Source organism: Pseudomonas sp. BN606, assembly GCF_029873115.1.
Classification (GTDB): Bacteria; Pseudomonadota; Gammaproteobacteria; order Pseudomonadales; family Pseudomonadaceae; genus Metapseudomonas.
On record NZ_SSOF01000080.1, the window covers coordinates 282141 to 337281 of the forward strand.

57 protein-coding genes and 1 pseudogene (2 of these 58 only partly in view) are annotated in these 55141 nt (G+C 61.9%); 28 read left to right on the forward strand and 30 right to left on the reverse strand.

Features of this window, described 5'->3' with window-relative positions:
• Positions 1 to 224, reverse strand: partial view of an Lrp/AsnC ligand binding domain-containing protein gene (locus E8E75_RS24010; protein ID WP_016495366.1) — the 5' portion only. 265 nt of this gene lie to the left of the window's left edge; 224 of the gene's 489 nt are visible here — the first part of the coding sequence; the start codon lies at positions 222 to 224; the stop codon falls past the left edge of the window.
• Between the two features lie 158 nt (positions 225 to 382).
• Here E8E75_RS24010 and dadA point away from each other — a divergent pair, with 158 nt between their 5' ends.
• The 5 genes from dadA (at position 383) to E8E75_RS24035 (ending at position 4446) form a co-directional block, all read left to right on the forward strand.
• Positions 383 to 1681: a D-amino acid dehydrogenase gene (dadA, locus tag E8E75_RS24015; protein WP_120653949.1), complete on the forward strand. Its 1299-nt coding sequence runs from the start codon at positions 383 to 385 to the stop codon at positions 1679 to 1681.
• Positions 1656 to 2009 carry a RidA family protein gene (locus tag E8E75_RS24020; RefSeq protein ID WP_120653950.1) on the forward strand — a complete coding sequence of 118 codons (354 nt, stop codon included), beginning with the start codon at positions 1656 to 1658 and terminating at the stop codon, positions 2007 to 2009. The genes dadA and E8E75_RS24020 overlap by 26 nt, the downstream gene beginning before the upstream one ends.
• 67 nt (positions 2010 to 2076) lie before the next feature.
• Positions 2077 to 3144, forward strand: coding sequence for an alanine racemase (gene alr / locus E8E75_RS24025; RefSeq protein WP_153919083.1), 1068 nt, complete (start codon positions 2077 to 2079; stop codon positions 3142 to 3144).
• A 198-nt stretch (positions 3145 to 3342) separates the two neighbouring features.
• Positions 3343 to 3891, forward strand: coding sequence for a cupin domain-containing protein (locus tag E8E75_RS24030; RefSeq protein ID WP_120653952.1), 549 nt, complete (start codon positions 3343 to 3345; stop codon positions 3889 to 3891).
• A 132-nt stretch (positions 3892 to 4023) separates the two neighbouring features.
• Complete coding sequence (locus E8E75_RS24035; RefSeq protein ID WP_069086241.1) at positions 4024 to 4446, forward strand: c-type cytochrome; 423 nt, start codon at positions 4024 to 4026, stop codon at positions 4444 to 4446.
• Between the two features lie 232 nt (positions 4447 to 4678).
• Here E8E75_RS24035 and E8E75_RS24040 read toward each other — a convergent pair whose 3' ends face one another.
• Complete coding sequence (locus E8E75_RS24040; RefSeq protein WP_120653953.1) at positions 4679 to 5251, reverse strand: xanthine phosphoribosyltransferase; 573 nt, start codon at positions 5249 to 5251, stop codon at positions 4679 to 4681.
• Between the two features lie 43 nt (positions 5252 to 5294).
• A complete protein-coding gene (gene rep, locus E8E75_RS24045; protein ID WP_120653954.1) occupies positions 5295 to 7307 on the reverse strand; it encodes a DNA helicase Rep in 2013 nt (670 codons plus the stop codon).
• 256 nt (positions 7308 to 7563) lie between these two features.
• Here rep and E8E75_RS24050 point away from each other — a divergent pair, with 256 nt between their 5' ends.
• Positions 7564 to 9237, forward strand: a complete 1674-nt coding sequence (locus E8E75_RS24050) for a bifunctional diguanylate cyclase/phosphodiesterase (protein WP_120653955.1) — start codon at positions 7564 to 7566, stop codon at positions 9235 to 9237.
• A 32-nt stretch (positions 9238 to 9269) separates the two neighbouring features.
• On the opposite strand, the gene E8E75_RS24055 is transcribed toward E8E75_RS24050, so the two are convergent.
• Positions 9270 to 10700 (reverse strand): NorM family multidrug efflux MATE transporter, encoded by a 1431-nt coding sequence (locus E8E75_RS24055; RefSeq protein ID WP_120653956.1) that lies wholly within the window; start codon positions 10698 to 10700, stop codon positions 9270 to 9272.
• A gap of 138 nt (positions 10701 to 10838) precedes the next feature.
• Here E8E75_RS24055 and E8E75_RS24060 point away from each other — a divergent pair, with 138 nt between their 5' ends.
• On the forward strand, positions 10839 to 11756 hold the full coding sequence (locus E8E75_RS24060) for a LysR substrate-binding domain-containing protein (protein ID WP_120653957.1): 918 nt from the start codon (positions 10839 to 10841) through the stop codon (positions 11754 to 11756).
• Between the two features lie 72 nt (positions 11757 to 11828).
• On the opposite strand, the gene E8E75_RS24065 is transcribed toward E8E75_RS24060, so the two are convergent.
• The 6 genes from E8E75_RS24065 to E8E75_RS24090 all read right to left on the reverse strand — a co-directional run bounded on the left by E8E75_RS24065 (position 11829) and on the right by E8E75_RS24090 (position 20472).
• On the reverse strand, positions 11829 to 12812 hold the full coding sequence (locus E8E75_RS24065) for a fimbrial protein (RefSeq protein WP_162945860.1): 984 nt from the start codon (positions 12810 to 12812) through the stop codon (positions 11829 to 11831).
• A 55-nt stretch (positions 12813 to 12867) separates the two neighbouring features.
• The gene (locus tag E8E75_RS24070) at positions 12868 to 15360 is read right to left on the reverse strand and encodes a fimbria/pilus outer membrane usher protein (RefSeq protein WP_256660892.1); all 2493 of its coding nucleotides are present in this window, start codon (positions 15358 to 15360) and stop codon (positions 12868 to 12870) included.
• A gap of 94 nt (positions 15361 to 15454) precedes the next feature.
• Entirely contained in the window at positions 15455 to 16174 is a 720-nt protein-coding gene (locus tag E8E75_RS24075; protein ID WP_280359847.1) for a molecular chaperone, read from the reverse strand.
• Between the two features lie 58 nt (positions 16175 to 16232).
• Entirely contained in the window at positions 16233 to 16829 is a 597-nt protein-coding gene (locus tag E8E75_RS24080) for a fimbrial protein (RefSeq protein ID WP_120653961.1), read from the reverse strand.
• A 519-nt stretch (positions 16830 to 17348) separates the two neighbouring features.
• Complete coding sequence (gene betT, locus E8E75_RS24085; RefSeq protein ID WP_153919080.1) at positions 17349 to 19325, reverse strand: choline BCCT transporter BetT; 1977 nt, start codon at positions 19323 to 19325, stop codon at positions 17349 to 17351.
• A gap of 112 nt (positions 19326 to 19437) precedes the next feature.
• Positions 19438 to 20472: a YifB family Mg chelatase-like AAA ATPase gene (locus tag E8E75_RS24090; RefSeq protein ID WP_280359848.1), complete on the reverse strand. Its 1035-nt coding sequence runs from the start codon at positions 20470 to 20472 to the stop codon at positions 19438 to 19440.
• Here E8E75_RS24090 and E8E75_RS24095 point away from each other — a divergent pair.
• The 3 genes from E8E75_RS24095 (at position 20402) to E8E75_RS24105 (ending at position 23799) form a co-directional block, all read left to right on the forward strand.
• Positions 20402 to 21019 carry a hypothetical protein gene (locus E8E75_RS24095; RefSeq protein ID WP_280359878.1) on the forward strand — a complete coding sequence of 206 codons (618 nt, stop codon included), beginning with the start codon at positions 20402 to 20404 and terminating at the stop codon, positions 21017 to 21019. The two genes, E8E75_RS24090 and E8E75_RS24095, sit on opposite strands and share 71 nt — an antisense overlap.
• On the forward strand, positions 21016 to 21780 hold the full coding sequence (locus E8E75_RS24100) for a hypothetical protein (RefSeq protein WP_280359849.1): 765 nt from the start codon (positions 21016 to 21018) through the stop codon (positions 21778 to 21780). The genes E8E75_RS24095 and E8E75_RS24100 overlap by 4 nt, the downstream gene beginning before the upstream one ends.
• Before the next feature lie 483 nt (positions 21781 to 22263).
• On the forward strand, positions 22264 to 23799 hold the full coding sequence (locus E8E75_RS24105) for a hypothetical protein (RefSeq protein ID WP_280359850.1): 1536 nt from the start codon (positions 22264 to 22266) through the stop codon (positions 23797 to 23799).
• 77 nt (positions 23800 to 23876) lie between these two features.
• Here the strand turns inward: E8E75_RS24105 and E8E75_RS24110 are convergent, their stop codons facing one another.
• Entirely contained in the window at positions 23877 to 24569 is a 693-nt protein-coding gene (locus E8E75_RS24110; protein WP_280359851.1) for a hypothetical protein, read from the reverse strand.
• A complete protein-coding gene (locus E8E75_RS24115) occupies positions 24569 to 24847 on the reverse strand; it encodes a hypothetical protein (RefSeq protein ID WP_280359852.1) in 279 nt (92 codons plus the stop codon). The genes E8E75_RS24110 and E8E75_RS24115 overlap by 1 nt, the downstream gene beginning before the upstream one ends.
• A 175-nt stretch (positions 24848 to 25022) precedes the next feature.
• On the opposite strand from E8E75_RS24115, the gene E8E75_RS24120 reads away from it, so the two are divergent.
• Positions 25023 to 25244: a helix-turn-helix transcriptional regulator gene (locus E8E75_RS24120; RefSeq protein ID WP_280359853.1), complete on the forward strand. Its 222-nt coding sequence runs from the start codon at positions 25023 to 25025 to the stop codon at positions 25242 to 25244.
• 32 nt (positions 25245 to 25276) lie between these two features.
• Here the strand turns inward: E8E75_RS24120 and E8E75_RS24125 are convergent, their stop codons facing one another.
• The 3 genes from E8E75_RS24125 to E8E75_RS24135 all read right to left on the reverse strand — a co-directional run bounded on the left by E8E75_RS24125 (position 25277) and on the right by E8E75_RS24135 (position 27624).
• The gene (locus E8E75_RS24125; protein ID WP_280359854.1) at positions 25277 to 25726 is read right to left on the reverse strand and encodes a hypothetical protein; all 450 of its coding nucleotides are present in this window, start codon (positions 25724 to 25726) and stop codon (positions 25277 to 25279) included.
• A gap of 326 nt (positions 25727 to 26052) precedes the next feature.
• Positions 26053 to 27006 (reverse strand): hypothetical protein, encoded by a 954-nt coding sequence (locus E8E75_RS24130; RefSeq protein ID WP_280359855.1) that lies wholly within the window; start codon positions 27004 to 27006, stop codon positions 26053 to 26055.
• A gap of 426 nt (positions 27007 to 27432) precedes the next feature.
• On the reverse strand, positions 27433 to 27624 hold the full coding sequence (locus E8E75_RS24135; RefSeq protein ID WP_280359856.1) for a hypothetical protein: 192 nt from the start codon (positions 27622 to 27624) through the stop codon (positions 27433 to 27435).
• Between the two features lie 165 nt (positions 27625 to 27789).
• On the opposite strand from E8E75_RS24135, the gene E8E75_RS24140 reads away from it, so the two are divergent.
• The 3 genes from E8E75_RS24140 (at position 27790) to E8E75_RS24150 (ending at position 29811) form a co-directional block, all read left to right on the forward strand.
• On the forward strand, positions 27790 to 28008 hold the full coding sequence (locus tag E8E75_RS24140; RefSeq protein ID WP_280359857.1) for a GDCCVxC domain-containing (seleno)protein: 219 nt from the start codon (positions 27790 to 27792) through the stop codon (positions 28006 to 28008).
• A gap of 54 nt (positions 28009 to 28062) precedes the next feature.
• On the forward strand, positions 28063 to 28764 hold the full coding sequence (locus E8E75_RS24145) for an SOS response-associated peptidase (protein ID WP_280359858.1): 702 nt from the start codon (positions 28063 to 28065) through the stop codon (positions 28762 to 28764).
• 336 nt (positions 28765 to 29100) lie between these two features.
• Complete coding sequence (locus E8E75_RS24150) at positions 29101 to 29811, forward strand: recombinase family protein (RefSeq protein WP_280359859.1); 711 nt, start codon at positions 29101 to 29103, stop codon at positions 29809 to 29811.
• A 257-nt stretch (positions 29812 to 30068) separates the two neighbouring features.
• Here the strand turns inward: E8E75_RS24150 and E8E75_RS24155 are convergent, their stop codons facing one another.
• The 4 genes and pseudogenes from E8E75_RS24155 to E8E75_RS24170 all read right to left on the reverse strand — a co-directional run bounded on the left by E8E75_RS24155 (position 30069) and on the right by E8E75_RS24170 (position 33487).
• Positions 30069 to 30785 (reverse strand): hypothetical protein, encoded by a 717-nt coding sequence (locus E8E75_RS24155; protein ID WP_280359861.1) that lies wholly within the window; start codon positions 30783 to 30785, stop codon positions 30069 to 30071.
• Entirely contained in the window at positions 30782 to 32497 is a 1716-nt protein-coding gene (locus E8E75_RS24160) for a recombinase family protein (RefSeq protein WP_280359862.1), read from the reverse strand. The genes E8E75_RS24155 and E8E75_RS24160 overlap by 4 nt, the downstream gene beginning before the upstream one ends.
• 40 nt (positions 32498 to 32537) lie before the next feature.
• Positions 32538 to 33185, reverse strand: a pseudogene (locus tag E8E75_RS24165) (magnesium chelatase domain-containing protein); the annotation flags it as partial.
• A 38-nt stretch (positions 33186 to 33223) separates the two neighbouring features.
• Positions 33224 to 33487, reverse strand: coding sequence for an accessory factor UbiK family protein (locus E8E75_RS24170; RefSeq protein WP_120653964.1), 264 nt, complete (start codon positions 33485 to 33487; stop codon positions 33224 to 33226).
• A gap of 414 nt (positions 33488 to 33901) precedes the next feature.
• Between E8E75_RS24170 and glnK the strand changes: the two genes are divergently transcribed.
• From glnK to sutA, 4 genes are all read left to right on the forward strand, one after another.
• Positions 33902 to 34240 (forward strand): P-II family nitrogen regulator, encoded by a 339-nt coding sequence (gene glnK / locus E8E75_RS24175; RefSeq protein ID WP_003457590.1) that lies wholly within the window; start codon positions 33902 to 33904, stop codon positions 34238 to 34240.
• 34 nt (positions 34241 to 34274) lie between these two features.
• Entirely contained in the window at positions 34275 to 35594 is a 1320-nt protein-coding gene (locus E8E75_RS24180; protein ID WP_120653965.1) for an ammonium transporter, read from the forward strand.
• A gap of 138 nt (positions 35595 to 35732) precedes the next feature.
• A complete protein-coding gene (locus tag E8E75_RS24185) occupies positions 35733 to 36158 on the forward strand; it encodes a secondary thiamine-phosphate synthase enzyme YjbQ (RefSeq protein ID WP_120653966.1) in 426 nt (141 codons plus the stop codon).
• A gap of 76 nt (positions 36159 to 36234) precedes the next feature.
• Complete coding sequence (sutA, locus tag E8E75_RS24190) at positions 36235 to 36549, forward strand: transcriptional regulator SutA (RefSeq protein WP_120653967.1); 315 nt, start codon at positions 36235 to 36237, stop codon at positions 36547 to 36549.
• A 179-nt stretch (positions 36550 to 36728) separates the two neighbouring features.
• On the opposite strand, the gene E8E75_RS24195 is transcribed toward sutA, so the two are convergent.
• The 6 genes from E8E75_RS24195 to E8E75_RS24220 are packed head-to-tail and all read right to left on the reverse strand — an operon-like array spanning position 36729 to position 41297.
• Positions 36729 to 37433, reverse strand: coding sequence for an HAD-IA family hydrolase (locus tag E8E75_RS24195; RefSeq protein WP_120653968.1), 705 nt, complete (start codon positions 37431 to 37433; stop codon positions 36729 to 36731).
• Entirely contained in the window at positions 37430 to 38326 is an 897-nt protein-coding gene (gene xerC, locus E8E75_RS24200) for a tyrosine recombinase XerC (RefSeq protein WP_120653969.1), read from the reverse strand. The genes E8E75_RS24195 and xerC overlap by 4 nt, the downstream gene beginning before the upstream one ends.
• Positions 38327 to 38355: 29 nt before the next feature.
• Positions 38356 to 39057, reverse strand: a complete 702-nt coding sequence (locus E8E75_RS24205) for a DUF484 family protein (RefSeq protein WP_120653970.1) — start codon at positions 39055 to 39057, stop codon at positions 38356 to 38358.
• A complete protein-coding gene (dapF, locus tag E8E75_RS24210; protein ID WP_120655323.1) occupies positions 39054 to 39884 on the reverse strand; it encodes a diaminopimelate epimerase in 831 nt (276 codons plus the stop codon). The genes E8E75_RS24205 and dapF overlap by 4 nt, the downstream gene beginning before the upstream one ends.
• A gap of 10 nt (positions 39885 to 39894) precedes the next feature.
• Positions 39895 to 41142 carry a diaminopimelate decarboxylase gene (gene lysA / locus E8E75_RS24215; protein WP_120653971.1) on the reverse strand — a complete coding sequence of 416 codons (1248 nt, stop codon included), beginning with the start codon at positions 41140 to 41142 and terminating at the stop codon, positions 39895 to 39897.
• Between the two features lie 14 nt (positions 41143 to 41156).
• A complete protein-coding gene (locus tag E8E75_RS24220; protein WP_003457568.1) occupies positions 41157 to 41297 on the reverse strand; it encodes a lipoprotein in 141 nt (46 codons plus the stop codon).
• A 139-nt stretch (positions 41298 to 41436) separates the two neighbouring features.
• On the opposite strand from E8E75_RS24220, the gene E8E75_RS24225 reads away from it, so the two are divergent.
• From E8E75_RS24225 to rnk, 4 genes are all read left to right on the forward strand, one after another.
• On the forward strand, positions 41437 to 42486 hold the full coding sequence (locus E8E75_RS24225; protein WP_153919072.1) for an AraC family transcriptional regulator: 1050 nt from the start codon (positions 41437 to 41439) through the stop codon (positions 42484 to 42486).
• A gap of 3 nt (positions 42487 to 42489) precedes the next feature.
• A complete protein-coding gene (gene cyaY / locus E8E75_RS24230) occupies positions 42490 to 42825 on the forward strand; it encodes an iron donor protein CyaY (protein ID WP_174235609.1) in 336 nt (111 codons plus the stop codon).
• Entirely contained in the window at positions 42806 to 43009 is a 204-nt protein-coding gene (locus tag E8E75_RS24235) for a DUF1289 domain-containing protein (protein ID WP_120653973.1), read from the forward strand. The genes cyaY and E8E75_RS24235 overlap by 20 nt, the downstream gene beginning before the upstream one ends.
• A gap of 141 nt (positions 43010 to 43150) precedes the next feature.
• Positions 43151 to 43558 carry a nucleoside diphosphate kinase regulator gene (gene rnk, locus E8E75_RS24240; protein WP_120653974.1) on the forward strand — a complete coding sequence of 136 codons (408 nt, stop codon included), beginning with the start codon at positions 43151 to 43153 and terminating at the stop codon, positions 43556 to 43558.
• Between the two features lie 187 nt (positions 43559 to 43745).
• Here the strand turns inward: rnk and E8E75_RS24245 are convergent, their stop codons facing one another.
• The 4 genes from E8E75_RS24245 to argH all read right to left on the reverse strand — a co-directional run bounded on the left by E8E75_RS24245 (position 43746) and on the right by argH (position 48742).
• Positions 43746 to 46583, reverse strand: a complete 2838-nt coding sequence (locus E8E75_RS24245; RefSeq protein ID WP_153919069.1) for a class I adenylate cyclase — start codon at positions 46581 to 46583, stop codon at positions 43746 to 43748.
• Positions 46584 to 46688: 105 nt separating this feature from the next.
• On the reverse strand, positions 46689 to 46931 hold the full coding sequence (locus E8E75_RS24250; protein ID WP_120653976.1) for a TIGR02647 family protein: 243 nt from the start codon (positions 46929 to 46931) through the stop codon (positions 46689 to 46691).
• Positions 46932 to 47010: 79 nt separating this feature from the next.
• Positions 47011 to 47289 carry a hypothetical protein gene (locus E8E75_RS24255; protein WP_120653977.1) on the reverse strand — a complete coding sequence of 93 codons (279 nt, stop codon included), beginning with the start codon at positions 47287 to 47289 and terminating at the stop codon, positions 47011 to 47013.
• A gap of 58 nt (positions 47290 to 47347) precedes the next feature.
• Entirely contained in the window at positions 47348 to 48742 is a 1395-nt protein-coding gene (argH, locus tag E8E75_RS24260; RefSeq protein ID WP_120653978.1) for an argininosuccinate lyase, read from the reverse strand.
• A 218-nt stretch (positions 48743 to 48960) separates the two neighbouring features.
• Between argH and E8E75_RS24265 the strand changes: the two genes are divergently transcribed.
• From E8E75_RS24265 to E8E75_RS24290, 6 genes are all read left to right on the forward strand, one after another.
• Complete coding sequence (locus tag E8E75_RS24265; RefSeq protein WP_120653979.1) at positions 48961 to 50043, forward strand: sensor histidine kinase; 1083 nt, start codon at positions 48961 to 48963, stop codon at positions 50041 to 50043.
• Complete coding sequence (locus E8E75_RS24270) at positions 50040 to 50786, forward strand: LytTR family DNA-binding domain-containing protein (RefSeq protein ID WP_077525576.1); 747 nt, start codon at positions 50040 to 50042, stop codon at positions 50784 to 50786. The genes E8E75_RS24265 and E8E75_RS24270 overlap by 4 nt, the downstream gene beginning before the upstream one ends.
• A gap of 129 nt (positions 50787 to 50915) precedes the next feature.
• Positions 50916 to 51857 (forward strand): hydroxymethylbilane synthase, encoded by a 942-nt coding sequence (hemC, locus tag E8E75_RS24275; RefSeq protein ID WP_162945908.1) that lies wholly within the window; start codon positions 50916 to 50918, stop codon positions 51855 to 51857.
• Positions 51854 to 52624 carry a uroporphyrinogen-III synthase gene (locus E8E75_RS24280; RefSeq protein WP_280359863.1) on the forward strand — a complete coding sequence of 257 codons (771 nt, stop codon included), beginning with the start codon at positions 51854 to 51856 and terminating at the stop codon, positions 52622 to 52624. The genes hemC and E8E75_RS24280 overlap by 4 nt, the downstream gene beginning before the upstream one ends.
• Before the next feature lie 16 nt (positions 52625 to 52640).
• On the forward strand, positions 52641 to 53774 hold the full coding sequence (locus tag E8E75_RS24285) for a uroporphyrinogen-III C-methyltransferase (RefSeq protein WP_256660895.1): 1134 nt from the start codon (positions 52641 to 52643) through the stop codon (positions 53772 to 53774).
• Complete coding sequence (locus E8E75_RS24290; protein ID WP_153919063.1) at positions 53771 to 55021, forward strand: heme biosynthesis HemY N-terminal domain-containing protein; 1251 nt, start codon at positions 53771 to 53773, stop codon at positions 55019 to 55021. The genes E8E75_RS24285 and E8E75_RS24290 overlap by 4 nt, the downstream gene beginning before the upstream one ends.
• 46 nt (positions 55022 to 55067) lie before the next feature.
• Here E8E75_RS24290 and E8E75_RS24295 read toward each other — a convergent pair whose 3' ends face one another.
• Positions 55068 to 55141 carry the 3' portion of a PQQ-dependent sugar dehydrogenase gene (locus E8E75_RS24295; RefSeq protein ID WP_153919060.1) on the reverse strand. It continues 1006 nt past the right edge of the window, so 74 of the gene's 1080 nt are visible here — the last part of the coding sequence; its start codon lies off the right edge, out of view; it ends in the stop codon at positions 55068 to 55070.

Here is a 55141-nt window from a genome sequence, read left to right on the forward strand (position 1 = left end):
ACCAACAGGCTTGCCTTGAGGTGCTGCGGGTTCAGGCGGGCGTTGTAGCCGAGGATGATGCCCTCGCGCTCCAGGCGGCGCACACGCTCGGTGCAGGGCGTAGTAGACAGCCCCACGCGCTCGCCCAGCTCGGTGAAGGAGATCCGGCCGTCTTCCTGCAGGATTCGTAAAATATTCCGGTCTATCTTGTCCAGTTCACGACGGGATTGGTGCTGGGTGCGCATGGTGGATGCCCCTCCGTTGAAGCGCATTCTGCCGAGAATTATCGCCAAATATCCCTATCTATATAGTGAATATCACTGGGTTTGTCTCCCTATACTTCGCGCCAACGACGCTCAAAATAACAAACGCAGCGGAATCCCCGTTGCGAATGGAGACAGACATGCGAGTAATGGTCCTTGGCAGTGGCGTGATCGGTACGACAAGCGCCTATTACCTGGCCCAAGCAGGGTTCGAGGTGGTCGTGGTCGACCGCCAGAACGCCGTGGCCATGGAAACCAGCTTCGCCAACGCTGGCCAGGTTTCCCCCGGTTATGCATCGCCTTGGGCGGCGCCCGGCGTGCCGCTGAAGGCCGTCAAATGGATGCTGCAGCAGCACGCGCCGCTGGCCATCCGTACCACCAGCGACATCGATCAGTACCTGTGGATGACGCAGATGCTGCGCAACTGCACCGCCGCCCGCTATGCGGTGAACAAGGAGCGCATGGTGCGTCTGTCCGAGTACAGCCGCGATTGCCTCGACGAACTCCGTGCTGAAACCGGCATCAGCTATGAAGGCCGTGCGCTCGGTACCACCCAACTGTTCCGCACCCAGGCTCAGGTCGATGCTGCCGCCAAGGACATCGCCGTACTCGAAGCGTCCGGTGTGCCCTACGAACTGTTGGATCGTGATGCCATCGCCCGCGTCGAACCGGCCCTGGCCAACGTCAAGCACAAGCTGGCCGGCGCCCTGCGCCTGCCCAACGACCAGACCGGCGACTGCCAGATGTTCACCACCCGCCTCGCCGAGATGGCGGAGAAGCTGGGCGTGGAATTCCGCTTCGGTCAGAACATCGAGCGCCTGGACTTCGCTGGTGACCGCATCAACGGCGTGTGGATCGATGGCAAGCTGGAAACCGCAGACCGCTACGTGTTGGCGCTGGGCAGCTATACCCCGCAAATGCTCAAGCCGCTGGGCATCAAGGCGCCGGTCTATCCGCTCAAGGGGTATTCGCTGACCGTGCCGATCACCAATCCGGCCATGGCTCCGACCTCGACGATTCTCGACGAGACCTACAAGGTCGCCATCACTCGCTTCGACAACCGCATCCGCGTGGGCGGCATGGCCGAGATCACCGGCTTCAACCTGGACCTGAATCCGGCTCGCCGCGACACCCTGGAGATGATTACTGCCGACCTCTACCCGGAAGGCGGCGATCTGTCCCAGGCAGTTTTCTGGACCGGCCTGCGCCCGGCGACCCCGGACGGCACGCCGATCGTGGGTGCCACTCCGTTCCGCAACCTGTTCCTCAACACCGGGCACGGCACCCTGGGTTGGACCATGGCCTGCGGTTCCGGCCGCCTGCTGGCTGACCTGATGGCGCGCAAGCGTCCGGAGATCAGCGCAGAAGGCCTGGATATCTTCCGCTACGGCAATTCCAAAGAGACCCCGAGCAATGCCAATCCAGCGCCTGCGCACTGAAACCCGTTACAGCGAAATCGTCATCCACAACGGCACGGTCTACCTGGCTGGCCAATTGGATGAGAAGCACAGCGCGGGCGTCGGCCAGCAGACTCGCGAAACCCTGGCCGCGATCGACGCGATGCTGGACGAAGCCGGTACCGACAAGAGCCGCATCCTGTCGGTGACCATCTACCTGAGGGACATGGCGGCGGACTATGCCGCGATGAACGCGGTGTGGGATGCGTGGGTGCCTAAAGGCGCCGCTCCGGCCCGTGCCTGCGTCGAGGCGAAGATGTACTCGCCCGATGTACTGGTAGAAATGACAGTCGTCGCCGCTCTTCCTTAAGTTTCTTGCTCAGCCCGGCGTTCGCGCCGGGTTTTTTCCACCCGATCAAATAGAAGAAGCCCTCGCCATGCGTCCCGCCCGTGCCCTGATCAATCTTGAAGCCCTGCGTCATAACTACCGCCTGGCCCGCGAAGTCAGCGGCGCCAAGGCGCTCGCCGTGGTCAAGGCTGATGCTTATGGTCATGGCGCGGTGCGCTGCGCCCAGGCGCTGGAATCCGAGGCCAATGGTTTCGCGGTGGCCTGTATCGAGGAGGCGCTGCAACTGCGCGCGGCCGGCATCCGCAAGCCGATCCTGCTGCTGGAAGGTTTCTTCGAAGCTGATGAACTGGAGCTGATCCAGGAGCACGACTTCTGGACCGTGGTGCACTCCAGCTGGCAGTTGGAGGCGATCGAACGCACCAACCTGCACAAGTCGCTGACCGTTTGGCTCAAGCTGGATTCGGGCATGCACCGCGTTGGCCTGCACCCGGCCGAGTACCGTGATGCCTGGCAGCGCCTGCAGGCGAGTGGGAAGGTCGAGAAGATCGTATTGATGAGTCACTTCGCCCGCGCCGATGAACTGGATTGCACCAGCAGCGTTAAGCAGGTGGCCGTTTTCGAGCAGGCCCGCGCCGGGCTCGAGGCCGAAGTCAGCCTCCGAAACTCCCCGGCTGTGCTGGGCTGGCCGCAAGTCCCAAGTGATTGGGTGCGACCTGGGATCATGCTCTACGGTGCGACGCCCTTTGAGCAGCCCAATTCACTGGCGGAGCGCCTGAAGCCGGTGATGACCCTTGAGTCGAAGATCATCAGTGTGCGCGAGCTGCCTGCGGGCCAGCCGGTTGGCTACGGCGCCAAGTTCGTCACCGAGCGCCCGACTCGTGTCGGTGTGGTCGCTATGGGATACGCCGATGGCTATCCGCGCCATGCGCCCACCGGCACCCCGGTGAGCATCGATGGACGGCCGAGCCGTCTGATTGGCCGGGTCTCTATGGACATGCTCACGGTTGACCTCACCGATCTGCCCGATGCAGGCCTGGGCAGCCGCGTCGAACTCTGGGGCAATGAGGTTCTGGCCAGTGAAGTGGCCGCGCACGCCGGCACCATTCCCTACCAGATATTCTGCAACCTGCGCCGGGTGCCGCTCGTCTACAGCTGATTTCAATTTCACGGCGAACTGATCGGTATATTGATCATTTCGCCGACATTACCTGTTATTTTCCCGACGTTCTCCAGTGCTCACCTGGGGAGGGTAAAGTTCGTCCCGGATCAACAGCCGAAGTGTTGTAAATACTGAACGCTGTTGCCATGATACGGCGACCGTGACTACCCCTGATCCCCAAGGAGGATCCCGCCATTGGACGTCGGCGTTCGACTGCAAGCCATCCGTAAGCTGAAAGGCCTGTCCCAGCGTGAGCTCGCCAAGCGCGCGGGTGTCACCAACAGCACGATTTCCATGATCGAGAAGAACAGTGTCAGCCCTTCCATCAGTTCGCTGAAGAAGGTGCTGGGGGGTATTCCCATGTCGCTGGTGGAGTTCTTCTCCCTCGATCTTGAGCAGGAAAACCAGGTCCAGGTGGTTTATCGGGCATCCGAACTCACCGATATCTGCAGCGGTGCCATCACCATGAAGCTGGTGGGCAAGGCCCACCCAAGCCGCGCCCTGGCGTTCCTCGACGAGACCTATCCGCCAGGTTCCGACACGGGCGATGAGATGTACGCCCATGAAGGAGAAGAGGCCGGCATGCTCGTGGAAGGCCGCTTGGAACTGACCATCGGCAGTGAGGTGTACGTTCTCGAGCCTGGCGACAGCTATTACTTCGAAAGCAGCAAACCGCACCGCTTCCGCAACCCGTTCGATGCCCCGGCACGCCTGATCAGCGCGACCACCCCGGCGAACTTCTGAATTCCATTACCGCCACGCACATTTCCCTGCGACAAGTTGGGTTGTTTCAGCGCGGCGGACTAACCGTATATACTTCCGCCCGCTCGCGAAACCGTGGCCGCGGGCGATACTAGCCACGATGAGGGTGTAAGGGTGAACCTAATCAAGAAGATGCTGGCGGCCCATGCTGCCGTATTGGCCCTGTGGGCTGTTAGCGCCCAGGCCGCGACCGACGACGCCATTGCCGAGCGAATCAAGCCGGTAGGCGAGGTCTGCGTACAGGGTCAGGAATGCAAGGGCGTTGGCGCCGTAGCAGCCGCTGCTGGCGGCGGTGCGCGTACGCCGGACGACATCATTGCCAAGCACTGTGGCGCTTGCCACACCGCTGGCGTGCTGGGCGCACCGAAGATCGGTGATACCGCTGCCTGGAAAGAGCGTGCTGACCACCAGGGCGGTCTCGACGGCATCCTGGCCAAGGCCATCACCGGCATCAACAGCATGCCGCCGAAAGGCACCTGCGCTGACTGCACCGATGATGAGCTGAAAGGCGCCATCAAGAAGATGTCCGGCCTGTAACAGCGCCGACATCAATGAAAAAGCCGCCCAAGGGCGGCTTTTTCATGTCTGCTCGCTGCGACCTGTTGTCGCAGCTACTGGTCTTCCCGCTGTGGGTGGCGGATTCATTCCGCGGGGCCGGCCGAACTCAGTCCCGTCGGTTGGGTAGAGCAAGGCGGAACCCAGCCTTCGGCAGCACGTAGTCCTGCTTGGCGAATGAATTCGCCCCACAACATGGCGAGCCGATCGCGGGTCAGTCGAGGAAGGCGACCTGGCCGTCGGCAAGCGATGCGACGCGTGCGAGGGACTCGATCCGATAGCCTTCGCTTTCCAGCAGTGCGCGGCCTTCCTGGAAGGACTTCTCGATCACGATGCCGAGCCCGGCGACGTTGGCGCCGGCCTGCTGGATCAGGTCGATCAGAGCCTTGGCGGCGTGGCCGTTGGCGAGGAAGTCGTCGATCACCAGCACGTTGTCTGCGGAGGTCAGGTGCTTGGCCGAGATGGCGATGGTGCTCTCGGTCTGCTTGGTGAAAGAGAACACCTTGGAGATCAGCAGATCGTTCTTCAGGGTCAGCGACTGGAACTTGCGGGCAAAGATCACCGGCACGCCCAGTTCCAGGCCAGCCATCACCGCTGGCGCGATGCCGGAGGCCTCGATGGTGACGATCTTGGTGACGCCCTGGCCGCGGAACCGCTCGGCGAACTCATGGCCGACCTGCTGCATCAGGCGCGGATCAATCTGGTGGTTGAGGAAGGCGTCGACCTTCAGTACCTGGTCGGACAGGACAATGCCTTCTTCACGAATCTTCTGTTTCAGCGCTTCCACGCCAGTACCCTCATGTATGGCCCGGTCTGCGCCGGGATATTGATTACGACTTCTTCAGCATGGCACGGATGTCGGACAGGGCTGTGTTGCCGCGCGCGGCCTTCACCTCCACTGGTGCGTCGTCCATGCCTTCCCATTCCAGGTCTTCCTGGGGCAGTTCTTCCAGGAAGCGGCTGGGGGAGCAATCGATGATCTCGCCGTACTGCTTGCGCTTGGCGGCGAAGGTCATGGCCAGGTTCTGCCGCGCGCGGGTGATGCCCACGTAGGCCAGGCGGCGTTCTTCTTCGATGGTGTCCGCTTCGATGCTGGAGCGGTGGGGGAGGATGTCCTCTTCCACGCCCATGATGAAAACGTAGGGGAACTCCAGGCCCTTGGAGGCATGCAGGGTCATCATCTGCACACCGTCGGCACCTTCTTCTTCCTCCTGCTGACGCTCGAGCATGTCGCGCAGCACCAGTTTGGCGATGGCTTCCTCGATGGTCATGCCGCCTTCTTCATCGCGCTCCAGAGTGTTCTTCAGGGCATCGACGAGGAACCAGACGTTGCCCATGCGGAAGTCGGCGACCTTGTCGCTGGAGGCGTTCTGGCGGATCCAGTTTTCGTAGTCGATGTCCATCACCATGCTGCGCAAGGCGGCGATGGGATCGTTCTGCGCGCATTGCTGGCGCACGCCGTCGATGAAACGCTTGAAGCGCTGCAGGCGCTCGGTGAAGCGGCTGTCGAGGTGCTCGGACAGGCCCATTTCGTCGCACGCGGCGAACATCGACACGCCGCGCTCGGTGGCGTAGTTGCCGAGCTTCTCCAGGGTCGTGGAGCCAATTTCCCGGCGCGGTACGTTGATCACCCGGAGGAAGGCGTTGTCGTCGTCCGGGTTCACCAACAGGCGGAAGTAGGACATCAGATCCTTCACTTCCTGGCGACCGAAGAAGCTGGTGCCACCGGACAGCCGGTAGGGAATCTGGTGGTGCTGGAGCTTGAGCTCCATCAGCTTGGCCTGGTGGTTGCCCCGGTAGAGGATGGCGAACTCGCTGTAGGGCCGCTGGGTGCGCAGGTGCAGGGTGAGGATTTCCATGGCGATGCGCTCGGCCTCGGCATCCTCGTTGCGGCAGCGGATCACCCGGATCGGATCGCCCACGCCCATTTCGCTCCACAGCTGCTTCTCGAACACGTGGGGGTTGTTGGCGATGAGGATGTTCGCGCATTTGAGGATGCGGCTGGTGGAGCGATAGTTCTGCTCCAGCATCACCACCTTCAGCGACGGGAAGTCTTCCTTCAGCTGCATCAGGTTTTCCGGCCGCGCACCACGCCAGGCGTAGATCGACTGGTCATCGTCGCCGACCACGGTGAACTGGGCGCGATGCTGCACCAGCAGTTTCACCAGCAGGTACTGGCTGGCGTTGGTGTCCTGGTACTCGTCCACCAGCATGTAGCGCACACGGTTCTGCCACTTTTCCAGGATGTCGGGATTGTCCTGGAACAGCTTCACCGGCATCAGGATCAGGTCGTCGAAGTCCACCGCGTTGTACGCCTTGAGCGTGCGCTGGTAGTGCAGGTAGACGACGGCAGCGGTCTGCTCCTTCGGGTTGCGCGCCTTGGCCAGCGCCTCCTCCGGCAGGATCAGGTCGTTCTTCCAGTTGCCGATGTAGCCCTTGATCTCGTCGACGCCATCATCCCCGGCATATTCCTTCTGCATGATGTCAGTCAGCAGCGCCTTGATGTCCGACTCGTCGAAGATCGAGAACCCGGGCTTGAAGCCCAGGCGCGCGTGCTCCTTGCGGATGATGTTCAGGCCGAGGTTGTGGAAGGTGGAGACCGTCAGGCCCTTGCCTTCGCCGCCGCGCAGCAGTGTGCTGACGCGCTCTTTCATTTCGCGCGCCGCCTTGTTGGTGAAGGTCACCGCGACGATGTATTGCGCGCGGATTCCGCACTGCTGCACCAGGTAGGCGATCTTGCGGGTGATCACGCTGGTCTTGCCGGAGCCGGCGCCGGCGAGCACCAAAAGCGGACCACCGACGTAGTTCACGGCTTCCTGTTGCCGAGGGTTGAGTCGGGACATGCTGGGGCTGGATCAAGGCGAATGGCCGCGCATTCTATCAGGCCGGCCGGGTTGTACCGAAGTACCTCTGGGCAACTGTGATGCAACCTCGATTGCTGGTGAGTTGCCCTTGGAAATTTCCACGCAGCCAGTACGATGTTGCTGTCTTCATCGGCGAATTGGTGAAGTCCGCGCAGGGATGCGTGGTAAGAGCGACGCCGAAATGGCGCAGCCTGGCGCGAAAGCGCCGAAGAATCTGTGACCCCGGGGAGGTCATTTGTCCGCGCTCGTCGAGCCCCTGCGCATGCTCCTGCTGGCGGAATCGCCGGCCTGGGCTGAATTGCTTCGCGAACTCATGGCCGCGATGGGCAGCGCATCCTCCCTGATCACCGCCACCTCCTGGGACGTGGCAAGCAGCCTGGCCGACGAACTCGATTGCGCCCTGGTGCTCTGTACCCCGCGCCTGCTGCCTTCGGCCGGGCGCTGCTCACTGCCGATCATCCTGCTGCTGGAAGAAGAGCCCGCCGAAGCCCCCCAGGGAGTCAGCGACTGGCTGGTTCGCGAGCACCTGGGCCCAGACACGTTGCGCCGCACGCTGCGGCACATCCGTGAGCGGCGGAACCTGCAGCACGCCCTGGAACGTCTGGCCGAGCAGGACCCGCTCACCGGAATCGCCAACCGCCAGGGCTTCCAGACCCTACTGGCCGCGCGCCTGGTGGAATACGAAGGGCGTGGCCTGGCCCTCGGCCACCTGGACCTGGACAACTTCCGCCATGCCAACGACGCCCTCGGCTACCAGGCCGGTGATCGCCTGATCCTCCAGGTGGTGGCGCGGCTCAGGGCGCAATTGCGCGCCGGTGACCAGCTGGCGCGCCTGGGCAGTGACGAGTTCGGTCTGCTGCTGGATACCCGACGCGATCCAGCGCGTGCGGTGCGGGTCGCTGAACGTATCGCCGAGGCTCTGGCCGAACCCTACCAAGTAGACGGCGAGAGCCTGCTGCTGGGCTGCAGCCTGGGGCTGGCCTACGCCAGTACCAGCGAGGGTGCCGATCCGTTGATGTGGCATGCCCACATCGCCATGCAACAGGCCAAGGCCAGCCAGGGTTGCACCTTCCATGTCTTCGATGAGCGCATCAATCGCAGTGCCCGCAGTCGCGCCGATCTGGAGAGCGAACTGCGCCGTGCGTTACGCCGGGACGAACTGGAACTGCACTACCAGCCGCGACTGTGCCTGGAGACCGGCAACATCCTTGGGCTGGAGGCTCTCGTGCGCTGGCGCCACAACGAGCGCGGCCTGCTTACGCCCAACGAATTCGTACCGTTGGCTGAGGAAAGTGGCCTGATCGTGCCATTGGGCTACTGGGTGATCTCCCGCGCCCTGCGCGACATGCAGTGGCTGCGGGGGCGAGGGCTGCCGCCGTTGCACATGGCGGTGAACCTGTCGTTCCGCCAGTTCCAGGACAGCCAATTGCTATCCACGCTAAGCCGGCTGATCCGCGAACGCGGGGTCGATGCGCGCTGGCTGGAGTTCGAACTGACCGAAACGGCGGTGATGCGCCGCAGCGAGCAGGTGCGTCAGACCATGGATGCATTGGGGCATCTGGGTGTGCGTTTCTCCCTCGACGACTTCGGTACCGGCTTCTCGTCCTTCGTTCACCTCAATAGCCTGCCCATTGCGCTGCTGAAGATCGACAAAAGCTTCGTTGGCGGCATGCATGACCGCCCCGAGAACCGCCAATTGGTGAAAGCCATGATCAACCTGGCGCAGAACCTCAAGTTGGAAGTGGTGGCCGAGGGTGTGGAAAACGCCGAGCAGCTATCGCTGTTGCGCCAGTTCGGCTGCAATCAGGTCCAGGGCTACTGGATCAGTCGACCACTGCCACTGGCCGAGCTGGCGCGATTCCTGGTGTTCGGCGCGCGCCAGGCGCTGATTGCCCGCCAGGAACCCTGAGCCAGCTACGCGCCGACCTTGCAGGGGCGATATCAATCGCCAAGCGGGTCGCAGGTTTGCACGAGGGCAGCTTCGCCGCCCCTGGCGAATGAATTCGCCCCCACAGGCTCTGGCTGCAACAGCCGCGCAGTTTTCCATTCGAAACCCAGCGTCAGCCCCAGCGCTGCGCACGCCAGCCCCAGCGCGAGACCCCACCAGACTCCGGTCGCGCCCCAGCCCAGGGGGAAGGCCAGCAGCCAGGCTGTCGGAGCGCCCACCAGCCAGTAGCAGCCAAGGCCGACCAGGAAAGTGGTCTTGGCGTCCTTGAGGCCACGAATGGCGCCCATGGCGATGGTCTGGATGCCGTCGAACAGCTCGAACCAGGCCGCCACCGCCAGCAGGCTCACCGCCAGTTGCACGATGCCGTGGAACTCCGGGGCATGGCGGTCGAGGAACAGGCCCACTACCAGCTCCGGCGCGACCCAGAACAGCACCGCGAAGGCGAGCATGCAGCCGGCGCCGAAACCGATACCCAGGCGCCCGGCGCGGCGCGCTTCCTCAAGCCGACCAGCACCAAAATGCTGGCCGATGCGGAAGGTCACCGCGTAGGAAATCCCCACCGGAACCATGAAGGCCACGTACACCGACTGGATGGCGATTTGGTGCGCCGCCAACTGAGTGCTGCCCAGGGCGCCCATGCACAGGGCGGCGAAGGCGAACAGGCCGGACTCCACCGCATAGGTGCCGCCGATGGGCAGGCCCAGGCGCACCAGTTCGGCCAGCGCCTCGCGGGATGGCCGTTGCAGACCCTTGAGCAGCGGATAGGCCGAATAGGCCGGGTTGCGCACGATATGCCAGGCGAGCAACAACGCCATCGCATTCATCACCACGGCAGTCACCAGGCCAATGCCCGCGAGGCCCATTTGCGGCAGGCCGAACATACCGTGGATCAGCGCGTAGTTGAGGAGGAAGTTGGTCAGCGCCCCACCAATGCTGATGGCCATGACCGGTCCGGGTCGGCCGATGGCGCTGGTGAAACCGCGCAGGGCCATGAAGCCGAGATAGCCGGGCAGGGCGAAGACCAGCGTGGAAAGGAACTGCATGGCGCCTTCCACGCTTTCTGGCGCCTGGCCGAAGGCGAGCAGGATAGGCTTGAGATTCCACAGCAGCAGGCCCGCGCCCAGGGCCATGGCGAAGGCCAGCCAGAGGCCGCTCTGGGTCAAGCGGGTAGCGCCGACTTTGTCGTCGGCGCCGTGGCGGATGGCGACCAGATTACCCACGGCGGCGATCACGCCGACACAAAAAATCGACACGAAGGAGTAGCTGGCAGCACCCAGGCCACCACCGGCCAGGGCTTCGGGGCCGATCAGGCCCATCATCACGGTGTCGGTGAACACCATCACCACATGGGCCAGTTGGGCCGCGATCAGCGGTCCGGCCAGGCGCAGTATGGCGACCAGTTCATTGCGTATGCTCTGCGGCATGAGTAAGGCTCACTGTCTCGGAGGGCCGGCCAATTCCCTTGGCCAGCTTTGGATTCAGCAATTCTCCGAGCCTTGAACCTGCAGCACAAAAGGAAAAAAATGATGCCATCCATGACTTTGACTCATAGGTAAAGGCATATGTCGCGCCGCCTGCCCCCGCTCTACGCCCTGCGCGCCTTCGAGGCTGCCGCCCGTCACGCTTCCTTTACCCGCGCTGCCGAGGAGCTGGCCATCACCCAGAGCGCGGTCAGCCGGCACATCCGCACGCTGGAAGATCACTTCGCCTGCCGATTGTTCGAGCGCCAGGGGCGCAATCTGCAGCTCACCGAGCCGGCGCGCATGCTGCTGCCCGGCCTGCGGGATGGTTTCGATGCTCTGGAGCGCGCCTGCATCACGCTGCGGATCGACGACGCCACCCTGCGCCTGAAGGCGCCTTCGACGCTCACCATGCGCTGGTTGCTGTCGCGCATCAGCCGCTTCCGGCACCTCAATGACGACATCGAGGTGCAACTGACCAGTGCCTGGATGGATGTGGACAAGGTGGATTTTCAACATGAGCCGTTCGATTGCGCGGTGCTGCTCAGCGACGGTCACTTCAGCCAGGACTGGGAAGTGACCCTGCTCTTCAGCGAATGGCTGATACCAGTGTGCGAGCCATCGCTGGTCGCTGAACCCTGGGACCTGGCGCGGCTGAAAGGAACCGAACTACTGCACCCGACGCCGGACCGCCGCGACTGGCGTCGTTGGTTGCAGCGCATGGGGCTGGGGGAGGAGGTCTCCCTCAAGGGAGGGCAGGTGTTCGACACACTGGAGCTGGGCATCGTCGCCGCCGCGCGCGGCTATGGCGTATCCATCGGTGACCTGGTGATGGTGGCGGAAGACGTTGCCGGGGGGCGCATCGGCCTGCCCTGGCCCACGGCGGTGGCCAGTGGCGATAGCTACTACCTGGTCTGGCCCCGCGCCCGCAGCGGCCAGGACCGCCTGCGGCGCTTGCGTGATTTTCTGCAGGCGGAGGTGGCGGCTATGCAGCTTCCGAAGGTGGAGCTGCTGGGCTAGCTGGCTGTTGAAAAGCGACCTTTGTTGCCGAGGCCGAAACCAACTGCCGGGGGCGCGCCGACTTCATCAAGCTCACCGATAACTCAGGGTGAACGTCGCGTGGCCGTTGGCAAATCCCGGCACGATGGTGGGTTGCGTCTGGATGAAGCGTGCGGAGAGGGGAATGGTGAGTCTCTGATTGCCGATCCCCTGGCCATTGGGGACCGGCCACTGGTTCTCGTTGCCCGATTCGCTCGAGTCCGGGCCGTACCTGACCGGCTGGGTGCCGTTGAGCACTTGGATGGCGACGCCAGAAGCGGTGGAGCTGGGGGCAAGGCTCAACTGGTCCGTTCGATTGGCGGGGGCGGTCTGGTCGGTCATCGTCATGTACAGGTTGGTTGTCACGCCTTCCACACCACCGGAGCATTCCAGCGTGATGGCAAACGTTTTTTCGGGCGATGTTGAACCGACTCCTGTGAAGATTGAGGTGCTGACCTTCTCAAGTGGGACGTCGAGCGTCTTTTGCGTGGCGTTGCAGGTGGGTGTCGTGGGCTTGATTTCAAGGCTGTTGCCCGACCATGAGTAAATCACCTCGTCCTCATAATCAGTGAACCGACGGGCAAACTCCCCGGAGAGTTTTCCGCCACCGGTAATCGGGCCTGTTTTGACCAGTTCGAGTGTGATTGGATGAGGGTATACGCTCTCGCTCCAGATCTGTGATTTGCACTGCCCCGGCCAATAGCCGGTATAGCAAACAAATGGGGACTTCAAGCGGAAGCTGATACCTGGGATGCCGGAAGCGTAGAGCTGATGACCTGTCGATGGGGTCGTGCCCTCCATATAGATGCTAGTGATGGCGACAAAGCATTTTTGGGGCTCTACGCGTTGCGGAGAAACATCGCCGGTCCAGAAAGTAGTGTTGTTGGGGACGCTCGGGTCGACAGTGATTTCCGGCGGTCCTGCCATGTAGAACCTGTAGGGGCCATCGGGACATCTAGCTGCCATGGCCGTCGAGGGTAGGGTGCCCAGGGACAAGGCGATGCTGGCCCAGAACAGCGTGTCAGTACATCTACTCATCATTGACTCCGGATAGCTGAGTGGGGGCGCATATGGCGCTTGCCGTGCGGGGGGCTCAACGGCTCTGGCACAGCGCGGCGAAGCGTTCGTAGGTGAGTGCCTTGTTCACGGGGGGCAGATCGTAGTTGACCGAACAGCTATTGCCTTCCCAGCGCACGTCCAGCCGCCCCTTGTCCTGGCTGCCGAACACCAGCAGGCGCGAGCGGTGGTCGACGATGCCCAGACTCTTGCCTTCTTCGTCAAAAGCCTGGGCGCCGAAGGGCACCTTCTTGCCGGTGTCCAGGCTCAGCTCGAACTGCAGGCGGCGGCCGGTTACCGCGGCAAAGCGGCCTTTGACCACGGCGCCACGGGTGGGCACGACCCTCTGGGCGTTTTCGGTGATATCGGTGCTGGTATCCAGGGTGGTGGTGTCCAGGTTCAGCCAGTTGTAGCGGTAGGGTTGGACATAGGGCACCACGGCGTAGCCCCGGCTGTCGGTGCGGATGGCTCCATGGCTGTCGAGGCCGATGCCGCTGGTGTCTGGTACCTCCACCAGGGCGAAGGTTTCGCCTACCGACTGGCCGAAGGTGACGCCGCCGCTGTGCAGCACTACCGACCCGCTTGCGCCCAGGTCCGTGTGCTTGCTGTCCCGCGTGAGGCTGTAGTTGGCGCTGAGCGAGGCCCTGGCCGTGTCCCAGCCCAGGCCGAAGCTGCCTGAACCTTTATTGTCCTTGCTGTAGCCGGCCTGGGCGGAATAGTTGACCGTGTTCTTGTCGTCCAGGAAGCCGGATACGCCGCTCTGCAGGCTGGAGTCGCCATGGCGCGAAGAGACGGCGTTGCTAGAGGCACGATGCGAGTTACCCTGGCCCAGGGGGAAGCTCACGGATGCGGTGAACTGGGTATCGGACTGCCCCATGGAGCCTGCCTCCTGGGTGCGCGAGACGGCCAGGCTGTAGCTGGCGGTGCGGACGCTGTCGCTGTAGCCGAGCTGCCAGCGGCGGGTATTGCCTTGGCGGTTCCAATAGTTGGTTTCGCCCGCGCTGACGAATAGCGAGCCGCGCGCCTGGAGCGACTGGTTGATGGTCAGGTCGAAGCGGCTCTTCTGCCGGCCGACGCGCTCGCCGCTGACGTAGTCCATGTCCTCCACGTGCTGGCTGAGGGTGCGGTAGCCATCGGTGGAGTAGCGGTAGCCGACCATGGTGAAGGTGGTGTCGGTGGCGCTGACTGTCTTCGAATAGAGGAAACGCGCGCTCTGACCCTGTTTTCGCCCGCCGCGCTGGGGTTTCGACTGGCTGTTGGTGACGTCGAATGACAGCCCGCCGTAGCCCGAGTTGATGCCTATGCCCAGGTTCACCGCGTTGTACTTCTGCGTCGCGAGCAGGCCGCCGTAACCGGTGAGGTTATCGGTGGCGCCATAGACCGCCGTGCCCTGGGTGAAGCTGGGTGAGGACTGCCCTTCGGTATGGTACTCACCCGCCGCCACGCTGTAGCGCAGGCTGCCCTTGCGGGTCATCACCGGCAGGTAGGAGTAGGACTGGCTATAGGTTCTTTCCCGCCCGTCGGCCTCGATGATCTTGATCTGGAGATCGCCGTTGGAGCCGTTGGGGTAGATGTCGGTGATCTCGAAGGCGCCCGGCGAAACGCTGGTGGAGTACACCACATAGCCGTTCTGGCTCACTTCGACCGTGGCATTGGTCTCGGCGATGCCATGCACCACCGGCGCGTAGCCGATCTCGTTGTCGGGCAGCATGCCGATGTCGGATTTGAGCTGGATGCCGCGCATGCGCACGCTGTCGAAGATGTCGCCATGGGTGTACAGCTCGCCGAGCGACAGGGTGCCTTTCAACTGGCGGATATCGCGTTCGAGGAAGTTGCGGTCGCTCCTGAGCTTGTTGCGCATGCCGGTGCCGCCGCGCAGGGACGCCTCGTTGCGCAAGCGCCAGCCGAGCAGGTTCAGACCGTTGCGCAGGCCGACGTAGCGGTAGTCGCTGGTCTGGCCCGGGTTGCTGTTGCGGCTGAAGTTGGCCTGGTAGTTGGTGAAGAGCGCGGTGATGCCGTCGTCCCAGAGGGACGGATCGACATAACCCCGCGAATGCCGCTGTACGTAGGCGTGCGGCATGCTAATCAGCAGGGCCAGTTCGTTGACCTCGAACTCCACCGATGCGCCCGGAACGAGCGCTGCGATATCCAGTGGCGTGCTGTCGTCTGTATCGGCCGGAATTAGGTTCTCCCGCATCAGCCGTGCCACGTCCACGCCCAACTCTTTGAGCAGGCCGGCCCGAATCACCGGGCGAACGTCGGCGTTCCCGGGGTTGGCGCTGAAGTTGATGCTCTGACGGCGGAATATCGACTGATTCAGGTAGACGTCGACGTCGTACGAGCCCGGGCGTACCGTGCTGCCCTGTTCGAAGTACTTGAGTTCGACAGGGGCGTCACGGCCCTGGAGAAAGTCGGGGTTGAATTCTACCGCCGGGGAAGTGCTGGGCAGCGCCAAGCTCAGGGCCATGAAACAGGGCGCCCCGGAATAAGGTGAAATCTTCAAGTTGGGCCTTTTCCGGGAAATGGACACGAGTTTGTTCCTCTGGATAACTTCCATGCGTCGACTGGAGATAAGCTTTCAGTGTTTTAGGCGAGGCTGATTGATCTCGATTCAGGGGGGGCGATCAATTGCTCATGGCGCTGGAGTATTTATCGAGGCCGCCGAAGTCGTTCACGATCTGGAATTCTATGTTCATGTCGTTGATTGAAGTGACTCCGGTCAATTCCTTGATATCGAACTGGCTACTCGATCTTGGTCTGACCATGTCCACTGATATGTCATAGGACTTGCTGCCGTTCTTTAACTTCGCATCAGCGAGGGATACATGGAATGCCGAGTTATTGATCACTTCCATCCTGGGTTTTCCGCCTTGCTGGATAAGGCGCCATTTCAGCTCCATAGGGGCATCCGCGGCGGCTCCCGGCAGGCCGGCCGGCCGGTAGAAAACCTTGATGCGCTGGCGCAGGGCAATTTGCACGGTGTTGTCGTTCGCCGATTTCTGCGGGATTTCCTGGACGCTTAGTCGGAACACAGACTCTCGGTCCGTTGGCAGGCCCTGACCCTGGAAAAGGATGCGCAAGCTCTGTTGCCTGTTGGCACCCAGTCGGCTGAGGTTGGGTGTAATGGCGAACGGCAAGTCCTGGGAGTCATCGGGGCCTTCAATTTCCATCCAGGACTGGATCATGACGTCTTCCGGTGCCTGGTTTCTCACCAGTATCGAAGTCTCCTTCGCGGGCGCCTGCAGCACGACCCGGGTGCCGCTCAATGTGATGCCTGCGTTGGCCAGGCCGGAAGACAGCAACAGCAGGCCGGCCCAGAGGGTTCTGGAAGTCAGTCGTTTCACGTTGATCTCGCATCTGGAAGCGAGGGGTGTGGAAGCACCCCACCGCTTGTGGCTGGACTTACTTGTAAGTCAGGGTGAACGGCAGGGTGCCGTTGGCGCTGCCGGGTGTGGGTGCGGCGGCGCTGGATTTCACGTAGGCCGCGCGCATGGACAGTGAGGCTTTGTACTTGACCGGAGCGCTGCCGCTCGCGACCAGGGGGGCATCGATGGTGTCGTTGGCGGAAAGGTTCAGCAGTTTGCCGTCGTCGTTATAGAGACCGATGCCGACGCCAGTGGCGCTACCGGTGGTTTTCAGCAGGTTGAGATTCTTGGCGTCGATGCCAGAGCCGGATTTCGCGTCGAGACGCAGCATGACGGTGGTCAGGCCGCTGCCGGTGCTGCCGCAATCCAGCTCCAGGTTGATATCGGTACCGGCAGTGACGCCGCCGCCGGCACTGCCGCCCAGGGAATCGATAGGCACCTTGCCGAGGTCGACGTTGACGAGCTGGTTACCCTTGCCGCCACCGCCGACGCTGGTGCCGGGGCCGCCGGTGATAGCGCAGGAAGCGGAGGTGAGTTGGCCGGTGAAGTTGATGGTTCCGTCCGCAGCGACTGCGGAGTTGAGCAGGAGGCCGGTTACGGCCGTGGCAAGCATGCCTTTAATTGGAATAGACAAAATAGCGCTTCCTTAATTCTGGTTGAGGCGACTCGTGATCGTGCTCTTTAAGAGCCTCGCAAAGTTTAAGGAAGTAAAAAGATGCATCAATAAGCTCAATTCCGGCCGTCTTGGCGAATTGACCTTTTGTACTTGTAGGTTTTTTCTTGAAGGGGTCTCAGGGAGCTTGTGTATTGGTTGATTGCTATTGGTGTTCAGTGGAAGGGGTTAATTACTAATGCTTGTATGTGGATTCTGACAGTTTTTTCTGATTAATGTTAATAAGTGTTTCGGGTTGTTTGTTTCAATAGAGGTGGCCAGTCGCACAAGTGGTATTTCATCTGGACTTGGGAAGCCACGTCATTAGTCGGCCATCTCTAGTGCGGGCCACGCCGGTGAGAGCGAAGCCAAACCCAGATGCTTGGCCAGGCTGGCTCCCCGGCAGCCCTTCTCCTGATGGGAGAGGGGGCCAAGGTCCACCAACGGCGGGGCCCGCTTCCCCTCCCGCTGGCAGAGGAAGCGGCATGAGCCGAGCACCCCTCAGCGCACGACGTGCAGGAAGTGCAGGTGCTTCTCGTACTGGTCGAGCAAGTCGCCGATCACTTCCTCTCGGCTCCAGCCCATTACGTCGTAGTCCTGCCCGCCCTCACGCAGGTACACCTCGGCGCGGAAGTACTTGCGTGCGTCAGTGCCTTCGTCGTTGCCATCACGGCCCGCGAAGCGCGGTAGCGGCAGGGCGCGGGGGCGGACCTCGTAGCTGAAATCGACTTCGCTGCCGTGACCGACATTCAACTTGCAGCGCCCGTCATGACCGTTCTGTATGTCCACGTCGTAGCCCTGCTTGCGCAGCTCCTCGGACACATCCTGGCAGGCGGGTCGTACGACTTCCTCGATGAATCGGGTGACATGGGTGCGGCGCGGGAACATCAGGATGTTGCGCAGGCGCCGTTGCCAGCCGCCTTGTTGGCGATGGGGTGGGCGCGAGAGGTTGAGGGCCTGGTAGCGAATGCCACGCTTGGTGGCATCCAGGCGCAGCGCCTTGAGCAGGCCCCAGGTCGCCGCCAGCAGCACCACGGCGAAGGGCAGGGCGCTGGCGATGGTCGCGGTCTGCAGGGCCTTCAGGCCATCGGCAACCAGCAATGCCATGGCCACGACACCCATCAGGATCGACCAGAACAGGCGCTGCCAGAGCGGCGTTACCTCCCGGCCGCCCGAAGCCAGCATGTCGACCACCAGGGCGCCAGAGTCGGCGGAGGTGACGAAGAACACCACCACCATCAACACCGCCACCACGGAGAGCAGGCTGGAGAACGGGAACTGCTGGAGGAAGGCGAAGAGCGCCAGCGAACTGTCCTGGGCCACGGTGTCCGCGAGGCTGCCAACACCCTCGTGCAGCACCATGTGGATTGCCGAGTCGCCGAACACGGTCATCCATAGCAGGGTGAAGCCGGCCGGCACGAACAATACGCCGCAGACGAACTGGCGGATGGTGCGCCCGCGGGAAATGCGGGCAATGAACAGGCCGACGAAGGGCGACCAGGACAGCCACCAGCCCCAGTAGAGCAGGGTCCAGCCGCCGATCCAGTCGCTGGATTCATAGGCGTAGAGATTGAAGGTCTTGCTGACGATCTCGGACAGGTAGCCGCCGGTGTTCTGGATGAACGTCTTGAACAGGAACACGGTGGGGCCCAGCAACAGCACCACGACCAGCAGGATGACCGCGAGTACCAGGTTGAGCTCGGAGAGGATCTTGATGCCTCTGTTCAGGCCGCTGGCCACTGACAGCGTCGCCAGGGCACAGGTGCCGGCGATCAGCCCCAACTGCACTGGCACGCTCACGGGCAGGCCGAACAGCTGGTTCAGGCCGCTGTTGATCTGCAGCACGCCATAGCCGAGCGACGTGGCCACGCCGAATACGGTGCCGATGATGGCGAAGATATCCACAGCGTGGCCGATAGGCCCGTAGATGCGCTCGCCAATCAGCGGGTAGAGCGCCGAGCGCAGCGTCAGGGGCAGGTCATGGCGGAAGCAGAAGAACGCCAGGATCAGCGCGACGATCGCGTAGATCGCCCAGGCATGCAGGCCCCAGTGGAAGAAGGTCAGCTTCATGGCCTCCCTGGCGGCGGCCACGGTGTTGGGGTCGCCTACCGGCGGGTTGGCGTAGTGCATCAGCGGTTCGGCGACGCCGAAGAACATCAGGCCGATGCCCATGCCGGCGGAGAACAGCATGGCGAACCAGGTGCCGTTGCGGTATTCGGGCTGGCTATGGTCGGGCCCGAGCTTGATGTCCCCCAAGCGGCTGACGGCCAGGAAGACGACGGTAATGAGGATCAGGGCGACCGTCAGGACATAGAACCAGCTGGCGTTGACGATGATCCAGTCCTGGATGTGGATGAACAGCGCTTGCGCCTGATCGCGGGCGAGGGTGCTGTAGAGCACCAGGGCGATGATGAGGATGGCCGAACCGAAAAAGACCGGCGGATTGAGGGTGGATTGCGAAGACGAACGTGCCTCCATTGAGCTAGCTCTCCTTTTAATCGGATGGCCGCCAAGGGCGGAAGGCGCGCAATTCTAGCAATTTCGATAGAAAAAGTCTTTCGCTGGCTAAGTTGCAATAGTTTCTATTGCTTCATGTCATGGTTTCCGGGCGGTACTGCAGGGCTTCGCCGAGGTGATGGCGGGCTATGGTTTCGGCCTGCTCCAGATCGGCTAGGGTGCGAGCCACCTTGAGGATGCGATGGGCTGCACGCAGGGAGAGATTGAGGCGTTCGCAGGCTGCTTCCAGCCAGGCGCGGTCTTCGCTTTCCAGGGCGCAATGCTGGCGCAGGCCCTTGAGGTCGAGGAAGGCGTTGGCGCACCCCTGGCGTCGGAGTTGCACGCGGCGTGATTGCGCCACCGTCGCGGCAACTTCCGCGCTGCCGGGCCCCGTGCTTGTCGGTGGCTCCAGGGCGGTTGCTTCGCGGGCAACTGTCAGGTGCAGGTCGATCCGGTCAAGTAGCGGGCCGGACAACTTGGCGCGGTAGCGCTGGATCTGCTCCGGGGTACAGCGGCATCGCCCGGCCGGGTCGCCGAGATATCCACAGGGGCAGGGGTTCATTGCCGCGACCAGTTGGAAGCGCGCTGGAAAACGCAGCTTGTCATGGGCGCGGGCGATGACGATCTCACCGCTTTCCATGGGCTCTCGCAGGACCTCCAGCACCTTGCGCTCGAACTCCGGCAGTTCATCGAGGAACAGCACGCCCTGATGCGCCAGGGTGATTTCGCCCGGCTTCGGCCGACTACCACCACCTACCAGCGCGGCACCGGAGGCGCTGTGATGGGGCTGGCGGAAGGGGCGTTGCGGCCAGCTCGTCAGCGGTGCATGGCTGGCAACCGAGTGGATGGCCGCCACTTCCAGGGCCTCATGCTCTTCCAGCGGTGGCAGCAGACCAGGCAGGCGACTGGCCAGCAAGGTCTTGCCGGTGCCGGGCGGCCCGCAAAGCAACAGGTTATAAGTGAATACACCAATAATAGTTAACAACGCCTGTGGCTGTTCTACACGGATGGCGATGTGATATACCGCTGCCTCAGGCACAACATGGACCGGAGTTGCTATGACTGCAGCGAAGTTGCGTATTGACCTATCCCAGGGTCTGATTGAGGTTGAAGGTACCGAGGATTTCATTCTGGAGATTTACGGAGACTTCAAGGAACGGCTTGGTCAAGTCGCTCCATCTACTCCTACTCCCGTCAGTCGAACCGTGGAAGCTCCAATTCCCCTTCAAGAGCCCACTCCTGTAGTCCCGTCTACGGCTTCAACCTCTAAAGCCACCAAGCCAGCTGCTCCCAGAGCAAGCAACTCTTCGCCCTCCCGGAAAGTGAAGCGTAATGAGCCGAAGTTTCTTAGCGACCTTGATCTGACTAAAGGGAAGCTCGGCCGTCTCAAAGACTTCCATGGCACATATGCACCGAAGACAAACATGGAGCACAACTTGATCTTCACATATTTCCTCAAAGACGGCTTGGATTTCGAGGAGATCAATGAAGACCACCTGTTCACTTGCTACCGTGCCACAAGCATTAAAATACCCAAGGCACTTCGTCAAAGCGTCTTGGACACTGCCCAGACTAAAGGCTGGGTTGAGACTGATCCTACAGGAGTAATTCGGCTCACAATCGCCGGACGCAATCATCTTGAACACGATCTCGCGAAAAACGTGCCGACTGAATGAGCAAGCTAGAAACATTCGCTCTTAGCATACCCGACCTAGCTAATCGATCGGCTTCACAGCTGGTCGATTACTTTGTTTATTACTTGACCGTAATTAATGAAGCTCAAGCAGCACGGAGTGTTGAGATTGGGAAGTGCTTTGCGGAGTTACGCATATCACCGTACAGCAATATTAGCCAATACCTAGCCCGAAGCTCTGCTAAGGGGAAATCCCAGAAATTCCTTAAGCTTAAAGACGGTTACGTACTCAACCGCCAAAGTCAGCTCGAAATTCAAAAGACTTTGCATTCTGGCCCTGCACGCGTTGAAACGAGCCTATTGCTACGAAATCTCTTGCCAAATGTAACCGACCTGCATGAGCAAAGTTTCCTCCAAGAAGCGATAGACTGTTATGAAATTGGCGCCCGGCGTGCCGCCATTGTTATGACGTGGATGCTTGCAGTTGATCACTTGTGCAAGTACACGTTTGAGAAACACTTAGGGGATTTCAATCAAGTCCTTTCGCTGAATGCCGACAAGAGAGTCAAGATCACGGCCGTAACAAAGGAAGATGACTTTTCAGAAATTCCGGAAGGAAAGTTTATTGAGCTTCTCCGTCAAGCTGGAATTATAACAAATGACGTAAGGAAGATCCTGGAAGTTAAGCTTGGCATACGCAATACTGCGGCTCATCCATCTGCCATATCTGTATCAGAAGTAAAGGCAACGGACTTCATCATTGATCTCGTTGAGAACGTGGTTATCAAATATAAACGAGCATAAGTGAACTCCGCCAAATAAAGAAAAGAACAGAAATTTTCAGGCCTTATTGACAGGTCGAGAAACTGTGGTAACTTGGTCGTTCAGTCCAGAAATGGACGCATCTCCCAGTCCGCAACGGACTATCGCGAAACTCCCCGCTATCGACTTCCTGCTGATGCCAGCCGATCCGGCCCGCACTTGCTCGTCGCCTATTGCCCAGAGAAACGCGAAGCTGAGTTCGAGGTAGTACGGAAGTGCGCGTCGCTAATCAGAGCAATGCTTAGTGCCACTAAGGCTCCAGCGCATATAAACACGACCGATATCGGTCAAAATAACCAAGTCCAAGAGGAAAGAGCATGAGAGTTAGTCTGAACGATCAGGCCAAGCAGGAGTTAATCGCGCTGATGGAAGCGCGAGGGTTGAACAGCCCATCTTGCGTAATCAATGTAGTTATCACAGAGGCGTTCAACGCCTATTTCAATATCCCGACTAGCGAGGATGAACATGGAAGTAAAGAACAACGCCGGACAGCGTGAGTACACTTGCGCCAACTGTGGCACGGATTACCAAGGCAAGAAGTACATTGCCGATAAGGCCCAGCGGTTCTGCTCCCGCTCCTGCAAAGAGAAGGCAGCCCGAGCAGCCAAGGCGAAGGCCAAGGTAGTCAGCCAGCTTGAACGCTGGGCGAAGAGTTCCTTCGGCGGGTACGTAATCAGCAAGTGCCGAGATGCCGGAACAGTCCAGATCATGCACGGCCACACCGCCCAGAGCCTGGATGACCTCGCCTCCCTGTATTCCAGTTACTTCAAGTGCTACGGCTGGAACAAGGATGAGCGGAAGAGCCTGTACAACCTGTGCCATATCCAGCCCCACAAGGGCCGTGATGGCTCCATCGGCCTCCTTCACCCACACAACCTGTTCATTGGTTGCAGTGAAGCGAACAGGCGCCACCACAACAAGCCAGTGCCCATGGATGCCGGTCTGTCTCTCCCCGCTTCCAAGTTGGTGGCCAAGTGGAAGGTGAAGCCCAACGCCACAGCCGCAGCAATCGCCAAGCAGGTACTGGCGTTCTTGGGTGCAGAGTTCGACGACTACCTACTCAGCGCGGGCAGTATCAAACTGAACAAGCGCCACAGCCTCGCTCAACGAATCTACAACCGGCAGCAGAAGGGCACGGCAGTTGCCGACCTAGACCGCAAATGGACACTGCCGGAACTAGAGGCACTGCCAGTCGAGGAGCTGGAGAAGATGGACGCCTTCCAGAAGGGCAAGGAAGTGAATACATTCCGCCCCGAGGTCTACACCAAGGCTCTCCTGTGTGTGTGCGAGGATGAACTAGAGCGTCTTGCCGGTACAGGTGCAGGCCGCCACGCCGACAACTGCCGTTTCATGCTGCCGTTGGTGAGGGGGCTAGGCATTTACCTTGCTCAGCTTGAGAGTGAGGACGTGCTGGAACGGTCACACCGTAGCTTCATGAGTCTGGCCAGGGCCACATGGAAGCCACTTCAGTACAACATGGGGTTGTTCTGGGGGACAAACCCTCGCCCTGCCATGGCTCGTGACTTCGGCTACATGAAGGAAACCATCCTCCAGGGCGCCTTCAATGCCTTGCAGGGGCTCCACGTCAACAAGGAGCGTTTCGAGGACCACCTACTCAAGCGCCTGCAACTCGATACGCTGGTGCCGCAGGTAGATACGCCCGATGAATACAGCTGGGTCGCCAGCGAGGTTGGGAGTTGGGACGTGGCCATCGACACGCTGTACACAGCCGCTGAGCCTGTCTGGAATACGCTGGAACACTTGGGCATGGTCACCCTCGCCCAGATCGAGGAGGCCCGTACTGGTCTGCTGTGGAGTGCGAAGGAAGCCATCGATAAGGGGCGTCGTCGTTACCGTGCTCAACCTCGGTTCCGTCGCGTGCATGGAGGCAAGCAGTACACCGATTGGGGGTGGAAGGGCTACCCGGATTGGCTGCTGTACCCACCCGTACTGGTGGAAGGCTTACACCTCGACTCTGAGGAGTTGTCCAAGGTCGCTTGATGGGAGCGGTGCAATGCCGCCCCCCTCTGAAGCACGTTCCCGGCTATCTCACTTCCTCGCTTGGCGAGCGTACTGCCTCAGTCCCAGCGCGGCACAGGAACGTACCCTGCTGCGGCCTCTTCCAAGTTGCCATGCAGGTCGTGATTCGCCATGAACTGCCGAAGTATCTCGCCAGCAGCATCCTTGGTTGGGTATGGCCCGACACGCATGTAGAGGCTAGTTTCGGAATGGACTTCGTGCCCCAGCTCCCGAACCTTCTCTGCGATGGCTCGGTACTCATTGTTCGAGCTGTAGGGGATCGTGATGAACCAGGGCCTTGCTGAAATGGTACTGGCAGGCTTCAGAACCTCAGCAGCTTGCACAGGAACAGGCTCAACCTCACTTCCACAATGCTTGCACTTCACGGCCTGAGCCTTGATCAGTTCGGCACAGAAGGGACACTCACGTAGACCATTCGTGCTGACATTCACCTGCCCTGGAACAGCGGAAGCCGGATCAGCCACCTCCTCCCAGCCACGACGCAAGTACGAGTTGGCAAGGATGCCTCCGATCGTGAAGCCGTAAACGATGGTGGCGAGAGGCAACGCGATGATTAAGCCAGGGCCACCAGTGATGCCAGTCAACCCGCCTACCAAGATCGTCCAGATAAAGAAGTGAACCCACAGCCCTCGGTAAGCCAAGTAGAACGGCCCGAAAAGAACGATGAAGAACCAAGCTCCATCCTCGAACTGCTCGGTGTGGCCGTTCGCAGGGTTCCTAAACGTCCGCATCACTTCATCCTCACAGCGCTATAGCCCCGGCTGGTCATGCAGAGCTGGTACGTCTGGTTCTGCTTATGCAGGATGTTGGCCCCCTCCATGAATGTGCCCCGGTACTCGTAGTCAGCCACCTGCACGTTGCTCGAAAGCATTCGGCAGTGAGCATCGTCCTGAACTACCTCTTCCTGAGTCGCACTCGGTTTCACCATCTGGTACTGCGGCTGACCAGCACACCCAGCCAACAACGTCACCACCCCAGCCAACACCACACCCTGAAGCCCAGTCTTCATCTCTCGCTCCTTCTCCTCGGTTCGCATGCTACCCGGCAGTGATTCGCCACCACTGGCCATGCTGGCGGAATGGTGCCATGTCACCCTGAAAATTCACAACATATTGTGAAGACCGAGGCAGCCTCGAAGCCGAGAGTTCCCCTACTCAAGTGGGGGACGCGGTTTGGACGTAGGGTTGGCATTCGGGAAGGCGCTTCGCCTGAGACGCAAGGAGGCTGGGCTCACCCAAGAGCAGCTAGCCCACGAAGCGGAAGTGCAGCGGAACTACGTGAGTCTGCTTGAACGGGGCATCAACCAGCCCACCCTCACCATCATCTTCAAACTGGCCGCTGCGTTGGACTGCACGCCTTCCGCTCTCGTCGAAGATGTCGAGAAACTTGCGGTCAAGATCAAATAAGATTGAGCACGTGGAGCGGGATTGCCTCCGGTTTAGGATGACAATGCACCGCTCTTCTGAACCTGGGGGCCCTCGATCCAGTTCAGTTTGTCGAGGTGCCGCTTGCAGTTGGCGTACTGCTGCCCCACCACCTCATCCACCCAACCAAACTGCTCAATGACTCGTGCATTCACCCAACCGTTGTACGCCAGCGACAAGACCTGAGCCCGCCAGCCGTCAACATAAGCCTCCACGTCCTCGAATCGACGCCAGCCCTTCAGGGCATCGTCACTACCCAGCCAGTACCACTCGCCGTAGTAAGCCTGATCAAACACAGCGAACCAGCTCTTCCTCGCCCAGAAGCTTTTGCTGGCTTCCTGTTTGCACTCTTCGAAGTTGAACAGCCCTCCATAGTGCAATGCGTCCAGGGCATGAGCGATGTGCTTCTGTGCCATCTTTCGGGCCATTCGGCGAACAATCCCATCGAACATCGAATCAGGCATGGGCTGGGCCTTCAACTGAGGTAGGAGTAAGTACAGGGAGGATATCAGGCGGCCAGAAAACTGCTCGCTGCCGGGTATGTCAGTCCACTCATCACCTACAGGCACGGATGTATGCCGGCCAACTAATCTCAAACTTGTCCTAGAGAGAGGACAAATGGCCACTACGGGCACATCCCAGTCAAGGGCACTTGGCAGCGTGTCCGTGGTGGCCACGTTGTTTTCCTAAGGTCGTCACGGTGCTTTCGTCTCCTCCCCGTAACGAATGCTCGCAGCCGTGACGGCCTCTTTTCCTTACTAGGGTTAACTCGACTTCGGCGCCTAACGTCTCATGGCGAACGTGGCGTCAGTCTATTTTCCTGCGGTACAGGGAAGGGGAACCCAAGCACCGGGAACTTGCCGCGTACACGGTTCTGGGCTTGGCAGTTCTTGACGCAGTTTGTGGATGGTGGAGCCACTTCCACAGAATCTTCACCCAGCACACCACCCATTCGACCGCCGCTGGCAACCCGCCACACTGAGACTCCCCCGAACTGGCTTACACGGGTGGCAACCTGGGTACTGTCTCGCCCTACAAACTTGGGTGATAGGTCATTGGCGAAGTTGACCCGTGGCGTGACCGGCACCGGGGCACAACTGGGGTTGAAGTTCGGAGGGACGCACAGCGGAAGGTTCACGTTCCTGAAGTTGGGGTTATCGAAGTAGAAAACTCCGTCTGCCAGTACGTGAGTGAAGTCGGTTGTCAGGCCATCCGCCCGTGACGGCTCCATCTGGAATATCCCGCCCTGGGCACAGTCCTTGGCCTGAATTTTCATCCCGACACCGGGGCCATTTCTTGCCAGCAGGACATCCGGGCCATCCAGTTCAAGCGTCAGGTTCCCGTTCAACGTCACACCCTGAAGATCAGGCGTCTTGCTCGCAAATATTGTGGTCGGCACACCACCGGTCATGTCCAGCGGATTGGGCGCCCCAGTCAGCGTGTAGTTGTGAACACCCAGCGTGGCCGCGTCCACCACAAACACCACGAACTTGCCCCGAACCGTGAAGCTAGTGCCCAAACCGCTCGCGGGGATTGTCGTTTCGGTCAGTCCGCTGACAGGCCCTCCCGGAAGCTCGACGGTAAATCCGCCCCCCTCACAGCCCGCATCTTTAGCGGCATAAGCCTGCTGGCCCAGCAAGCCCGATGACAACGCTGCAAGCGCAAGCAATCCAGTCCTTATCAGGTCGGGCCTCTTTGTAGGGAAAGCTGTCTCTGAGGCAGGTAACTCCAATCGGCTGTTCATGATGTGATCCTCATGCACACAGGGGAACGCCAACCAGTCCATACCTAGTCGCCCGTGGGGAGCGGCCAGCCAACCAGCACGGCCAATATCTGCAGCGTGATAGCGCAACTGCGGTTCCGCACCATCCTTCCAAACCAGTCAGCACCGTCTAAAGCGTGGGAATTTTTCCCACGAGATGAGGCTAGTTCTGACTCCCGAGGAGTCAACGACCGAACATCGGGGCATGAGTCAGCTGGGGCACCAACGCCCAGAGCGGCTGCTCGCCCTGGCGGTTTTCTTTCCCTCCGCCGTCTATCACCCTCGCGATTGCCGATGTACACCGGGTGTATCGTGAAAGTGTCCCGTCAGAAGGACAGAAAGCCATCGCACGCTCCCTCCCCATCGAGCAATGGAACGCGGTGGCTTTCCTATTTGGGGCGGGGAACGCTATGGGAGCGTCATCACCAGATAGAGGGCAAAGCGAGCGGTAGTGGCAACCGTTGCAAGCACAAGGGCATTCACCCGTTTCAGGCTTTTTTCTTCGTCTGCATCGCCGGTGTAGCTGACAGCAGCAACTCGCCCCATATGCATTAACCAGATGGCGGCGGCTGTCCCTGCCAGAGCGAATTCCCTTTCCATCCTTGCCCCTTGTAGCGGTCCATTCCAGCCAATGTCCCGGCTCAGTCCACTACACTTAAAGTACCCCTGCAGAGCGCGGAGCGAGTTGCCTTAAGGCCGTTGCGGCAATCCCTCCCCCATGCTCGCAAGCCGTAGCGGCCTCTTTTCCCCAACGACATTCCTGACATGCCCGTCATTCTCGAATCCGTATTGACCTGCCCACATTGTGGCCATGCCCAGCAGGAAGCCATGCTCACGGACGCCTGCCAGTACTTCTACGAGTGCAGCCAATGCAAGGCACTGCTGCGGCCCAAGCCTGGTGACTGCTGCGTGTTCTGTTCGTTCGGCTCTGTACCCTGCCCGCCTATCCAACAGCAACGTGGGTGCTGCCAGACCAATGCCTAGCGTGCGATTCTTTCCGAATACTGAAGCTTCCCCGATGACAGTGGAGTGATCGCTATGTGCGGACGCTACGTCTCTCCGGAAGACTGGGACATCGAACACTTCTGGCAAATCAGTGCCCACAACTCTGGCCGCTGGATTCGCAGCTTTAACGTAGCGCCCACGACCATCGTTCCTATGGTGAAGCTCGATGACCTTGGTAAGCCAGAGGTAGTGCCGGCCCGTTGGGGCCTTGTTCCTTTCTGGTGGAATCAAACCGAGCCGCCCAACTTCAGTTTCAACGCCCGTTCTGAGGAAGCCGCGAACAAGCCCATGTGGCGTCAGAGTCTGCGGACACATCGCTGCCTGATGCCAGCCCAAGGCTGGTTCGAATGGAGCAACCACCAGCAAGTACGGGGCAGGTCAGGTCGGAAGGTCAACCAGCCTTACTACCATCACGGCATCGACGATGGCGTACTGGCGATTGCTGGCCTTTGGTCCACCTGGTTCGGGCCAGCAGGACAGAAAGTGGTTTCCTGCGCGATGTTGACCAAGGAAGCAACTCCGTCGGTAGCCTTCGTCCATCACCGGATGCCGGTAATTCTCCACCCGGAGCAGTTCGACCTCTGGCTATCGCCCAGCACTAAGACAGAGCAGGTTCAGGGCGCTATTGCCCTGAGTCGGAGAGACTTTGCCGTTCACCCGGTTACGACAGATGTGGGCAATTCTCGCAATGATTACCCGGAGTTGCTGGAGCCGGTGAAGGTCTATCCAACCTAGTAAGCAATCCAGAACTATCAAATTCGTGACTAGATCAATCACTCCGGTCACAGAACCTTCCTCCCGATACCCTCACAGCCCCCTATCCATCAGCATTTCCACCGGATGGGGTTAAGCGAAGCCCCCTCGATTACCGCTACAGCTGACTTTTCGCCGCTGGTGGCTTGCACCACGTCAGTTCAACTCAGATTCGATTTCACCGATGACTTTGACCAGCACTCCGCCAATCGAGCAGGAGTCGCCCCCAATCTGGCCCATTCTGCTCATTACAATCGTTGAACGACCGTTGTAACAGATGTAAAATGACTCCATCAGCCACAGAACGGAGTCATCAGCATGGAAGTTATCGCCTACTACCGAGTGTCCACCAAGGGCCAAGGTGAATCCGGTCTGGGTATCGAAGCTCAACAGGAGTACATCCGCATTGCCGCTGAGCAGCAGGGCTGGACGGTAGTAGCTGAACACACTGATGTTGGTATCTCCGGTTCCATCCACCCGCTGGAGCGTCCAGAAGGCGCCAAGGCGTTTGCTCATGGTCTGCCGGTAGTAGTGGCCAAGCTAGACCGCCTGAGCCGGGACGTTGAGCACATCGCTGGCCTGATGAAACGCAGCAAGTTCATGGTGGCAACCATGCCCAAGGCTGACACCATGCAGCTCCACTTGTTCGCAATGCTGGCTGAGCAGGAACGCACCTTCATCAGCGAACGCACCAAGGCCGCTCTCAAGTCGCTGGAAGCTCGTGCAGAAGCTGGGGATGCAGACGCAGTGCAGAAGATCGAAAACCGCTCTCAGGCACTCGCCAAGGGCCGCAGCATGCTCAACCGCACCAAGGGCCACGACACCCAGCGCAAGCAGGCTGACGACCGTGCAGCAGTGGTGAAAGACACCATTGAACTGTGTGTCCTGAAGGGAGCTAAGAGCCTCCAGCAAGTTGCCGACTGCCTCACCTCCAAGGGCATCCCAACAGCTCGTGGTGGCCAGTGGTCCCCGACTGCCGTTATGCGTGTCATGCAGCGCCTTGGACTGGAGCTGGCGAAGGGGGTGTAGTCACTACCGACACCCTTCAGTTTTGAAGACACCCTACAGGCCCCCATGAGCGGCCTTTTTTCTGCCTCTGAGGATATTTTGAATTCCTAGTGCAGGATGTCCGGGGTGATGGGCTGGGGCATCAAGGAGGTCGCCACCCAGAGCCGTATTTTCTCACCTCTGAGAAGTTGCTCGACCGATATTCTGTTTGGCCGAAATCTCAGCCTATTTCCGATTGCCCCTGCCTGCCTTTTGGAAAATGTCTTCAGATGCCCAGCTCATCTCTGGGGGACTTCGACAACCTGGGCAAACGCAGGCCGGTAGAGAAGGATTCTCTCGAATGGGGTGGAGGCAAGATACTCACCAGCAGGCCACTCAATGCCCTGGTCCTGTGCGGGATTCCAGAAGTCGACGATTAGCAGCAGCCAGTAAGCATCGTGTTTCGTGTAGCCCAGTAGCTTGCTGATCTTCTGTTGCACCATGTCCTTGACCTGTGCGACTGATAGGGCAGGTACGTCGTAGCTCTGCTGATAGCGCCACTTACTGTTGGGGTATTCCTTGCCATCGTGGAAGAGGAATGAGAGTTCCGGCGTATCGTCCAAGGGATTCCGCATCACGCAAGTATCGTGGTGTGAGGACGCCTTCAGTGCGAGGTCTGCCACGCTACGTACTATCTGGGGAATACGCTCCCTCTCAATCGGGAAGTTGGGGTCAAAGTCGAGGCTTACCTCAATCTTCCTGCCCCCTTTCGACAGGTATTCTCGTTCGGCCTGTTCTACGATTTTCAACCGCTGCTGTCGTTGGCGCTGCTCGCTCCGAAAATCACTACCATCGGTTTTGAAGAGATGGGCAATCTCTATGCCGATGCTTCTCTCTCCTTGGATGATCACATCGGGCTTGTCGTCGTGCACAACCGTTCCGGGTGGAAGCTCGTAGTGCTGGCTGAACTTCTCGAAGTAGTGCGTCTCGTTGATCTGGTTTGGGGTGAGCTTCATTCGATCTTGCCTCCCCGCCCTAGCTGCTCGCTGAACCAGTGCCAGCTAATGCCTTCTTCCTGTTCACGCTCTGCTCGGTCTGGATCAAGCTCACCCTGTTCGACCTGCCTCGCCCAGATATCGTCGTCCATCGCCTGAACCTCTACGGCACCATCGAGATACTTGATACCGAACAGTTGCCCGTCAAAGTCATTCGCCGCTGACTCGTAGGTTGTATCTAGAACCCAACACGTAAAGCTATTCGGGTTGTACCTCTGGAACTGAACAAGGATGCCGAGTCGCTTCAGCAAACTGTTTGCGGCCGCCCGCCCCTCGTAGGACACAAGGTCCAGCCTCTGGAAGAAATCGTCTTTGCTGATCACGCGGCTCGATGCCAGTTGCTGGCGTAGCTCATCGCGCTTTGATGTGTGCTGCTCGTGTTCCAGCTCCAGGGCTTGCAGAAGTTGGGCGCTGGGTTTGGATGGGAATTCTGTGTGTGCATCAATGGCCTGTTCTAGCCTGCTCGCCACTATCGCCAGTTGGCCTTCAGCAGCTTCAAGGCTCCTGTGGATTTCAGCGGAACGACCATGCACCAGCGACATAGCGTCCACCTTTGCCAGAACTTCCTTGAAGACGGTTTCAGCGTACTCCGCCCGAATCATGCCGCCTGTGCAGCTCCCTTTCTTGGCTGAGTGGCACCACAGATACTTGTAGCCCTTCGGAGGCTTACCCTTGTTGATCAGGTGCAGGGCATCGCCGCAGAGACGACACTTGGCCAGCCCCTGCCAGATGTTGAACTCCGTGGCCTGCTTGGTAACTGAGTACCGTTTTCTCTGGGCCCGTGCCGCCTGAGCCCGTAGGAACACTTCTTCATCGATCACTCGCGGGTAGAAGCCTTCCACAGCTTCGCCATCGTTCTGCCGAACACCGTCGAGGAAGTGCATAGGCTGGTACTCGCCCAGCACGGCCCGATTATCGAGAATCTTGGCAACACTGCTCGTTCCCCAAGTGCCACTTTGATTGCGGGGCTTGCTGCCATTCTTGCCGGTAGTGCTACCGAACACGGGCACACCATCTGCGTTTAATCGCTTCGCTGTGATCACTTGGCCGCGACCTTCAATCGCTTCCCTGAAGATACGTTCAATGACTTCCACTCGCGTCTTGATCGGCTGATATACGCCATCTTTCAGCTCCAGCCAGTAAGGGCAGGCAGCTCCGAGTGGTTTCTTCTCGGTTCGTGCAAGATCACGCTTCTGTCGCCATGCCTTACTAACCCGCATTCCTTTGACGCTGGATTCTTCGTGGGCACGGGACATGGAAACAATCGAGACAATCAGATCAATGTCGTTAAAGTCTTTTGTGTAAAGGCGTCTGTCTGCACTGGTGTAGATGTTGATTCCCTTCGCCAGCAGATCGAGGAAGCGGGGCAGGGCATCCCGCACTTTCTCTCGTGATAATCGGTCCAGACTCTCCACCAGCAGATATGATCCGGGCTTGATGGTCCCGTCTTCCACATAGCCAAGGAAGCGTTTCAGCTCGCCTGTGTCGTCTACGTGCTTGCCCTTGTATGCGCTCCGGCCAGCATCAAAGAATTTGTATTCCTTCGCTGCCGCCAGCTCTAGCCCGTTCTCCTTGCAGTACGCCTCAGCCGCTTCCCGCTGGCGCCTGTAGCTGTCGCCTCGGGCCTGCTCTGGGCTGCTGAATCGGATGTAGCTGTAGGCGAGGGGCTTCATGGTGGGGCTGATCCTGATCTATTGGTGCACTGAACTACAACAATAACAGGTTGTGCGACCCAGCCGCAGCGACCAGGAGGGCGCGCTTTGCTGCGACCTGGCCCTGGACTTCGGCGAGGTCGGGGTAGGGCGGGCGCTCGTCCATCAGGCCCTGGGCCTGGTAGAAGGGCAGTGGGGTATGGCCGGCAAAGTGCGCGGTCAGCTCCAGCAAGTGCGAGGCGGCCAGCACCTTGAGACCGCCGGCCAGGCTGGCTTCTTCGGCATTATCCCGTGGCACCACCAGGGTCCGCCCGGCGGCGCGAGCGGCGAGCGCGGCGGGGAGTACACCCTGCACAGATCGCAGCGAGCCGGAAAGCGCCAGTTCACCCAGGCATTCCACCTCATCCAGGGCACCGGCCGGCAATTGGCCGCTGGCCGCGAGCACGCCAAGGGCAATGGCGAGGTCGAAGCGGCCGCCATCTTTCGGCAGATCTGCCGGAGCGAGGTTGAGGGTGATGCGTCGGGGAGGGAAATCGAACCCGCTGTTCTGGATCGCGCTGCGGACGCGGTCCTTGCTTTCCTTCACGGCGGTTTCCGGAAGGCCAACCAGGGCCAGGGACGGCAGGCCGTTGGCGAGGTGCGCTTCGACGGTCACGGCAGGGGCTTCGACGCCAACCTGCGCGCGACTGTGGACGATGGCCAGGGACATTGATCACTCCTTGATCGGTCCGCCGGGCCGGAGTGGGATCACTCCGCCGACGGCGGGTTCAGCTTGGCATCCAGTTCCGCGACCTTGGCTTCCAGGGCCTCCAGGCGCGCGCGGGTGCGGGCGAGTACCACCATCTGGCTGTCGAATTCGTCGCGGGTGACCAGGTCGAGTTTGCCGAAGGCGCTCTGGAGCAGGACCTTGAACTGGGCCTCGATTTCAGCACGGGGCAACGGGCTGTCGCTGCTGAACAGGCGCGAGGCAGTGGCGGCGAGGGTATCGAGCAGGGCTTTGGGCGGCAGCATGGCGGTATCCGTAAGTGAATGAGCGGGAGTCTATCACGGTGCTCTCTGGGGCCGTGCCGGCAGTGCCCGGTGCCCAATTATTGAGCAATGGGCTGGAGCGCTGCGCACTGCTTTGGTGCGATGCGCGCACGATCGGGCCTTCTGAAATGCGGCATCCGGCCAGTATCTGATTGAAAACAGGCACTTTGTCTGGAGCTGGCAAGAATTCTGCTTGGAGCTGAACGACGCATGCACCGATGCAGTTCCGGTGCACCGGGCGAGGCGGGGGAGTGTTTCGCCAGAAGCGGTTGGTTTGTGTCGGAGTGCCGAGCCAGGGCGGGCCGACGCGTTACAAAAGCCAGACACTGCGCTTAGACTTGAGCCGGGTTCGCGTTTTTCCTGGGGCAAGTCAACCAAAACACGGGAGAGAGTTTCATGAAGCTAGTCACCGCCATCATCAAGCCTTTCAAGCTCGACGACGTGCGTGAGTCGTTGTCCGAGATCGGCGTGCAGGGCATCACTGTCACCGAGGTCAAGGGCTTCGGGCGGCAAAAGGGCCACACCGAGCTTTATCGTGGCGCCGAGTACGTTGTCGATTTCCTGCCGAAGGTGAAGATCGATGTGGCCATCGCCGACGATCAGCTCGATCGTGTGATCGAGGCCATTACCAAGGCAGCCAACACCGGCAAGATCGGTGACGGCAAGATCTTCGTCGTCAATCTGGAACAGGCCATCCGTATCCGTACCGGCGAAACCGGCACAGACGCGATCTAAGCCGCCGAACCCCAACGCCCCAGGAGAAAACAACATGACTCTGCGTAAAGCCGCAGGGCTAGGAGCCCTTTTGTCCCTCGTTACCCCCGGCCTGGCCATGGCCGCCGACGAGGTCGTGCTGAACAGTGGTGACACGGCGTGGATGATCGTCGCTACTGCGCTGGTGCTGTTCATGACCATCCCCGGCCTGGCGCTGTTCTATGGCGGCATGGTTCGCTCCAAGAACGTTCTGTCGGTGATGATGCAGTGCTTCGCCATCACCGGCCTGATCAGCATCCTCTGGGTGGTCTACGGCTACAGCCTGGCCTTCGACACTACCGGCATGGAACAGGGGGTGATCAACTTCAACTCCTTCGTGGGCGGCCTGTCCAAGGCGTTCCTCAGCGGCCTGAACACCAGCAGCCTGGTGTACGCGATTCCTGAGAGCGTGTTCATCACCTTCCAGATGACCTTTGCCATCATCACCCCGGCCCTGATCGTGGGTGCCTTTGCCGAGCGCATGAAGTTCTCCGCCATGCTGATCTTCATGGCTGTCTGGTTCACCCTGGTCTATGCCCCGATCGCCCACATGGTGTGGAGCGGCAACGGCGGCCTGATGTGGGACTGGGGCGTGCTGGACTTCGCCGGTGGCACCGTGGTGCACATCAACGCCGGTGTCGCAGGTCTTGTAGCCTGCCTGGTACTGGGCAAGCGCAAAGGCTACCCGACTACTCCGATGGCTCCGCACAACCTGGGCTATACCCTGCTCGGCGCCGCCATGCTCTGGGTGGGCTGGTTCGGTTTCAACGCTGGTTCCGCGGTTGCGGCCAATGGCACGGCTGGCATGGCCATGCTGGTTACCCAGATCGCCACTGCCGCCGCCGCCCTGGGCTGGATGTTCGCCGAGTGGCTGACCCACGGTAAGCCGAGCGCACTGGGTATCGCTTCCGGTGTGGTCGCCGGTCTGGTTGCCATTACTCCGGCCGCTGGCACCGTCGGCCCGATGGGCGCCTTGATCATCGGTCTGGTTGCCGGCGTGGTCTGCTACTTCTGCGCTACCAGCCTGAAGCGCAAGCTGGGCTACGACGACTCCCTGGACGCCTTCGGTGTGCACGGCATCGGCGGTATCGTTGGCGCACTGCTGACTGGCGTGTTCGCGGCACCGGCCCTGGGTGGTTTCGGCACCGTGGAAAACATCGGCGCCCAGCTGCTCATCCAGTTCGAGGGTGTGGCCTTCACCGTCGTCTACACCGGTATCGTGACCTTCGTGATCCTGAAAGTGCTGGACGTGGTCATGGGCCTGCGTGTCAACGAAGAGGAAGAGACCGTCGGCCTCGACCTGGCTCAGCACAACGAGCGCGGCTACAACCTCTGATCCGATCGATTTCCCCGTTCGGCGGTTGCCGGCGGGGTCGTCGACAGGAAAGCCAAAAAGGGCGCCGCAAGGCGCCCTTTGTTTTTTTTTCGGCCGCGCTAGAATGCCCGCCGTACGAGCCGCAACAGGTATTTGCGCATGTGGCAGCAGACCCTGATCACCTTGCATCCGAGGCCGCGTGGTTTCCATCTGATTACCGAGGAAATCCTGGCGGCGTTGCCGGAACTGAGGCGCTACCGATTGGGTCTGTTGCACCTCTGGCTGCAACATACTTCGGCTTCCCTGACGGTGAACGAGAATGCCGACCCCGCGGTAAGGCGGGATTTCGAGCGATTCTTCAATCGCCTGGTGCCGCAGGGCGAAAGCGGCTATGAACATGACTATGAAGGGCCGGACGACTTGCCCGCGCATTTCAAGGGCAGTCTCCTCGGTTGTCAGCTGAGTTTGCCGGTCCGAGACGGGCAACTGGCGATGGGCACCTGGCAAGGTGTCTACCTGGGTGAGCACCGCGACCAGGGCGGCGTGCGCCGGGTGTTGGCGACCTTGCATGGCGAGGCGTCCTGAATTTTTTCCGGCAGCGTTAGAAAGCTGGCGCAGCTGGGCTATAACTAACCTGCTTTGGCAAGGCATGAGGTAGAACATGAGCGACGAAGAACTGGAACAAGACGAGCTGGAAGCGGCCGACGAGGACGACGGCGAAGAGCTGGCTGCAGCCGATGATGGTGAAAGCGACGACGATGGCGAGGCCCCTGCCCCCTCCGGGAAGAAGGCGAAGGCTGCGGTCGAAGTCGAAGAGTTGCCCAGCATCGAAGCCAAGCAGAAAGAGCGCGATGCCCTGGCCAGGGCTATGGAAGAATTCCTGGCCCGTGGTGGCAAGGTGCAGGAGGTCGAACCCAATGTGGTTGCCGACCCGCCGAAGAAGCCGGACAGTAAGTACGGCAGCCGCCCCATTTGAGGCTGGCACCCGTCGAAAGAGCCCGCTATTGGCGGGCTTTTTCATGGAGGCGGGAAAGTCTGTGCGAACTCAGGCTCTGCCCGTCGTTCGGGGCTGCCGATGCCGTAGGTTGGTATAGAGCGGAGCGAAGCCCAACGATTCCCGGTCGGGCTGCGCGCATGGCGCACCCTATGAGTCGCTTAGTGCCACTTCGCCCAGCGCGCCAGCACGCCAGGCAATTCTCCCAGGCTGGAAATCTCGGCATCCGGCAGCCTTTCGCCCGTCCAGTCCTTCCCCTGCGGGTTGAACCAGATGGCACGCAGGCCGGCGCGGCGGGCGCCTTCGATATCGTCGGCCGGATGGTCGCCGATGTGCACGGCTTCCCCAGCGCTGACACCGCCGCGCTTGAGCGCTTCGAGGAAGGGCATCGGGTCGGGTTTGCCGATGCCCAGCTCTTCGGCGCAAAGGGCGAACTTGAAATAGTCGGCCAGACCCAGGCGGCGGACGTCGGCATTGCCGTTGGTGATGACGCCCAGGCTGTAGCGAATGGCCAGGCGTTCCAAGGTGGGCACGGTGTCCGGGAAGAAGGTGATGCGGTGACGGGCGTGGAGCATGGCCTGGAAAGCGCCTTCGGCCAGGTCGACGGCATCGTCGGCGGAATAACCGACACCTTCCAGTGCGCGGCGCAGGGTACGGCGGCGCAATTCGCTAAGGCGGTACTTCAGACTGGGCTCTGCGGCCAGGACCTCGCCACGAATGGCCCACAGGTGTTCTACCGGCAGGGTGCCCAGGGCCGGGGTGTGTTCCATCAACCAGTCGCGCATGGCGGTCTCGGCGCCCTCGATCACCGGGCGGTTATCCCAGAGGGTGTCGTCCAGGTCGAAGGTGATCAACTGGATACTCATTCGTCGGCTCCCCGTCGCTTCGCCCTCGGATGGGCCTGGTCGTAGACCGAGGCCAGGTGCTGGAAGTCCAGGTGGGTATAGATCTGGGTGGTGGAGATGTCGGCGTGGCCGAGCAACTCCTGTACTGCCCGCAAGTCTTGGGATGACTCCAGCATATGGCTGGCGAAGGAATGGCGCAGCATGTGCGGATGCAAATGCTGGCCCAGTTCACGAACCCCTGCCTGGCGCACCCTCAGCTGGATGGCGCGCGGTGTCAGGCGCCGCCCCTGTTGGCTGATGAACACTGCGCCGTCACCGGGATTGGCCGCAGCGCGCAGGGGTAGCCATTCCTCCAGCGCCTCTCGCGCCTTGCTGCCCACGGGCAGTTCACGGGTCTTGTTGCCCTTGCCGCGTACCCGAACGAGGCCCGCAGAGAGATCGAGCCCTTCGAGGTCAAGGCCTACCAGTTCGGACAGGCGCAAGCCCGAGGAGTAGAAGAGCTCCAGCATGGCCTGGTCGCGGCGGGCGATGAAATCGTCTTCCACGCCGCCGTCCAGCAGCTGCTGGGCACGGTCGGCGTCCAGTGCGCGGGGAAGACGACGAGCGCCCTTGGGCGCGGCGAGGCCGTTGGCCGGATCGTGACGGCAGCGGCCTTCGCGGATCAGGTACTGATAGAGGCCACGCACGGCCGAGAGCAGGCGCGCCAGGCTACGGCTGGACAGTCCATCCTGATGCAGTCGGGCGACGAAGCTGCGCAGGCTGCGGACATCCAGGTCATTCCAGTTGGCAATGCCGTACTTTTCGCAGAGCGCACGCACCTTGAGCAGGTCGCGGTGGTAGCCGTCCAGTGTGTGGGCCGACACCTGACGCTCGCTGCGCAGGTGGTTCAGGTAGGCGTCCAGGTCGGCATTCATGGGGCTTCCTTGGAATGCGCGGCGGTGGTCTATCTCACCGAGCGCAGGGGGGATGCGAAGCGCGGTAGTACCCGGGCCAGCACTTCGGCGACATAACCGAGGAACAGGGTGCCGAGGGAGCTCTTGTAGTGCTGCGGATCGGGACTGCCGATGGCAAGCACGCCGTGCAGGCCCTGGTGGGTCAGGCTGACCACGGCGGCGGAGCCCACCTGGTCACGTTCTTCGGTGCCGAACAGGAACTCCAGTTCATGGCTGCGCAGCACGCCGCAGATGGTCTTGCCGCCGGCCAGCAGGCCGCCGATGCTCTGGTGGGCTTCGGCGGTGGTGACACTGCGGCCCACCGGCAAGGTGATCTCGCTGAACAGGATGAGGCTGACGAAGGGCACCTGGAACTCGTGGCGCAAGCTGTCTTCCACAGCGCCGACCACTTCCTCGAGGCTGGAGGCGTCGAGCAGGTCGAGCACCAGTCGACGGGTCTTGTCGAACAGTCGGTCGTTCTCCCGGGCCACATCCATCAGCTGCGACAGGCGATGGCGCATCTCGATGTTGCGCTCACGCAGCAGTTTCACCTGGCGCTCCACCAGGGATACGGCGTCGCCTGGCTGGTGGGGGATGCGCATTTCGGGAATCAGTTCCTCGTGCTGGACGAAGAACTCCGGATGGAGGCGCAGGTAAGCTGCCACCGTTTCGGAATCGAGGTGCTGCGGCTGGTCCTGGTGCTGGTCGGTCATAGGCGAACCTGTCCTTCGAATACTCGGACGGCGGGTCCGGTCATCATAACGGGGTGCCCCGGACCGGCCCACTCGATCAAGAGCCTGCCCCCCGGCAATTCGAGTTGTACCGGGGAGTCCATCCAGCCCTGACGGATCGCGGCCACTGCGGCGGCGCAGGCGCCGGTGCCACAGGCCTGGGTTTCCCCGGCACCGCGCTCCCAGACGCGCAGCTTCGCCTGCTTGCGGTCGACGATCTGCAGGAAGCCTACATTCACCCGCTGCGGGAAGCGTGGATGGTGCTCCAGCTTCGGCCCGAGGCTGTGCACCGGGGCAGTGGCGACGTCGTCGACGCGTAGCACTGCATGGGGGTTGCCCATGGAGATGGCTGCCAGCTCGACGGTCTGGCCGTCCACGTCAACCGGGTAGGTCAGCGCTTCGCTATCGGCGACGAAAGGAATCTGCTGCGGGACCAGGCGCGGCGGCCCCATGTCCACGGTGACCTGGCCGTCTGGACGTACATCGAGCTCGATGATGCCGCCCTTGGTTTCCACGCGAATGCGCTTCTTGACTGTCAGGCGCTTGTCGATGACGAAGCGGGCAAAGCAGCGCGCACCGTTGCCGCACTGTTCCACCTCCGATCCGTCGGAGTTGAAGATGCGGTAGCGGAAATCGACGTCCGGATTGGTCGGAGCCTCGACGATCAGCAGTTGGTCGAAACCGACTCCAGTGTTGCGGTCGCCCCACTGCTTGGCGTGCTTGGGCTGGATGTGGGCGTGCTGGCTGACCAGGTCGAGGACCATGAAGTCGTTGCCGAGGCCGTGCATCTTGGTGAAGCGCAATAACATGGATGCGCCCTCACTGCGGCAGCAGGCTTTCGCCGGCATAAAGGTCTTCAATAGTCTCGCGGCGACGCACCTCGAAGGCTTGCTCGCCATCCACCAACACCTCGGCGGCGCGGCCGCGGGTGTTGTAGTTGGAGCTCATCACGAAACCGTAGGCGCCAGCGGAGCGAATCGCCAGCAGGTCACCTTCGGCCAGCACCAGGCTGCGCTCGCGGGCGAGGAAATCGCCGGTTTCGCAGATCGGGCCGACCAGGTCGAATGTGCGCTCGGTACCGGCATGGGGTTGCACCGGCACCACATCCATCCAGGCCTCGTAGAGGGCCGGGCGGATCAGGTCGTTCATGGCCGCGTCGATCACCGCGAAATCCTTGTGTTCTGTGAGCTTGAGGTATTCCACCTGGGTCAGCAGCACGCCTGCATTGGCGACAATGGAGCGTCCGGGCTCGAACAGCAGCTCCAGGTTGCGCCCCTTGATGCGCTGGCGCACGGCCTGAATGTATTCGCCGGGCAGCGGTGGCTGCTCATCGCGGTAGCGCACGCCGAGGCCGCCACCGAGGTCCAGGTGGCGAATGGCGATGCCGCGTTCGTTCAGACGGTCGATCAGGTCCAGGAGGCGGTCGAGGGCGTCGAGGAAGGGTTCCAGGCTGGTGAGCTGGGAACCGATATGGCAGTCGACGCCGATCACAGCGATGTTGGAGAGGCTGGCGGCCTGTACATAGACAGCCTCGGCTTCATCTATGGAGATGCCGAACTTGTTTTCCTTCAGGCCCGTGGCGATGTACGGGTGAGTACCCGCATCCACATCGGGATTGACCCGCAGCGATACCGGCGCCTTCATTTCCATGGCTGCGGCCACGTGCTGCAGGCGTTCCAGTTCGTTGCGCGATTCGACGTTGAAACAGTGCACGCCCACTTCCAGGGCGCGGCGCATGTCGTCGCGGCTCTTGCCGACGCCGGAAAAGACGATGCGCTCGGGAGCGCCGCCGGCAGCCAGCACGCGCTCCAGTTCACCGCTGGAAACGATGTCGAAGCCCGCGCCGAGACGCGCCAGCAGGTTCAGTACACCGAGATTGGAGTTGGCCTTGACCGCGTAGCAGACCATGCCGGACGAGCCGGACAGGGCGTCGGCATAAGCCTTGTAGCCGGCCTCGATCGCTGCGCGGGAATAGACATAGGTGGGCGTGCCGAAGCGAGCGGCGATATCGGACAGCGCTACGCCTTCCGCGAACAGCTCCCCGTCGCGGTACGTGAAAGCGTCCATGACAGCTCCCCCGATCAGCGGATGTACACGTCTTTCTGGTGTTCCTTCGCTGCTTTCTCGTCGTCAGGCATGTAAAGCGGGCCTTTCTGGCCACAGCCGGCCAGCAGACAGGCAACGGCGAGCAGGGCGACGAAGGGGGCGTGGAGTCGCTTCATGACGGAGTCCTTGCAGAAAACGTGAATTGTTCCGGAGTATACCGACCCCCCGCCGCCTTGCCTATTCGGTGAAATTCCCGTCTGGCGTGGCCTGCGGGCCTATGCGGCGTTAGCATTGGCGACTGAAAAAGGAGCTCTCATGGACAACGCCGCATCCCTGGCCGGCTCGGTCTCGGTCGCCTATCTGCAGGGACTGGTGGAGCGTATCGAACAGTTCGGCGTGACCCCTGCCGAGTTGCTTGGCCACGTCCAACTGACACCCGCGATACTTTCCCAGCGTGATCAGCGCATCGCGGCCAGCGCCTACCTGGAGTCGCTCGGGCATGCGGCGCGACTTTCCGGCGACCCGCACCTTGGCTTGCACCTGGGCGAGGCTGTTCGCCCTGGCCACTACGGCGTGCTCGGCTTTTTGCTGATGAGCTGCGCCACCCTGGCCGATGCCCTGCATCGCCAGGCGCGTTACGCCGCTCTGGTGGGCAACCTGGGCCGCGTCGAGCTGGCCGACGAGCCGCCTCGTGAGGGGCTGGAGCCCCTGGTGGCGCATAGCTGGGAGTCCATCCTGCCGCAGCAGCGCGCGCTGCTGGCTGAAGAAACCCTGTCCGGTTGGGTGACCTTCGGTCGCTGGATAACCGGACTGGACATTCCACCAACCGAGGTGCGCTTCCAGCACCCTGCGCCAGCGGAAACCACCGAGCACCAAAGGATCTTTCGCTGTCCGGTACTGTTCGGCCAGGCAGACAATGCCTTGATCTTCCCCAAGCGACTGTTGGCTACACCACTTGGCCAGGCCGATGCCGAGGTGCGCCGGCTGTTCGACGGTTACGCCGAACGCCTGCTGAATGAACTGCGCCAGGGCCACAGCGTTCTGGACCGGGCTCGTGAGCTGCTGGCCGCGCAGTTGTCTGCCGAAGGGCCGGACCTGGAGCGCCTGGCCGACGAGCTGGCATTGAGTCCCCGCACGCTGCAGCGCCGACTGCGTGAGGCCGGGTTATCCTTCAGTCAGTTGGTGGATGAGACACGCCAGCAACTGGTGCTGCACTACCTGCGTGATCCGACCCTGGAGCTGGCCGATATCGCCTTCCTGGTCGGCTTCAGTGAACCCGGCTCCCTCGGCCGCGCCTTCCGACGCTGGACCGGACAGAGCCTTGGCGAGTACCGTCGCCCCCCATCCCCCAATGCCCTGAGGTAAACCCTGATGAGTTTGAGCGAAGCCCGATTCCACGACCTGGTCGATGAAGCCCAGGAGCGCGTGGAAGACGTGTTCGATGACAGCGACCTGGACCTGGATCTGGAAAACAGCGCCGGTGTGCTCACCGTGCGTTTCGAGAATGGCAGCCAGGTGATCCTCAGCCGCCAGGAGCCGCTGCGTCAGCTCTGGGTGGCGGCGCGTTCGGGGGGCTTCCACTTCGACTATGACCAGGCCAGCGGACGCTGGATCTGCGATAGCAGCGACGAGCCGCTGGGCGAGCTGCTCAACCGTGTGACCCGCGAGCAGGCGGGCGAAGACCTTGAGTTCGACGAACTCTGACAGCGCGCCCCCGGCACGCTACCCGTCGCCCTGCATCCGGCATTGCTGCCTGGACGATGCTGACGTGTGCGTAGGCTGTGGCCGAACCCTGGCGGAAATCTGCGAGTGGGGCGCGGCGAATGATCAGCGCCGGCGCGAAATCTGCAGCGCCGCCCAGCAGCGAAAGCGGCCGCTGCCCGGGTGACCGGGTGGTCTTGCCAATCGCAGGTGCGCTGACGTACTGTCGGGCTTCGGGCAATTTTGTCCGGGAAACAGAATCTGAAACCCCGCCTTCGGGCGGGGTTTCGCTTTTCTTGCACACTGAATAAGGAGTCGCGCGTTCGCCATGAACACCCACCCGCCCATCACCATTACCCGTCTCGACCTGCAACGCCTGGAGCGCCTGCTCGACAGCCTGGAGGAATTCGGCCCCGCCGCCGAGGCGCTGGAGAGCGAGCTGGCTCGCGCCCAGGTGGTTGGCCATGAGGAAGTTCCGCCGGGCGTCGTCACCATGAACTCACGCGTGCATTGCCGCGAAGAAAGCAGTGGCAAGGACTACCACCTGACCCTGGTTTACCCGGAAGACGCGGGTGGCGAAGGCAAGGTATCCATCCTCGCTCCGGTGGGCAGCGCGCTGCTCGGCCTGTCGGTTGGCCAACACATCGATTGGCCGGTGCCCGGCGGCAAGACCCTCAAGCTGACTCTGCTGGACGTCGAGTACCAGCCGGAAGCAGCGGGCGAATACGCTCGCTGATTCATTCTTCGCAGTCCTGTCGGATTGAGTAGCTGTAGGGGCGAATGAATTCGCCCCTACAAGACCAGTCTCCAGCTGGGTCTGCGCGTTGGGCTTCGTGGCCTCAGCCACAACCTACGGCAGGACTTCGTCCCGCATCGCGAAAGAACTCGCTTCTACAGGGCGATGGGCCGGCCGGCGTGCCGGCTCAACCGTCCCGCAGCGCCCGGTTCAGCCTTTCTTCCAGCTCCACCTTGTAACGCAGGTAGTGCACCGTTTGCGCCTGGCCCTTGCCGGGGATGCGCGACAGGTCAAGGTCGGTGATGTAACAGGGATAGCGCTCAGGCTCGCGGCGCTGGGCGAGGATGTGCCGGGCCACGGCTGCGAACAGGCCTGAGCCGTACTCCAGCTCGGAGAATTCGCGGTGGTTGCAATAGAGCGTCACGTGCACCAGGCCCTGCTCGGCCGGTTCAACGATCGCTTGCACGTCATAGAAGGGGTGGCTGACCGCGGCTGAAGGCGCGGCGCGGCGCTCCAGGTGCCGGCCCTGGCGCACCACTTCGTAATAGAATATTTCCGGCGCCAGTGTTGGCACCGGGCTATCCAGCGGCAGCAGGGCATTGCGCCGGTAGAGCAGCGATTGCAGGAAACGATGCAGCGGTGTCAGCAGGCTCTGCTCGTCGCGGAACGGCAGACGCTGACGCCAGAGCGCGTTGTGTTCATCCAGCAGGCTGATCTCGGCACTGTCGCCATCCTGGCGATAGAACACCTGAATGCAGTTCGGCCTGCCCAGGGGCAGGATGACGGCCAGGTCCTGTTCCTCCAGGGCATGGCGGTCGAGTTGTAGCGGGCTGTATTGCGGCAGGTCCCGGCCCAGGTGATCGATCAGGGCTGGCAGATCGGCCAGGCTGGCGTGGCTGACTTGTCCCGGCTCCAGTTGCAATACGTGGTAGCGCTGCTGAACCTGCAGCAGGAATCGGGGCACGCCGGCTGTTCCGAGCAGTTCCTGAGCGTCGTCGAACAGTTCCTGTACTCGTTGGCTGATGGCCTGGGCGCGATTGCGGCAGAAGCTGCGTACCTTCAGACCTGGGCGGGTTCCACTGGCCGGCAGGCTGTTGAGGAAATCGCGCAAACAGGCGAGCAGGGCGTCGGGGCCCTCGTAGCGGCTGACCAGCATCTCGTTCCAACTGTTCAGGGTCACCTGGTCGATGGTTACCACCAGGTTCTCGCGCACGCCTGAATAGCCCAGGGCGTCGGTGCGCTCGGTGGTCATGTGGAGGTTCTTCTGGCTGTGCTGTTTCAGCGGATCGAGCCCAACGTTCACCAGCAGCATCACCTCGGCGGGAACACCAGCGCGCAGCAATGCACTTTCGTCCACCTGTCCCTGAGGCTGGGGGAACGTCTGCTGCAAGCTGGTCAGCAGATTCGACAGTTCGTGCTCGGTCAGGTCGCTACTGCCCGGGTGCAGGGACAGGCGCGTGCCGGAGTCGATCACACCGTTACGATGGCACCAGGCAAGCAGGGGCATCAGCTCGCGGCTGCGTTTCAGTGGGGCAAAATCCTGCCACTCAAGGGCGTTCAGGCTGCCGGAGTAGAGCGCCCACTGGGTTTCACCCTCGGCTTCCGGGCTGGGCACCTGGACCAGGGTCAGGGTGTCTTCGGCGATGTCCGGGGCGATCCCAGGGTTGATGAATTCGATCTTGCCGGCCTTGCGCTCGAAGGCGGCATACAGACGCCGGCCGAGTACGCCCAGGTCGCGGCTGCTGAGGGTGCCGATGGCCTGTTCACTACGGGCGAACTGGGACAGGAAGCGGTAGCTGTAGGTCAGTTCGTTGACCAGTGCGCGGCGCTCGGCCAGCACCTGGCGGACCTTCCATTGGCTGCGGCTGTCCAGCATCGCCAATTGCCGATGCTGCCAGTGCCATTCGGCGGTCAGGCGTTCCAGCAGCATGCGTTGCCAGCTTTTGCTCCGGTTGCGTGGCGGCCGACTGAGCTTCTTGTTCACCTTCAGGTAGAGGCAGCGGCGAATCAGCTCCAGGCGTTCGGTTTCGTTGCGCCCACGCAGGTATTCCTCGAGCCGGCGATAAACCACCATGTAGGGGTCGAGCTCGTCCAGGTCCAGCCGGTTGGCATAGACCGCCTCCTTGAATCGCAGGGACAGGCAGGCCACCTGCGGATGTTCGCTGGCGTAGACCTCGGTGAGCAGCAGTTTCAGTACCGATTTGTAGGGTGATTCGATGCCCTTGAACAGTTGCCACATGCTGGCGCCGATGAATTCGCCCGGCGGGATGTGCGCCAGATGGCCGAGATCGAGTACTTCCTCTGCACGGATGAAGCGTTTGGACAGCAGGGTGCGGGTGTACTCGGCGTATCGCGCCTCCTCATAGACCGGTACCAGCCACCAGAGCGGGGTGCGCCCGGCGAGCCAGATGGCGGTACGGTAGAACTCGTCCAGCAGCAGGTAGTGCTGGGTGGTGCCACAGTCGTCGGAGGTCAACCGGGCTTCGCGATCGCCCTGGGTGAAGCGTGCCGGGTCGATCAGGAAGAAGTGCGCTTCGGCGCCCTGGCTGGCCGCCCACTCTTCCAGCGCGCTGCACTTGCGTTGCAGTTCCGCGATGGCGCCGGCGTCAAGCTCCGGTGTGTGGCAGACCCAGATGTCCATGTCGCTTTGCTCGGCCTGGGCGATGGTGCCCAGGCTGCCCATCAGGAACAGGCCGTGGATGGGCGTGGGTTGCGGCCCTCGGCGCGCCTTGTAGGCGAAGGAGCGCGTCAGCCGCTGGGCTTCGGCCAGCAGGTCGTCATCGGGCTCATAGGCGGCGACGCCCGCCGGTGCGGTGCCGGACACGTAGCCGGGGAGAAGCGGGTGGTTCACGTGGAACAGCAGCGGCAAGAGCTTCAGGACCAGCTGCTGGCGTGTGGACAACGCCTGCATGGCTCGAGCCAGGCGGCCGTCGTTGACCTTGAGGAAGCGGGCGCGCAGTTGCGCGAGGACCTTGCGGTCGATGCCGTCTTCGATGTCCGGGCGGATTTCCTGGGTACGCGTCATGCTCTGCTCATGTCCCGATGCTGGCGGCCTGGCCGGCAACCTTCGCTGCCGGCAGGCGTCCGCATTGTATCGCCCGCAATGTTGCCGACTTGAGCGGCAACGACGTCAGGCGTGCTGAGGCAGGAGAATGGTGCGCAGTGCCTGGACGTGTTCAGCGGCATCCAGGCCGAGGCTGGTCAGATAGCCGCCGTCGGGCTGGGTGATCAGGCCTTTCTCGTGAAGTCGCATGACTGCGGCCTGAGCTTTGGGGTTGGCGTTGTTGTGGACTTTCAGTCCTTCCTGGGTGTTGTCCAGGTTGAACAGGGCCAGCAGTTCGAATTCCGCGATGAGCTCGGGGGTGAAGACCATGGTCGCTCCTTGTTCTTGTTGTACCGCAAAGGCCGGCGATGTCCGGCCGGAATCTGGAGTCTGTGGAGTGTAGGTGAGGTCAGGCCTGATCTTCGGGCAGGTCTGGCAGTGCCCGCAAGGCCCTTTCGTACCAATCGGTGTCGAAAGGACGGTCGGCCGCGAGCATGGCGTCGATCTCGTAGGCCAGGACCAGGGCCATCAGCTGGAGGATTTCCTCGCGCTCGTAACCCACCAAGGTCAGCTTGTTGAGGGTGGCGCGGGCGGCGGGCGGTTCGCCGGCCTCGATCTGGTTCTCGATGGCCTGGATCAGGGTGGCCTCGGCGAAGGCCTCTTCACCGTCATCAATGTCGTCGGTCATGGCGATGTCCTGTCAGCGACAGCCGGGCGGAACGGGAAGTGCCGCCCGGCAGAGTGGGTCAGCGGCTGGCCAGCAGATCCTTGCCGCGCTGCACGGCGGCACGCACCTGGTTCGGCGCGGTGCCACCGATGTGGTCACGGGCGTTGACCGAGCCTTCCAGGGTCAGCACGGCGAAGACATCGTCGCCGATCTGGTCGCTGAACTTGCGCAGTTCGTCGAGGCTCATCTCGGCCAGGTCCTTGCCGCTGTCCACGCCGTACTTCACGGCGTGACCGACGATCTCGTGGCAGTCACGGAAGGGCAGCCCCTTGCGTACCAGGTAGTCGGCGAGGTCGGTGGCGGTGGAGAAGCCGCGGCGGGCTGCTTCGCGCATGATCTCGCGCTTGGGCTTGATGGCCGGGACCATGTCGGCGAAGGCACGCAGGCTGTCGCGCAGGGTGTCGGCGGCGTCGAACAGCGGCTCCTTGTCTTCCTGGTTGTCCTTGTTGTAGGCCAGCGGTTGGCCTTTCATCAGGGTCAGCAGGCCGGTGAGGGCGCCGAACACTCGACCGGACTTGCCGCGTACAAGCTCGGGCACGTCGGGGTTCTTCTTTTGCGGCATGATCGAGGAGCCGGTGCAGAAGCGGTCGGGCAGGTCGATGAACTGGAACTGGGCGCTGGTCCAGAGCACCAGTTCTTCGGAAAAGCGCGACAGGTGCATCATCGCCAGGGAGGCCGCGGCGCAGAATTCGATGGCGAAGTCACGGTCGGACACGCCGTCCAGGGAGTTGCCGCCAACGGCATCGAAGCCGAGCAGCTGGCAGGTGATCTCGCGCTGGATCGGGTAGGTGGTGCCGGCCAGGGCGGCCGAGCCCAGCGGCATGCGGTTGACCCGCTTGCGGCAGTCCACCAGGCGCTCGTAGTCGCGGCTGAGCATTTCGAACCAGGCCAGCAGATGGTGGCCGAATGTCACGGGCTGGGCGGTTTGCAGGTGGGTGAAGCCGGGCATGATGGTGCCGGCTTCGGCTTCGGCCAGACCGAGCAGGCCCTGCTGCAGGCGGGTGACTTCGCCTAGGATGGTGTCGATCTCGTCGCGTAGCCACAGGCGGATGTCGGTGGCGACCTGGTCGTTGCGACTGCGGCCGGTGTGCAGTTTCTTGCCGGTGACACCGATGCGATCGGTCAGGCGCGCTTCGATGTTCATGTGCACGTCTTCCAGGTCCACGCGCCAGTCGAAACTGCCGGCTTCGATTTCGCCCTGGATCTGCTTCAGGCCGTCGATGATGGCATCGCGTTCCGCCTCGCTCAGCACGCCGACCTGTGCCAGCATCGTGGCATGGGCGATCGAGCCCATGATGTCGTGGCGATACAGGCGCTTGTCGAAGTCTACGGACGCGGTGAATCGGGCGACGAAGGCGTCTACGGGCTCGCTGAAGCGGCCACCCCAGGACTGGTTGGTCTTGTCGGTGCTCATGGGTTCACTCGGTGAGGAAGGTGAAAGAAAGCCGATGGGCCGGAAAATACCGTCGATAATAACAGTGTTGCCGGAAAAACCGGCGCGGCCTGTCCGGTCGGGGGCTGGGCAGTTTGCTGTGGTCTTCACGGACGTGCCGTGGGTTTGATGGTTCAGTACAGGCTTTTGCCCGGCGACTCAGCCCCGTCGCCTGCCGGGCTATTGGGGATATGTCCGGGATGCCGAAGCGCCTGAAAAAGAAAGCGCGTTCCAAAACTGCCAACGACGACTTTTTCCTGCCGGAGCTCTGCCTGCCCGAGGCTTTACTCGGCCTGGTGCTGCTGGCCGAACTGCTGGTGCTGGTGTTGGTGCTGGCCGAGCCCATGCTGCCCAGCTTCAACTGGGTGCGCCTCGCCCTGACGTCCCTCTTCGTGCAATGGATCGTCCTGCTTTCCGCGGCCCTGCTGTGTCAGTTGCGGCCTCTGCTCGCGCGTCTGCGGGCGGCGCTGGCCGGCGGCATATGCTGCGCCCTGGTGGTAGGGCTGACGCTCGCCGGGACGACGGTGGCCGACTACTTCGACCTCGGTGGGCCGCTGCCTCGCAGTGGTGAGGTCAATCTTTACCTGCGCCATGGGCTGATCAGCCTGATCATGTCGGCGCTGTTGCTGCGCTATTTCTACCTGCAGAGCCAGTGGCGCAAGCAGCAGCAGGCCGAGCTCAAGGCACGCATCGAGTCCCTGCAGGCACGCATCCGCCCGCACTTTCTGTTCAACAGCCTGAACAGCATCGCCAGCCTCGTGGTGATCGATCCGGACAAGGCCGAGCAGGCTGTGCTCGACCTTTCCGACTTGTTTCGTGCCAGCCTGGCCAAGCCTGGGACCCTGGTCGACTGGGGCGAGGAATTGGAGCTTGCGAAACGATATCTATCGATCGAGCAATATCGTCTCGGAGAACGACTACAGTTGGATTGGCAGGTGGATGAAGTACCGGACGATCTGCCCATCCCCCAGTTGACGCTGCAGCCTTTGCTGGAGAACGCCCTGATCCATGGCATCCAGCCGCGCATCGAAGGGGGAGTGGTACGAATCGAAGCGGATTATCGCGACGGCATGTTCCGCCTCTGCGTGAGCAACCCTTACGAAGAGGTACAGGGGCAGTCGCCATCACGTGGCACCCAGCAGGCTCTACGCAATATCGACGCGCGCCTGACGGCACTTTTCGGGCCGCGGGCAAGTCTCAGCGTGGAGCGCCGTGACGGCCGCCACTTCACCTGTCTACGCTATCCTTGTGCGAGACTCACGCAGGAAGCCCGTGCGATATGAATGTCCTGATCGTCGACGATGAACCCCTTGCCCGCGAGCGCCTCAGCCGCCTGGTAGGCGACCTCGAGGGATACCGTGTCCTGGAGCCTGCCGCCAGCAATGGCGAGGAGGCGCTCACGCTGATCGACAGCCTCAAGCCGGATGTCGTTCTGCTCGACATTCGCATGCCTGGCCTGGATGGGCTGCAAGTGGCCGCCAAGCTCTGCGAGCGCGAGGCGCCACCGGCGGTGATCTTCTGCACGGCCCACGACGAATTCGCCCTCGAGGCCTTCCAGGTCAGTGCCGTTGGCTACTTGGTCAAGCCCGTGCGCTCGGAGTCGCTGGCCGAGGCGCTGAAGAAGGCTGAACGGCCGAACCGTGTACAACTCGCTGCGCTGACCCGTCCTGCCGCGGTCAGCGGGAGCGGTCCCCGAAGTCACATCAGCGCGCGAACCAGGAAAGGAATCGAGCTGATCCCCCTGGACCAGGTGATCTTCTTCATCGCCGACCACAAGTACGTGACGCTGCGCCACGAGCACGGCGAAGTGCTGCTGGACGAGCCGTTGAAGGCACTGGAAGACGAGTTCGGTGATCGTTTCGTGCGTATCCACCGCAATGCCCTGGTGGCGCGCGAACGGATCGAGCGATTGCAACGCACGCCGCTGGGGCACTTCCAGCTCTACCTCAAAGGCATGAACGGGGAGGCCCTGACGGTCAGCCGTCGCCACGTCGCGGGCGTGCGCAAGCTGATGAACAATCTTTAACGGCCGGTCGTCCCGCGAGCGCTCGTTCGCTACGTTTGTTCGACAGTCCGTGTCGTTCCGCGACAACCGCCCGCGCCCTCGCCGCACGCGGGCCTGTTATGATTCCGGGCATTACCGTTTCCGGAAATGATCATGTCCCGCGAGATCCGTATTGCCACCCGCAAGAGTGCCCTGGCCCTGTGGCAGGCCGAGTTCGTCAAAGCCCGTCTCGAAGAGGCCCACCCTGGCCTCAAGGTCAGCCTGGTGCCGATGGTCAGCAAGGGTGACAAGCTGCTCGACGCACCATTGGCGAAGATCGGTGGCAAGGGCCTGTTCGTGAAGGAGCTGGAAACGGCCATGCTGGAGAACGAGGCCGACATCGCCGTGCACTCCATGAAGGACGTGCCGATGGACTTCCCAGAAGGCCTGGGCCTGTATTGCATCTGCGAGCGCGAGGACCCGCGCGATGCCTTCGTCTCCAATCGTTTCGACAGCCTCGATGCCTTGCCTGCCGGCAGCGTGGTCGGTACCTCCAGCCTGCGCCGCCAGGCCCAGCTGCTGGCACGGCGGCCGGACCTGAAGATCCAATTCCTGCGCGGCAACGTGAACACCCGCCTGGCCAAGCTCGATGCCGGCGAGTACGACGCCATCATCCTCGCGGCCGCCGGCCTGATCCGTCTTGGCTTCGAGGATCGCATCCGCTCTTCCATCAGCGTCGAAGACAGCTTGCCTGCCGGTGGCCAGGGCGCCGTGGGCATCGAATGTCGCACGGCCGACAGCGAAATCCACGCCTTGCTGGCTCCCCTGCACCATCAGGACACGGCGCTGCGCGTGACCGCTGAGCGCGCCCTGAACAAGCACCTGAACGGCGGTTGCCAGGTGCCCATTGCCTGTTATGCGGTGCTTGAAGGCGACCAGCTTTGGCTCCGCGGACTGGTCGGTCAGCCCGATGGCGGGCAACTGCTTCGTGCCGAAGGCCGCGCCGCGTTCGCCGATGCCGAAGCCCTGGGCGTCAAGGTCGCCGAGGAACTGCTGGAGCTGGGCGCCGGGGACATCCTCAAGGCCGTATACGGCGAGGCCGGCCACCCGTGAAGGGCTGGCGGTTGCTGCTGACGCGCCCCGTCGAGGAGTGCGAAGCACTGGCTGCGACCTTGGCCGAGCACCAGGTCTTCAGCAGCAGCTTGCCGCTGTTGGCCATTGAACCCCTTGAGGAGTCGCCCGAGCAGCGTGGCCTCATCCTCGAGCTCGACCGTTATTGCGCCGTGGTGGTGGTCAGTAAACCTGCAGCCCGGCTTGGCCTCGATCTGATCGACCGTTACTGGCCGCACCTCCCCGCCGACCAGCATTGGTTCAGCGTGGGCGCGGCCACCGGTGCCTTGCTCGAAGACCGTGGCTTACCGGCGAGCTGGCCTGCGGTAGGTGACGACAGCGAGGCGCTGCTGGAACTGCCGCAACTGGTTGATGCTCTTTCAGTGCGCGATCCCAGGGTGCTGATCATGCGCGGGGAGGGTGGCCGAGAATTCCTGGCCGACCGCTTGCGCGGCCAAGGCGTCGCGGTCGACTATCTGGAACTCTATCGGCGCTGCCTGCCGGTCTATCCGGTGGGCACCCTGGCGCACCGCGTCGAGTCGGAACGCCTGAACGGCCTGGTGGTCAGCAGTGGTCAGGGGCTGGAAAACCTTCAGCACCTGGCTGGTGCCGCCTGGCCCGAACTGTCACGCCTTACCCTGTTCGTACCCAGCCCGCGAGTGGCCGGGCAGGCAGTCGAGGCGGGCGCGAAGAATGTTGTGGATTGCCGTGGTGCCAGTGCCGCGGCCTTGTTGGCGGCGCTCAGGCAGCATCCGGCGCCCGCCCACTGAAGCGAAGGATGGATACGTGAGCGAAGCAGAAGCCCCGAAACAAGAGCAGCACACTACAGCCGCCGACCCCGTCACTCCCGCCAGCGCCGCGCCTGCCTCTCGGGGCAATGGTCTGGCCCTGTTCGCCCTGTTGCTGGGCGCCGCCGGCATCGCCGTGGGCGCCTGGGGCCTCTGGCAGGTACGCGGCCTGGAAACCCGCGACCAGCAGCAACTCAGCATGGTCGAGGATGCACGTGGCCAGACCCGCGCCTTGGCCCAGCGCGATCAGCAACTGACCCAGCGCCTGGAAGAACTGCCTAGCGCCGCTGAACTTGACGAGCGCCGTCGCCTGCTGGTGGACCTGCAAGGTGACCAGCAGCAGCTACGCCAGCGCCTGGAAACAATCCTCGGCGCCAGCCGCAAGGACTGGCGCCTGGCCGAGGCCGAGCATCTGTTGCGCCTTGCCAGCCTGCGTCTCTCGGCATTGCAGGATATCCACAGCGCTACCGCACTGGTTCAGGCCGCCGACGACATTCTCCGTGAGCAGGACGATCCCGGCGCCTACGCCGCTCGCGAAGAGCTGGCGAAGAGCCTGGTCGCTCTGCGCAGCACCGAGCAGCCTGACCGCACCGGCCTGTTCCTGCAGCTGGGCGCCCTACGTGAGCAGGCCGTCCAGCTCAACCCACTGGTGCCGGCCTTCGAAGACAAGGGCGGCGTACTCTTGGATATCGCCGCCGAAGGCGATGGTGGCAGCGCCTGGGCCGAGTGGCTGGAGAAACTCTCGCACTACTTCCGAATCCAGCTGGATGCGAGCCAGGACATCAAACCGTTGCTCGCCGGACAGAACCTGTCGCAGGTCCGTCTTGCCCTTTCGCTCGCCCTCGAGCAGGCGCAATGGGGCGCGCTGCATGGTCAGACTCAGGTCTACCAGCAGTCGCTGGGCCAGGCGCGTGAAGTGCTTCGCGGTCACTTCAATGAAGAGAACCCGGACAGCCGCGCCCTGCTGGCGCGCCTCGATGAACTCTCCGGCCAGCCGGTGGAAGTCAAGGCGCCTGATCTCGCCCCTGCGCTGGGCGCCCTTCAGGCCTACCTGCAACGCACTCCGGGCGCGGCCGCTGGCGAATCCGAGAAGCCGGCTGCTGCCGAACCGGCCAAGGAGGCCGGCCAATGAAGCGTCTGCTCAAGGTCCTGCTGATCCTCGCAGTGATCGGCGCGGCCGCCACCCTCATCGGCATGGCCGTGGCCCAACACAAGGGCTATGTGCTGGTGGCCTACAAGGGCTTCCGCTACGAGTCCACCCTCTGGGCCACCCTGGCGTTGCTGGCGGTGCTGTGGCTGTTGTTCGCCGGACTGCGCTACCTGCTGCGACTGGTGGTGATGTCCGGAGGTGTGGTCAATCCCTGGTCGCGGCGCAATGCCCGGCGCCGCGCGCGACTGGCGTCCGAACAAGGCCTGCTGGACCTTGCCGAAGGTCGTTGGGCGCGCGCGCTGCGCCATCTCAAGCGTGCCGCTGAAGGCGATCCGCAGCCGTTGATCTACTACTTGGGTGCCGCCCGCGCAGCACAGAAGATCGGCCAGACCGAGGAAGCCGAGAAACTGCTGGAGCGGGCCCTGGAGCGTCAGCCCCAGGCCGAGCTGGCAATTGCCCTTGCCCATGCCGAGCTGCAACTGGATCGCGGCGACTCCGCAGCGGCGCTGGAAACCCTGAAGGCCGTGCAAGAGCGCCATCCGCGCCATCACCAGGTATTGCGCCAGCTACTGCATCTGCACGAAGTGCGCGGGGACTGGGCCGCCCTGGTCGGCCTGCTGCCTGCGCTGCGCAAAGAGAAGGCATTGCCGGAAAGCCAGCTGGCCGAGCTTGAATTGCGTGTGTGGAGCGCCCGCCTGCACCAGGCCGGAGAAGAGGGGCTGAACGAGGGCGAGACCGCTCTCCAACCGCTGACCCGAGCCTGGCAGCAGCTGTCCTCCGCCCAGCGCAACGAGCCACGTCTGGTACTGGCCTTTGCCGAACAGCTGCGCCGTCTGGGGGCCGAGGAAGAAGCCGAGGAAGCGGTGCGGGGCGCCATCAAGCGCGGCTACGACGACAACCTGGTGCGCCTCTATGGTCTGTTGCGCGGCAGTGATCCGGCCCGTCAGTTGCAGGCTGCCGAGGGTTGGCTGAAAGAGCATCCCAGTGACGGCACCTTGCTGCTCACCTTGGGGCGCCTGTCCCTGCGCAATCGTCTCTGGGGCAAGGCTCGGGAGTATTTCGAGAGCAGCCTGACCTTCCGCCGTGATCCCGAAACCTGTGCCGAACTGGCTCGCCTGCTCGCCCAGTTGGGTGAAGTGGAGCGCAGCAACCAGCTGTTCCAGGAGGGTCTCGGCCTGCTCGATCAGCGTCTGCCGGCCTTGCCCTTGCCAACGGAAAGGATCGCCTGATAGCGAAAAGGCCCGGGACATCCCGGGCCTTTTTTACTGCGGCGCTTCATTGCCCAACGTATTCGATGCGATAGATGGCGCCCGCGTGATCGTCGCTTACCAGCAGGGCGCCATCCTGCG

Bases quoted from the DNA above. Each gene is read 5' to 3' on its own strand.
- E8E75_RS24255 (WP_120653977.1), bottom strand. From the start codon at position 47,289: ATGACCGACGACATTGATGACGGTGAAGAGGCCTTCGCCGAGGCCACC.
- E8E75_RS24110 (WP_280359851.1), bottom strand. From the start codon at position 24,569: ATGCGGACGTTTAGGAACCCTGCGAACGGCCACACCGAGCAGTTCGAG.
- glnK (WP_003457590.1), top strand. From the start codon at position 33,902: ATGAAGCTAGTCACCGCCATCATCAAGCCTTTCAAGCTCGACGACGTG.
- E8E75_RS24115 (WP_280359852.1), bottom strand. From the start codon at position 24,847: ATGAAGACTGGGCTTCAGGGTGTGGTGTTGGCTGGGGTGGTGACGTTG.
- E8E75_RS24185 (WP_120653966.1), top strand. From the start codon at position 35,733: ATGTGGCAGCAGACCCTGATCACCTTGCATCCGAGGCCGCGTGGTTTC.
- E8E75_RS24095 (WP_280359878.1), top strand. From the start codon at position 20,402: ATGACTGCAGCGAAGTTGCGTATTGACCTATCCCAGGGTCTGATTGAG.
- E8E75_RS24150 (WP_280359859.1), top strand. From the start codon at position 29,101: ATGGAAGTTATCGCCTACTACCGAGTGTCCACCAAGGGCCAAGGTGAA.
- E8E75_RS24195 (WP_120653968.1), bottom strand. From the start codon at position 37,433: ATGAGTATCCAGTTGATCACCTTCGACCTGGACGACACCCTCTGGGAT.
- E8E75_RS24250 (WP_120653976.1), bottom strand. From the start codon at position 46,931: ATGGTCTTCACCCCCGAGCTCATCGCGGAATTCGAACTGCTGGCCCTG.
- E8E75_RS24135 (WP_280359856.1), bottom strand. From the start codon at position 27,624: ATGGAAAGGGAATTCGCTCTGGCAGGGACAGCCGCCGCCATCTGGTTA.
- rep (WP_120653954.1), bottom strand. From the start codon at position 7,307: ATGTCCCGACTCAACCCTCGGCAACAGGAAGCCGTGAACTACGTCGGT.
- E8E75_RS24125 (WP_280359854.1), bottom strand. From the start codon at position 25,726: ATGCCTGATTCGATGTTCGATGGGATTGTTCGCCGAATGGCCCGAAAG.
- E8E75_RS24245 (WP_153919069.1), bottom strand. From the start codon at position 46,583: ATGACGCGTACCCAGGAAATCCGCCCGGACATCGAAGACGGCATCGAC.
- argH (WP_120653978.1), bottom strand. From the start codon at position 48,742: ATGAGCACCGACAAGACCAACCAGTCCTGGGGTGGCCGCTTCAGCGAG.
- E8E75_RS24220 (WP_003457568.1), bottom strand. From the start codon at position 41,297: ATGAAGCGACTCCACGCCCCCTTCGTCGCCCTGCTCGCCGTTGCCTGT.
- E8E75_RS24265 (WP_120653979.1), top strand. From the start codon at position 48,961: ATGCCGAAGCGCCTGAAAAAGAAAGCGCGTTCCAAAACTGCCAACGAC.
- E8E75_RS24290 (WP_153919063.1), top strand. From the start codon at position 53,771: ATGAAGCGTCTGCTCAAGGTCCTGCTGATCCTCGCAGTGATCGGCGCG.
- betT (WP_153919080.1), bottom strand. From the start codon at position 19,325: ATGGAGGCACGTTCGTCTTCGCAATCCACCCTCAATCCGCCGGTCTTT.
- E8E75_RS24105 (WP_280359850.1), top strand. From the start codon at position 22,264: ATGGAAGTAAAGAACAACGCCGGACAGCGTGAGTACACTTGCGCCAAC.
- E8E75_RS24065 (WP_162945860.1), bottom strand. From the start codon at position 12,812: ATGAGTAGATGTACTGACACGCTGTTCTGGGCCAGCATCGCCTTGTCC.
- E8E75_RS24130 (WP_280359855.1), bottom strand. From the start codon at position 27,006: ATGAACAGCCGATTGGAGTTACCTGCCTCAGAGACAGCTTTCCCTACA.
- E8E75_RS24170 (WP_120653964.1), bottom strand. From the start codon at position 33,487: ATGCTGCCGCCCAAAGCCCTGCTCGATACCCTCGCCGCCACTGCCTCG.
- E8E75_RS24145 (WP_280359858.1), top strand. From the start codon at position 28,063: ATGTGCGGACGCTACGTCTCTCCGGAAGACTGGGACATCGAACACTTC.
- E8E75_RS24270 (WP_077525576.1), top strand. From the start codon at position 50,040: ATGAATGTCCTGATCGTCGACGATGAACCCCTTGCCCGCGAGCGCCTC.
- xerC (WP_120653969.1), bottom strand. From the start codon at position 38,326: ATGAATGCCGACCTGGACGCCTACCTGAACCACCTGCGCAGCGAGCGT.
- dadA (WP_120653949.1), top strand. From the start codon at position 383: ATGCGAGTAATGGTCCTTGGCAGTGGCGTGATCGGTACGACAAGCGCC.
- E8E75_RS24225 (WP_153919072.1), top strand. From the start codon at position 41,437: ATGGACAACGCCGCATCCCTGGCCGGCTCGGTCTCGGTCGCCTATCTG.
- lysA (WP_120653971.1), bottom strand. From the start codon at position 41,142: ATGGACGCTTTCACGTACCGCGACGGGGAGCTGTTCGCGGAAGGCGTA.
- E8E75_RS24140 (WP_280359857.1), top strand. From the start codon at position 27,790: ATGCCCGTCATTCTCGAATCCGTATTGACCTGCCCACATTGTGGCCAT.
- E8E75_RS24155 (WP_280359861.1), bottom strand. From the start codon at position 30,785: ATGAAGCTCACCCCAAACCAGATCAACGAGACGCACTACTTCGAGAAG.
- E8E75_RS24160 (WP_280359862.1), bottom strand. From the start codon at position 32,497: ATGAAGCCCCTCGCCTACAGCTACATCCGATTCAGCAGCCCAGAGCAG.
- E8E75_RS24055 (WP_120653956.1), bottom strand. From the start codon at position 10,700: ATGCCGCAGAGCATACGCAATGAACTGGTCGCCATACTGCGCCTGGCC.
- dapF (WP_120655323.1), bottom strand. From the start codon at position 39,884: ATGTTATTGCGCTTCACCAAGATGCACGGCCTCGGCAACGACTTCATG.
- E8E75_RS24205 (WP_120653970.1), bottom strand. From the start codon at position 39,057: ATGACCGACCAGCACCAGGACCAGCCGCAGCACCTCGATTCCGAAACG.
- E8E75_RS24100 (WP_280359849.1), top strand. From the start codon at position 21,016: ATGAGCAAGCTAGAAACATTCGCTCTTAGCATACCCGACCTAGCTAAT.
- rnk (WP_120653974.1), top strand. From the start codon at position 43,151: ATGAACACCCACCCGCCCATCACCATTACCCGTCTCGACCTGCAACGC.
- sutA (WP_120653967.1), top strand. From the start codon at position 36,235: ATGAGCGACGAAGAACTGGAACAAGACGAGCTGGAAGCGGCCGACGAG.
- E8E75_RS24060 (WP_120653957.1), top strand. From the start codon at position 10,839: ATGTCGCGCCGCCTGCCCCCGCTCTACGCCCTGCGCGCCTTCGAGGCT.
- E8E75_RS24180 (WP_120653965.1), top strand. From the start codon at position 34,275: ATGACTCTGCGTAAAGCCGCAGGGCTAGGAGCCCTTTTGTCCCTCGTT.
- E8E75_RS24090 (WP_280359848.1), bottom strand. From the start codon at position 20,472: ATGAAATCCTCGGTACCTTCAACCTCAATCAGACCCTGGGATAGGTCA.
- alr (WP_153919083.1), top strand. From the start codon at position 2,077: ATGCGTCCCGCCCGTGCCCTGATCAATCTTGAAGCCCTGCGTCATAAC.
- E8E75_RS24020 (WP_120653950.1), top strand. From the start codon at position 1,656: ATGCCAATCCAGCGCCTGCGCACTGAAACCCGTTACAGCGAAATCGTC.